This is a genomic window from Lysobacter spongiicola DSM 21749 (genome assembly GCF_900167055.1).
Lineage (GTDB): Bacteria > Pseudomonadota > Gammaproteobacteria > Xanthomonadales > Xanthomonadaceae > Novilysobacter > Novilysobacter spongiicola.
Genome location: NZ_FUXP01000001.1, coordinates 397,274 through 454,658, shown reverse-complemented (window position 1 = coordinate 454,658; position 57,385 = coordinate 397,274). Strand labels below are relative to the sequence as shown.

The window sequence follows — 57,385 nt, the reverse complement described above, 5'->3', positions numbered from 1 at the left end:
CGTCGTTGTGGATCCGGAATGCGGTGAATCTCGCGGGTACGGTCATGTCGGCGCTCCTGCGTGGGGTATGGTCAACGCGTTGCGGCGTGCTTCTCGGCCAGCCACTTGGATGCTTCCGCCGGTGTGTAGTCACGCATCCAGCGCAGCATCGATTCCGGGTCGTCGCCGTGCCAGAGGTCGCGGCGCTGGTCGGCATGCAGGAAGCGCTCGCCGACCATCCGGTCCATCATCGCCACCAACGGTTCGAAGAAGCCTTGAACGTCCAGGAACGCGCACGGCTTGTCGCCGATCCCGAGCTGGCGCCAGGTGAGCATCTCGAACATCTCGTCGAGGGTGCCGAACCCACCTGGCAGGGCGATGAAGCCATCGGACAGGTCGAACATACGGCGCTTGCGTTCGTGCATGGTGGAGACGACCTCGAGCCGGGTGACACCGGCGTGGGCCACCTCAAGCTGCACCAGTTGCTCGGGAATGACACCGATCACTTCGCCGCCGGCCGCCAGCGCCGCGTCGGCCACCGTCCCCATCAGGCCGACCTTGCCCCCGCCGAACACGACGGCAATGCCGGCCTCGGCCAGCATCCGGCCGACACGGGCGGCGGTTTCGGTGTAGACCGGCCGGCTGCCGGGGTTGGAACCGCAATAGACGGCGACTGAACGCATCGGGTGTTTCCTCCGGGACAACGAACGACGGCGCACCGGGGTGCGCCGTCGTCGGTGGGGCCTCGTGGCGGATCAGTTCGCCTTGTGAATGGCCCGCTTGTCGACCGCCATGGCGGCGTCGTGGATGGCCTCCGACAGGGTCGGATGGGCGTGGCAGATGCGCGCCAGGTCGTCGGCCGAACCCTTGAACTCCATGGTCAGCACGCCTTCGTGGACCAGTTCGGAGACGCCGACGCCCACCAGGTGCAGGCCGAGTACGCGATCCGTCTCCGCGTGCGCGATGACCTTGACGAATCCGGCCGGCTCGCCCATTGCGACGGCACGACCGATCGCGGCGAACGGGAAGCTGCCGGTCTTGTACGGGGTACCTTCTTCCTTGAGCTGCTGTTCGGTCTGGCCGACCCAGGCGATCTCCGGTTCGGTGTAGATGACCCACGGCACGGTATCGAGGTTGACGTGGCCCGGCAGGCCGGCGATCAGCTCGGCCACGGCGATGCCTTCCTCGAAACCCTTGTGGGCCAGCATCGGGCCGCGCACGCAGTCGCCGACCGCCCAGACCCCATCGACGCCGGTGTGGCAGTGCTCGTCGACCTCGATGCGGCCACGGTCGTCCAGCTTCACGCCGGTGCCGTCCGCAAGCAGGCCTTTGCTCGCGGCCTTGCGACCAACGGCGACCAGCAGCTTGTCGACGACCATCGACTGCTCACCATCCTTGTCGGAATAGGTGAGGTGGACTTCCTTCGACTTGCCCTTGGACTTGACCTCGGCCTTGCTGACCTTGGCGCCCAGCTTGATGTCCAGACCCTGCTTCTTGAATTCCTTGGCGGCGGTCTTCGCGACCTCGGCGTCGGCGGTGGCCAGGAACTCCGGCATCGCCTCCAGGATGGTGACCTCGGCGCCCAGCCGCTTCCACACGCTGCCCAGCTCCAGTCCGATCACGCCGGCGCCGATCACGCCCAGGCGCTTGGGCACCTCGGTGAAGTCCAGCGCGCCGACGTTGTCGACGACGGTGTCACCGTCGAACTTCGCGAACGGCAGCTCGATCGAGTCCGAACCGGCGGCGATGACGACGTTGGTGCCCTTGAGCTCGACTTCGCTGCCGTCGTGCTGCTTGACCTTGACCACGTTGCCCTTGTGCAGGGTGCCGAAGCCGTAGAACGGGGAGACCTTGTTTGCCTTGAACAGCATCGCGATGCCGCCGGTGAACTGCTTCACGATCTTGTCCTTGCGCCCGACCATCTGGCCGACATCCATCTTCGCGTCCTTGAAGCTGATGCCGTGGTCGCCGAACAGGTGGCCCATGTTCCAGAACTGGCGCGAGGAGTCGAGCAGCGCCTTGGACGGGATGCAGCCCACGCGCAGGCAGGTGCCGCCCAAGGCCGGCTTGCCATCCTTGCCGAGCGCCGCGTCGATGCAGGCGGTCTTCAGGCCCAGCTGGGCGGCGCGGATCGCGGCGTGGTAGCCGGCGGGACCGGCACCGATCACGACGACGTCGAAGTTCTGCTGTTCGCTCATTTCAATGATCCTCTATTACATGCCCAGCAGCATGCGGTGCGGGTTCTCGAGCTGGTTCTTGATGTCGACCAGGAACAGCACCGCGTCCTTGCCGTCGATGATGCGGTGGTCGTAGCTCAGCGCGATGTACATCATCGGGGCAGCGACGACCTGGCCGTTCTCGACGATGGCGCGCTCCTTGATGGCATGCATGCCCAGGATGGCGGACTGCGGCGGATTGATGATCGGCGTGGAGAACAGCGAGCCGAAGGTGCCGCCATTGGTGATGGTGAAGGTGCCGCCCTGCAGGTCCTCGAGCTTCAGGCCACCCTCGCGCGCGGCGCGGGCGTAGCCGTCGATCGCCTGCTCGACCTCGGCAAAGCTCATCGACTCGGCATTGCGCAGCACCGGCGTGACCAGGCCCTTGTCGGTGGAGACCGCGATCGAGATGTCGGCGTAGCCGTGGTAGATGATGTCCTTCCCGTCGACCGAGGCGTTGACCAGCGGGTAACGCTGCAGCGCGTTGGCCGCAGCCTTGACGAAGAAGCTCATGAAGCCGAGCTTGATGCCGTAGGCCTTCTGGAACGCCTCGCCCTGAGCCTTGCGCATGTCCATGACGGCCTTCATGTTGACCTCGTTGGAGGAGGTCAGCATGGCGGTGGAGTTCTTGGACTCCATCAGGCGCTCGGCGATACGCGCGCGCATGCGGGTCATCGGCACGCGCTCTTCCGGGCGCGCCCCGCCAGCCTTGCCGGCGCCGGCGTTCTTCGCGTAGTTGAGCAGGTCTTCCTTGGTCACCGCGCCGCGACGGCCGGTGCCTTCGACATTGGACGGGTCGATGCCTTCCTTGTTGGCGGTGAACCGCGCACCCGGGGGAAGCTCGTCACCCTTGGAGGACCTGTCGCCCGACGAGGACTTCGAGGCCGGCTTCGGCGCCTCTTCCTTCTTCGGCTGGACCGGCTTGGCCTCGGCCGTGGCCGCTTCGTCGTTCTTCTTGTCGGCCTTCTTGCCGGCGTCGTTGCCACCCTTGTCGGACGCCGTGGCGCCGGCCTCGACGATCGCCAGCACCTGGTCGCTGGTCACGGTGTCGCCGGACTGGAACTTGATCTCCTTCAGCACGCCGTCCACGGGGGAGGGCACTTCGAGGACGACCTTGTCGGTCTCCAGGTCGACCAGGTTCTCGTCGCGGCTCACGGCATCGCCAGCCTTCTTGTGCCAGGTCGCGATGGTGGCGTCGGAAACGGATTCGGGCAGGACCGGAACTTTGATCTCGGTGCTCATGGGGCTGGCATCCTGGAAGAATTTGGGAGGTGGGGCGGGAGGGTCTGGGGGCGGGCCATCACTCGGGGCTTTCTTCGCCGCGTAGCGGATTGACCAGGGCATCGGCGACCAGTTGGGTCTGTTCGGCGACATGGTCGGCGAAATGCCCGGCGGCCGGTGAAGGCGAACGGGCGCGGCCCGCGTAGTGCAGTGTCTGCTTCGGCGCCAGGCAGGCCGTGAGGTGGTGCCTGATCTGGTACCACGCGCCCTGGTTCTGCGGCTCTTCCTGGCACCAGACCACGTCGGCCGCAGCGCTGTAACGCTTCAGCTCCTTCCTGAGTTGCTCGCGCGGGAACGGATAGAGCTGTTCCACTCGCAACACGGCGACGTCGCTGGCCTCGCGCTTGGCGATGTCCTCGACGAGGTCGTAGTAGACCTTGCCCGAACACAGCACCACGCGCTTGGCCTTCTTCACGTCCGCCTTCGGATCGGGGATCAGCTCCTGGAAGCCGCCGCCGGACAGCTCGTCCAGGCTGGAGACCGCCAGCTTGTGGCGCAACAGGGACTTCGGGGTCATCACCACCAGCGGCTTGCGGGTGGCCATGTGCATCTGCCGGCGGATCATGTGGTACGCCTGCGCCGGCGTGGTGGGCACGCAGACGATCATGTTGTCGAGCGCGCACAACTGCAGGAACCGCTCGAGCCTTGCCGAGCTGTGCTCCGGCCCCTGGCCTTCATAGCCGTGCGGCAGGAGCAGGACCAGGCCACACAGGCGGCCCCACTTGGCCTCCCCGGACGACAGGAACTGGTCGATCACCACCTGGGCGCCGTTGGCGAAGTCGCCGAACTGGGCTTCCCAGATGTCGAGCGTCATCGGATCGGCGGTGGAGTAGCCGTACTCGAACGCCATGACCGCTTCCTCGCTGAGCAGCGAGTCGATGATGGTCAGGTCGGTCGGGTTCTTCACCAGCTGCCGCAGTGGCAGGTAATAGTCGTCCGTGGCCTGGTCGTGCAGGATCGCGTGGCGGTGGAAGAAGGTGCCGCGACCGCTGTCCTGGCCGACCAGGCGCAGCTTGTATCCCTCGCTCAGCAGGCTTGCGTAGGCGAGGTTCTCGGCGAAGCCCCAGTCCCCCGGCAGCTCGCCGGCCGCCATCTTGCGGCGGTCGTCGTAGATCTTGCCGACCCGTGCGTGCAACTTGACCTCGTCGGGAATGGCATTGATCGCGGAAGCCAGCTCATCGAGTGTCCCGCGGCCAATCTTCGTATCGACCGGGTCCGACAGCTTGCCGGCGAGGAACTGCGACCAGTCGACGGTGAATTCGTCGGGCTTCACTTCGGCCATCTCGATGGCCACTTCGCCGGCGTCGAGCTTGTCGCGATACGCGTCCGACATCGCCTTGACTTCGTCGTCGGTCAGCGTGCCTTCCGCAACCAGCCGCTGCGCGTAGAGATCGCGCGGGGTCTTGTGCTTGCGGATGACCTGGTACATCAGCGGCTGGGTTGCTGCCGGTTCGTCGGCCTCGTTGTGGCCATGGCGGCGGTAGCAGACCAGGTCGATGACCACGTCCTTGCCGAAGGTGTTGCGGAAGTCCAGCGCCAGCTCGGCGCAGAACACGACGGCTTCCGGATCGTCGCCATTCACGTGCAGCACCGGTGCGCCGACCATCTTGGCCACGTCGGTGCAATACAGGATGGAGCGCGCGTCCTGGCGTTCGCTGGTGGTGAAGCCGACCTGGTTGTTGATGACGATGTGCACGGTGCCGCCGACGGCGAAGCCGCGCGCCTGCGACATCTGCAGCAGCTCCATCACCACGCCCTGGCCTGCAAAGGCCGCGTCGCCGTGCATCAGCACCGGCAGGACCTGCTTGCGACCCTCGTCGCCACGCCGCGTCTGGCGCGAACGCACCGAGCCGGCGACCACCGGGTCGACGATCTCGAGGTGGGACGGGTTGAACGCGAGCGCCAGGTGCACCGGACCGCCCGGTGTCGCGACGTCGGCGGAGAAACCCATGTGGTACTTGACGTCGCCGGTGTGGGCGAGGTCGTGGTGGATGTGCTCGAACTTGCCCTCGAACTCGTCGAACAGGTGCCGCGGCGGCTTGCCGAGCGTGTTGACCAGCACGTTGAGGCGGCCGCGGTGGGCCATGCCGATGACAACATCCTGCACGCCATGTTCGCCGGCGCGGCGGATGGTGGTGTCCATCAGCGGGATCAGCGCGTCGCCACCTTCGAGCGAGAAGCGCTTCTGGCCGACGTACTTGGTGCCGAGGTAGCGCTCCAGCCCCTCCGCGGCGGTCAGGCGCTCGAGGATGCGCTTCTTCTGGTCGCTGCTGCGGCCGTACTTGCCGCCGGCCTTCTCCAGGCGCTCGTAGATCCAGCGTCGCTGGCCGGCATCGGTGATGTGCATGAACTCGGCGCCGATCGAGCCGGTGTAGGTCGCCTTGAGCAGGGCGAGCAGGTCGCCGAGCTTCATGCGGTCATTGCCGCCGACGCCGCCGGTGCTGAATTCGGTGCCCAGGTCGTTGCCGGACAGGCCGTGGAAGCCCAGGTCCAGGTCCGGCGCCGATGGCATCTCCAGCAGGCCGAGCGGATCCAGGTTGGCGCCCAGGTGGCCGCGCGAACGGTAGGCGGTGATCAGCTTGCCGACGAAGCGCTCGCGCTCGTCTCCACCGCTGCCGCTGCCCTGGCCCGGGGCGACGCGTCCGGCGTGCCGGGCGGCTTCGATGATGGTGCCGATGACCGCCGAGTGCGGGACATCCCCCGCTTCGCGACCCTCCAGCCCATCGAAGTAGGACTTCCACTTCGGCCCGACGCTGTCGGGGTCGACCAGGTACTGCTCGTACAGGTCTTCGATATAGGCGGCGTTGGAGCCGAGCTGGGAGGACTGGGAGAAGTGCTTCAGGAGACTGTCCACGATGGCATCGGGAAACTCAAAGGGAGGGTTTGATGCCGGAACTGCCCGGTGGCGCGGCTATTCAGGCGACCAAGACCCCGAATTATGCCGGAGCGGGGAGGGCGCGGCCAGCGAAAGCGCGCGAAAAACACTGCGTTCCGCCCCGGAAGGCGAAAAAGTGCGACCACGGGTTCGCGCCCGTTCAGGCAGGCGACCCGTTGCCGGATCAGATCTGCAATGCGCGGTATTCGGTGATGGGGCGGGCGCGCTCCCATACCGGCTCGAAGGCGGATCGCAACTGGCGTGCCCGGGCAGGCGCGTCGAGCCGGGTCTCGCCGTCGAAGCGGTGGCCGAGCTTGCGGAAATAATGGCCGCCACGATCGTTCACGATGTAGGCGGAGGGATAGGCGCGGTCCACCGGTTCCTCCACCGCTCGGAAGGCGAACGCACTGGAGAGGCGCTGCCCCAGGGCGATCAACGGCGACAGTGCGCGTTGCGGGGTGGCCGGATCCTGCACCAGCAACCTGACCTCGCCACGGTCGATGGCGAAACGCCGCAGCGCAGCCACCACCTCCGGGACGTCGAGCAGGCCGGGATCGAGTTCGCGGCTGTAGATGTCGAGTTCCCGCCGGGCCAGTGCGATGACGCCCAGTGTCGCCGCGATGGCGGCGTCGCGGGTCTCCACCGGGTTCAGCGCGTCCGGCAGCAGCCGCATGGCCTGGTGCTCGATGCCCGCCTCGTCGAAACGCTCGCCCTCGGGAAGGAAGCCGTGGCGGGCGTAGAAGCCGATCGCGCTCGCCTGCGCATGCAGCGAGACCTCCAGCCAGCCAAGCTCTCTGGCTTTCGCCAGCAGCGCCTCGAGCAGGGCATCGCCGACACCGCGTCCTCGCCAATCGGCGAGCACGGCCATCCGGCCGATCGTGCGTTTCGGCGTGAGGCGGCCGGTTCCGATCGGCTGGCCGCCAGCATCGCGCGCGATGAAGTGGTGGCACAGCGGGTCGAGCTCGTCCCACTCCATCTCCTGCGGGACCTTCTGTTCCTGCACGAATACCGTCTCGCGCACCTGGCGCAGTTCGGGCAGGCCGCTTTCGTATTCGACTGCGCTGATGGTGAAGCCTGGCGTGGTGCCCATTGAATCCCTCCCGTTGCAGGCTGCGTGGCAGTTACCCGCCGCCCTCTGCGTCCCCGTCCGCGGCACCGGCCGCGCCCGTCGACAGATGGTAGTGCCCACGGCGGAGCAGGTCGTAGACCTGGTCGCGGCCGCTTTCGGACAGTCGGCCGTAGTCTCCGCCGTCCAGGGTTGGAGCATTTGCCAGGCGCCGTGCGTCGCGCAGTGCCAGCGGATACTCCTGCCCGTTGACGTAAAGACGGGCGCCGCGGCCGGAGCGACGCCAGGCCATGCGGGAGTACGGGTGCCGCTGCAGGCGCCCGCCCTGCTGGAGCTCCCATTCGACCTCGATGCGGGAAAGCGGCGGAGTGCCGGTGGCATCCTCCGGTGCCATCACCTCCCCGGCGTTCCGGTAGAGCGTGATGAAACGGCCGAACCAGTCGCCCAGGCGCTCGGGGTCGTCCATGCGCAGCAGGTCCAGCGCTTCGGTTACCCGGGCCATGGCCGCAGGATCGATTTCGGCAGGGTCCGCCGCGGGCGAAAGGTCGGGATCGCGGTAGCGAAGCGATTCGTCGGCATCGGCCGCCAGCGTGTCGACCAGGTCGCCCAGCAGCTCCGCCGCCGAAGGCGCGCGCATGCCTACCGAAAAGGTGAGGCAGGCATCCTCGGCGACGCCGTGGTGGGGCACGCCCGGTGGCAGGTAGAGCATGTCGCCGGGCCCGAGCACCCAGTCATGGGTCGGCGTGAAATCTTTCAGCAGCTTGAGTTCGACATCGTCGCGGAACTCCAGCGGCGGCGACGGGCCGTCATCGATCTGCCAGCGGCGCCGGCCCACGCCCTGCAGCAGGAAGACGTCGTACTGATCGACATGGGCGCCCACCGAGCCACCGGGCGCGGCGAACGACACCATGACGTCGTCGATCCGCCAGCGGGGCAGGAAGTCGAACCGGTCGAGTATCGCGGCGACATCCGCGTCCCACTTGTCGACGTCCTGTACCAGCAGGGTCCAGTCGTGGTCGGGCATGCCCGGGAACATCTCCTCCGGGAATGGCCCCTGCCGGACCATCCACCGGTCCGCGGCCGGCTCATGGGCGACGATGCGCGAGAGGGTGCCTTCCTCGCAGGCCAGTCCCGCCAGGTCCTCCGGTTCGAGTGGTGACTGGAAGCCGGGGAATGGGTTGCGGATCAGCAGCGGGCGCTTCTGCCAGTAATCGCGAAGGAAGTCGGCCGCGGGCATGCCCAGCGGCCTGTCGGCCGAGCCCTCGACCTCCGTCGGCAGGGTGGGGGACGGCCGGCGCCTGCGCGGAGTCATCGTCAGATGCCGCGGGCGAGTGCTTCGGCCTTGCCTGTGTAGCTGCCCGGCGTCATCGCCAGCAGCCGCTGCCGGGCGTCGGCGGGCAGGTCCAGGCTTTCGATGAAGGTCCGCATCGACTGTTCGTTGATGCCCTGGCCGCGGGTCAGCGCCTTGAGTTGTTCGTACGGGTTAGGCAATCCATGACGGCGCATGACCGTCTGCACGGCCTCCGCCAGCACTTCCCACGACGCGTCGAGATCGGCCGCCAACCGCTCCGGATTCACCGAGAGCTTGCCCAGCCCGCGCAGCAGGGCGTCGTAGCCGATCAGCGCGTGGCCGAACGCGGTGCCCAAGGCGCGCAGCACCGTCGAGTCGGTCAGGTCGCGCTGCCAGCGGCTGATCGGGAGCTTGCTGGCGAAGTGCCCGAACAGCGCGTTGGCGATGCCGAAGTTGCCCTCGGCGTTCTCGAAATCGATCGGATTGACCTTGTGCGGCATGGTCGAGCTGCCGACCTCGCCGGCCTTGACCGCCTGCTTGAAGTAGCCCAGCGAGATGTAGCCCCAGATGTCGCGGCACAGGTCGATCGCCACGGTATCGATGCGTGCCTGTGCGTCACACACTTCGGCGATGCCGTCGTGCGGCTCGATCTGGGTGGTGTAGGGCTGCCAGTCCAGTCCGAGCGACTCGACGAAGCGGCGGGAGAATCCGGCCCAGTCGATGTCGGGGTAGGCCGCCATGTGCGCGTTGTAGTTGCCCACGGCGCCATTGATCTTGCCGGGCATCGGCGCGGCGGCGAAGGTCTCGCGCTGGCGACGAAGCCGGGCTACGACGTTGGCCAGCTCCTTGCCCACGGTGGTGGGGGAGGCGGTCTGGCCGTGGGTGCGCGACAGCATCGGCAGCGCCGCGTGTTCCCGCGCCATGCCGGCCAGCACGTCGATCAGCTGCTCCAGGCGTGGCAGCAGGACCTCGCGGCGGGCCTGGCTGAGCATCAACGAATAGCTCAGGTTATTGATGTCCTCGGAGGTGCAGGCGAAGTGCACGAACTCCAGCGCGGGGCCAAGCTCTGCGTCATCCTTGAGGCGCTCCTTGATCAGGTACTCCACCGCCTTGACGTCGTGGTTGGTGGTGCGCTCGATCTCCTTGACCCGGGCGGCGTCCTCCACCGACAGGCCGTCGGCCAACGCACGCAGACGTGAAACCGCTGCATCGGAGAACGGCGCCAGCTCCTCGATGCCCGGCTCGGCGGCCAGCGCCAGCAGCCACTCGACTTCGACCTTCACCCGGGCCTTGATCAGCCCGAACTCCGAGAAGATCGGTCGCAGCGCATCGACCTTGGCGGCATAGCGGCCATCGAGCGGGGACAGGGCGAGCAGCTGGTAATCGGCGTTGGCGGGCATCGTGGCGGGGCGTGGGGAGCGGCCGGCCATTCTAGCGCGGCGGCACTGCCGGGCGACGGCGTGCGTTGCCGACGCGGGGTTGGCCTACGCGGGTTTGTAGGAGCGGCTTCAGCCGCGATCGGGAATCATCTGCGCGTTCCGGTTTCCGATCGCGGCTGAAGCCGCTCCTACGGAAGCGTGGAATGCACGGCATGAGGTGCGACGGCCGGCTCATCCGGTCGGGGGTATCCTCGGCCCCGCAGACATACGGAGGGCACCATGGCCAAGAGCGACTATCGGACCGAACACGACAGCATGGGCGAGCTGCAAGTGCCTATCGATGCGCTGTGGGGGGCACAGACCCAGCGCGCCGTGCAGAACTTCCCGGTGTCCGGACGACCAATGCCCCGCGGCTTCATCCGGGCGCTGGGACTGGTGAAGGCGGCCGCGGCGGAGGTCAACGGCAACCTGGCGCTGCTGCCGAAGAACCGCTCGGCCGCGATCCGCAAGGCCGCGCTGGCGGTGGCAGCTGGCGAGCACGATGCGCAGTTCCCGGTGGACATCTTCCAGACCGGCTCGGGCACCTCGAGCAACATGAATGCCAACGAGGTGATCGCTGCCTTGGCCAGCGGCGCCATCCGAGGCAAGGCGAAGGTCCATCCGAACGATGACGTCAACCTCGGCCAAAGCTCCAATGATGTGGTGCCGACCGCACTGCGGGTGTCGGCCCAGCTCGCCGTGGTCGAGGATCTGCTTCCGGCGATCAAGCACCTGCGGCGCACGATCGAGCGCCGGGGGCGCGCTTTCGGGAAGGTCGCCAAGACCGGTCGCACCCACTTGATGGATGCGATGCCGCTGACCTTCGCGCAGGAGTTCGGGGCATGGGCGTCGCAGCTTGCGTCGGCACAGGCACGCGTCGAGGACAGTCTGAAGCGCTTGCGGCGCCTGCCCATCGGCGGCACCGCGATCGGCACGGGCATCAATGCTGATCCGCGATTCGGTAGCGCGATGGCACGGGCGTTGTCGAAGCTGTCGGGAACCCGGTTCGAATCGGCGGAGGACAAGTTCGAGGGGCTGGCATCGCAGGACGATGCGGTCGAGCTGTCGGGCCAGCTCAACACGCTTGCGGTCGCACTGATGAAGATCTCCAACGACCTGCGCTGGATGAACTCCGGGCCGCTGGCCGGGCTGGGCGAAGTCGAACTGCCGGCCCTGCAGCCGGGCAGCTCGATCATGCCGGGCAAGGTCAACCCGGTGGTGCCGGAGGCGACCTGCATGGTCTGCGCCCAGGTGATGGGGCACCACACCGCGATTACCGTGGCCGGCCAGAGCGGGAACTTCCAGCTCAACGTGATGCTTCCGCTGATCGCGTCCAACCTGCTGGATTCGATCGGGCTGTTGTCCAACAGCATGCGGTTGCTGGCGGACAGCACGATCGACGGGCTGAAGGTGCGCCGGGACAAGGTGGCCGAAGCGCTGGACCGCAACCCGATCCTGGTGACCGCCCTGAACCCGGTGATCGGCTACGAAAAGGCCGCTGCAATCGCCAAGCAGGCCTACAGGGAGGGGCGGCCGGTGCTGGAAGTGGCGATGGAATCCACCGGCATGCCCGAAAAGGACCTCCGCCGGCTGCTGGATCCCACCGCGTTGACCCGCGGCGGCATCCAGCAGTGAAGTCCGGTCAGTTCATTTCGACGTGGCAATCATCGACGTCGCTCTGGGTCATGCTCGCATAGGGCGCGAACTCCGGTACCGCGGCGGCTGCGGCCTGTTGCGCCGCCAGCAGGGCGGGAAGGCGCTCGCAGAGCACCTTGGCGGAGGCGGCGATGCCGGCCGCTTCTTCCTCGATGCGCGCTTCCATCTCGTCCATGTTTCCGTTCAGAAGCCCCTTGGCGACGTTGCCGAGCACGTCGCCGGCCATGCCGGCCGCTTCCATCCCGATGTCGGCGCCGGCCATGGCGACCTCGGCGATGCGCTTGCGGTAGTCGAGCATCAACGCCCGCTGCTGCGCATCCAGCGCGACTTCCTTGCCGTCGATCAGCAGGCGCCCGTCAGGCGTGAGTTCCGCATCCGGCGCCTTCTTGTCGTCGCTCGACAGCGAGATGTTCTCGTTCTCCAGCTCGTGCTTGATCTCCTTGGAAGCTTCTTCCATGCGGGTGCCGATGGTGTCGCCGGCCTCCTGCAAGGCAGCGGCGGGTTGCTCGGTCGCACCGCAGGCGGTGAGCCAGGACACACTGCAGGCCAGCAGCAGCGCGAGGGTGGGGATGTGATGGTTCTTCATGTGGGTTGCCTGTTAAATGGATAGGGCTGGATGAAGTTCAGTGGCCGCGCGGGAGGTCGACCGATCCGGCAACGCCGTCATGATCGACGTCACCGCTGCCGATGCTGCGTACCGTCAACGCGCCGCCGACGTTTTCTACCTGCAGGTCGCCGGAGCCGATGGAGCCGACTTCCACGCTGCCGCCGACCTGCACGAGCGCGACGTCGCCCGAACCGATGGAGCCGACCCGTACGTCGCCTTCGACCGTCCGTGCCTCGAGGTCGCCCGACCCGACCGCGCCGACTTCCAGCGACGCCATCCGCTCGAGCTCGATATCCCCGGACCCGACCGTGGCTTCCACCGCGCCGGCGATCTGTCGTGCCTCCAGGTCACCGGAGCCAACCCGGGCTTCCAGGCTGCCCACGCCCGATACCACCGCATCACCGGAGCCGACCCTGACGTCCACGTCGAGGGCCCGGGGGATCGATCCTTCCAGCTCGAGATGGGCGTAGCGGTTGCCGAAGAGGCTGAAGCCACCGCGCTCCCTGCTCTCGAGGCTGACGACCAGGTGGTCGCCGTCCTTCTGCTGGGTGACGGTGAGCGTCTCGAGCAACGCTTCGGTGCCTGCACAGGCGCGGCCCTGCAGCCTGCCGCCGCGAGCGTCGCGGCCGGTCAGCTCAAGGTCGTGCTGCCGGACTTCGAAGGTCACCTTCCGTACACCTTCCAGGTCGAGCTCGAGGTCGTAGGGGGTGGAGTGCTTGCAGGGGCTCTGCGCCATCGCCGCGAACGGCAGGGACATCAGGCAGACAAGGAGTGTCTTGCGCATCGGGATCACCTCTGGTGTCTGGAGAGTGTGCGGGCCGGCCAGGGACAGCCGGCCCGCGGTGGTACTCAGCCGTCGTCGCGCCAGCGGCGCAGCCGGATCGCCGCGAAGATCATCAGCGCACCGGCCACCGCACCCACCCAGAGTTCGGGCATCGCCAGGCTCGAGAGCTGTCCTGCCGGGGACATGTTGGCGAAGAGCGCATCGAGTCCTTCGGCGCTTTCCAGCCCGGCGTTGTCCCGGTACAGCAGGTCGGAACCGGGCACGGTGCCGAGCAGCATGCGGGCGACCACGTGGATCCAGAACCAGGAGGTGGCGAGGTCGAACAGCTGCATCAGGTCGAACCAGGCGACGAAGATGCCGGCGAACAGCGGCACCATGATGGCCCAGAGGAAGGGCTTGCTGCGGGCCCACGCCGAGCACAACAGCAGCCAGCCGACGGTGGGAAGGGCCCAGAGCGCATAGACCGGGATCCACGCCAGGTGCGAAGCCGCGACCGCCAGCGGGCTGGCAGGACCCCACAGCAGTGTCAGCGGGTTGCCGCCGTAGGCGAGCACGACCACGCTGATGATTAGCAGGAACCCGAACATCGTGGCGACCGTCGCGGCCACCGCGATGACCGGGGCCACCACCACCGCACTGACGACCTTCGACAGGACGGTCTGGCTGTCCGACAGCGGCAGCGACTTCCAGAACAGCACGCTGCGGTCCTTGCGGTCGTCGTACAGGGCGCCGAGGCAGTAGAAGAAGACCACGAAGGACATGACGATGAACGGCCAGGACGAGCTGAGGATCAGCGTCAGGTCGATGCCCTGGGCGAACTGGGCCATCTCCGTGGCGTCCATCTTGCTGGTCAGGCTGCCCAGGTCGAGGCCGTTGATGTTGACGCCGTCGACTTCGAGCTCGTCGGCAACCCCGGACCTGTGGGCGGCGACAAGGCCGACAACGATCGCCATCGCGCTCAGCAGCAGGGAAATGCCGCCGGCGATCAACGGGGCCCAGAGGAAGCCGCCCTTGTGCTCCCAGAACTCCCTCTTGAGCAGCAGCTTGAACTTGTGCGTGGCGTGCGGTGCCGTGGCCGGCGCCCGCGGTGCAGTGGCGTTTTCGACGACAGCGTTCATGCGTAGGTCCCCTTCATGGTGGCGACGAACAGGTCCGCGAGCCCCGGCGTGCGGGTCTCCCCGAGCTGGGTCAGCTGCCCGCGCGGTACCCCGTCGAACAGCATCACGGTCTTTCCGAACGGCAGGCTGCGTTCGTCCAGCGGCTTCAGTGCGCGGGCGTTGTCGGCCTGGTCGGCGTTGACCAGCACCTCCGTGAAACGCTCGCCCACGGCGTCCATCTCGCTGTTCAGCACGATCTTCCCGTCGCGGATGAACATCACGTCGGTGAGGATGTGCTCGACCTCCTCGACCTGGTGCGTGGTGATCAGGATGGTCTTGTTCTCGTCGAAGTAGTCCTCCAGCAGGCGCTGGTAGAACTGCTTGCGGTAGAGGATGTCCAGGCCGAGCGTGGGCTCGTCCAGTACCAGCAGGCGGGCGTCGATGGCCATCACCAGCGCCAGGTGCAGCTGCACGATCATGCCCTTGGAGAGCTCGCGCACCCGCATCCGGGGCTTCAGCTGGGTGCCGGCCAGGAAACGCTGGCAACGGGCCCGGTCGAAGCGGGGATGGACGCCGGCGACGAATTCGATGGCTTCCTCTACCCGGATCCAGCGCGGCAGTACCGCCACGTCGGCGATGAAGCAGACTTCCTGCATCAGTTCGTCGCGCTCGGTACGGGGGTCGCGGCCCAGCACGCTCATCCGCCCTTCGAACGGGATCAGGCCCAGCATGGCCTTCAGCGCGGTGGTCTTGCCGGCGCCGTTGGGGCCGATCAGGCCGACGATGCGCCCGGTCGGTATGTCGAAGGCAGTGTCGTCCAGCGCGACCTTGTTCTTGTAGGCCTTGCGCAGGTTGCGCGCGCTGACCACGACGTCGGAAGTGGTTGAAACAGAAGGGTTGGCGGCGTTCATTGCGCACCCGCCTTGGCCGGCGCCAGCAGCTCTTCGGCCGTCAGGCCCAGGCGCATGATGCGCTCCAGCACCAGTGGCCACTCTTCGGTGAGGAAGCGTTCGCGCTCGTTGACGAGCAGTTTCCTTGCGGCTTCTTCGGTGACGTACATGCCAAGCCCCCTGCGTTTTTCTACGAGAGCCTCGTCCGCCAACTCCTGGTAGGCGCGCGAGACAGTGATCGGATTGAGCTGGTACTCGGCCGCGACCTGCCTGACGGAGGGCAGGGCGTCGCCGGGTTTGAGCACGCCGTCGAGCATCATTGCGACGACACGTTCCTTCAGCTGGCGGTAGATGGGAGCGCCGTCGCTCCACTGGATAGCGGTCATGGGTCAACCCCGCGGGACAAAGGAGAAATAAGGCATGACAAGGATTTGCCTCTGGTTTGGCGCGTTCGTCCTTGTGGAGCGCGATGGAGCGTTTTCGGTGGCGTCCTCGATGCCCGAGGCGGCGGTTTCCAGGGCGGCGGCCAGCGCGGAGGTCCCGGCCAGTTCGTCGCCCGGGGTGGGGACCGCCGGTGCAGCAACGATCAGGCCGACCACCAGCAGAGCGCCGCTGGCCAGCAAGGCGGAGAGCGTGTTGTGGAGCTTGCGGTTCATGAGGGGGTCCTGTTCGTTGGTAGACCGGTGTTGTATGTAACTATAACACCTAGACAGCCCCCGTCAACTCCCCCGTATCCCAACTGAAGTCATACTCGCCGTCCCATCCTTGCGGGCCCTGTCCATGAACCTGTTCGGCGCACCTGCTTTCTTCCTGGCGTGTTCCCTGGCGATCTCCGGCACGGCGGCAGCCAGTGACGGCCTGCTGGACCACTCTTTCCGCCCGCTTGCAGGAAAAGATCCCGTCGACCTGGCCCAGGTGCACGGCGGCAAGGTCCTGCTCTTCGTCAATACCGCCAGCAAATGCGGCTTCACGCCGCAGTTCGAGGGGCTGGAGGCGTTGCATGCCAAGTACGGCCCCAGCGGGTTCGCGGTCCTGGGTTTCCCCTCGGGAGATTTCAAGGAACAGGAGTTCGAGGACGAGGACGAGATCCGGGAGTTCTGCACGCTCACCTACGGCGTGCGGTTCCCGATGTTCGAGAAGGTGTACGTGGTCGGAGCCGAAGCGACGCCGCTGTACCGGCAGTTGGCCGAAGCGGCGGGCGAAGCGCCGGCCTGGAACTTCCACAAGTACCTCGTAGGCCGCGATGGCCGGCTGGTGGCCAGCTTCGGCAGCCGCACCGAGCCTTCCGACAAGGCCCTGGTCGACGCCATCGAGAAAGCCCTGCAGGCGCCGACACCGCGTCCCTGAACCCGATGGAGGGCAATCGCGCCGCGGGCGTTGCCGGTGGCGCGCGCGGCCGCGACAATGGGCCTCTTTGCGCCGTGCCTGCGGCGGCAACCCATGGAGCTACACAATGAAGGTTCTTGTCCGCGGCCTGGCCGCGCTGTTCGTCGCCGCCACCCTGCTGGCGGTGGCTCCCCCTGCCGCTGCGCAGGGCAACCCGGCCCTCGCCAGCGAAACCGACCGCATCAGCTACATGGTCGGCCACGACGTCGCCCGTTCGATCGAGCCGGCGGCGCCGGACATCGACTTGGCGGCCTTTGAGGAGGCGATCCGCAACGCCCTGGACGGCGGCAAGCCGTTGATCGCCGAGGCCGACGTCCAATCCACCGGGCAGGCGCTGATGATGCGCGTCGCGTCCCGGGCTGGCCGTGCACCCGCCGGCGCCGAGGTTCCCGAAGTGGATCGTCGCAAGGCCGGACACCTTGTTGGCGCTGATGTCGGCCGCTCCCTGGTCCCGATGAAGGCCGATCTTTCCGTGCCGCCGCTGCTGCGCGGGCTGCGGGACACCTTCGAGGGCGGTGAGCTGGCGATGGCGCAGGCCGAGCTGGATGCGACGCGGGAGGCTTTCACACGCAAGATGCAGGCAGGCATGCAGCAGCGGATGCAGGCGATGGGCGAGGAGAACCGCGCGGAAGGCGAAGCCTTCCTGGCCGAGAACCGTCAGCAGAAGGGCGTCTTCACCACGGGTTCGGGGCTGCAGTACATGGTCCTGCGTCAGGGATCGGGCCCGCGTCCGTCGCCGCGCGACCGCGTGCGCGTGAACTACGAGGGCACGCTGCAGGACGGGACCGTGTTCGACAGTTCCTACGAGCGTGGCGAAGCCGCGGAGTTCGGGCTGGGCGATGTCATCCCCGGATGGACCGAGGGGCTGACCCTGATGCCGGTCGGCGCCAAGTACCGGTTCTGGATTCCCGGGGAACTGGCCTACGGTTCGCGCGGCGCCCCGGGTGGCCAGATCGGCCCGAACCAGATGCTGATCTTCGATGTCGAGTTGCAGGCCATCGTCGATTGATCCACCCGTTTTTCTTGCACCCTGCCCCGGACCGGGGCAGGGTGGCCGGCCCGCTATCCTTTCCCCCGAGGAGTCCAACCCGATGACGAATTCCCCCACCTACAGCACCCGCCGGGCGGCATTGCCCGTTGCCATGGCCACGCTCGTCCTGGCGCTCGCCGCCTGCCAGCCGGACGGTGGCGAGGAAGCCGCGACGGCACCCGCGGCCGATGCTGCCCCGGGCACGGTGCAGGTGGACGCGTTGCCGACCGAGAAGCAACAGGTCAGCTACATGATCGGTCGCGACATGGCGCGCTCCCTCGAAGAGGTGAAGGACGACATCGACGTCGACACCCTGGCCGATGCCATCCGCAGCGGCCTGGAGGGCGAGGAGTCGCTGCTCACCGATGAGCAGACCGAACAGGTGCGTACGGCGTTCGCCGAGCGGGTCCGCAACGAACGGGTCGCCGAGATGCAGGAAAAGGCGAGGGTGAACAAGGAAGAGGGTGCGGCATTCCTGGCGGCCAATGCGGCCAAGCCGGACGTGCAGACCACCGATTCCGGCCTCCAGTACCAGGTGCTGACCCAGGGCGATGGTCCGCGGCCGGCCGCCGATGACGTCGTACGCGTGCATTACACCGGCACGTTGCTGGACGGCGAGAAGTTCGACAGCTCCCATGACCGCGGGGAGCCGACCGAGATCCCGCTCGACCAGGTGGTGCCCGGCTGGCAGGAGGGCATCACGCTGATGCCGGTCGGCAGCACGTACCGGTTCTGGATTCCCGGCGAACTGGGTTATGGCGAAGCGGGTACCCCGGGTGGCCCGATCGGCCCGAACGAGGTGCTCGTGTTCGAGGTGGAGCTGCAGGACATCGTCGAGGCGCCGGCCCGGTGAAGCGGCCGCTGACGACGTAGATGGCCGGCACTCCGATGGACACTGATATCGAAGCGCGGTTGGTCGACCTGGAGACGCGATTGGCGTTCCAGGAGCACACCATCGGCGAACTCAGCGATGCGCTGGCGCAGGCCCGCGACGAAGAGGCACGCAATGCATTGTTGATGCATCGCGTGGTCGAAGAACTGAAACAGATGCGCGCCACCATGGCGGCGGGAGCGGTTTCGGCCGATCCCGCCAGCGAACCCCCTCCGCCCCATTACTGACAAGGGCGCAGTGCCCGCTGCGCGACCTGGCGAACAACGACATGACCGACTCCCTCCGCGACCAGCTGCTCGGCCTCGGGTTCAAGGCCGCTCCGGCCCCCAAGCGCAACGATCCGCCCCGGCGTGGTGGCAGGCACGATGCCAAGGCGGGGCAGAAGTCCAACGCCCCGGCGCCGGGGCGGAATGCCCGGGCGGGAGCTCCCCACAAGGGTGGCCACAGACAGGGCGCGCAGGGCACGGGACGCGGCAAGCCGCGCTCGCAGGAGGACATCGATCTCGCCAAGGCCTACGCGATCCGCGCGCAACGCGAGAAGGAGGAGCGGATCCGGGCCGAGCAGGCCAAGCAGGAGGAGGCGCGCAAGCGTCGCGAAGCGCGTACACGCCTCGCGGAGCTGGTGAAGGGCAAGGCGCTGAACGTCGAAGAGGCCGATATCGCGCGCCACTTCCCTTACGGTGGCAAGATCAAACGCGTCTACGTCACCGCCGACCAGCTCAAGGCGCTCAATGCGGGCGAGCTGGGCGTGCTGCAGATGGATGGGCGCTATCTGCTGGTCACGGCGGCGCTGCTGGCTGAAGCAGAACAGGTATTCGCGCCCGCGGTGGCGCTGAAGGTCGATCCCGACGCGCCCGCCGAGGACGATCCCTATGCCGATCCCAAGTACCAGGTGCCCGACGACCTGGTGTGGTGACGGTATCCGGGCCGACCTGGCTTTGTTCCCCAGGGGGACTTCCGTCGGGGCGTAGGAGCGGCTTCAGCCGCGATGTGGAATTGTCCGCCTGCGTCATCGCCCGATCGCGGCTGAAGCCGCTCCTACAGGGGCGGGGCGCCGCCTGCAGCCCGTCGACTACTCCGGGTCGTAGTCCAGGTTCGACGCCAGCCAGCGCTCGGCCTGCGCCAGCGGCACGCCCTTGCGCCGTGCGTAATCGGCCGCCTGCTCCTTGGAGACCCGGCCGACCACGAAGTATTGGCTGCCGGGGTGGCTGAAGTAGTAGCCGGATACGGCCGCCGCAGGCGTCATCGCGAAGCTTTCGGTCAATTGCATGCCGGCGTTGGCCGGTGCGTCGAGCATCCGGAACAGCGTGGCCTTCTCGCTGTGCTCCGGGCAGGCCGGATAGCCGGGGGCCGGCCGGATGCCGCGGTACTTCTCCGCGATGAGGTCCTCGGTGCCGAGTGATTCGTCCGCGGCGTAGCCCCAGAACTCCTTGCGCACGCGCTGGTGCAGGCGTTCGGCCAGGGTCTCTGCCAAACGGTCGGCCAGTGCTTTCAGCAGGATGGCGTTGTAGTCATCGTGGTCGTCGAGGAATCGCTGGACATGGGGCTCGATTCCGAGGCCGGCGGTGACCGCGAAGGCGCCGATCCAGTCGGCGCGCCCGGAGTCGTGGGGAGCGATGAAGTCGGCGAGGCAAAAGTCCGGGCGCTCGGGCGGTTTGTCCACCTGCTGGCGCAGGAAGTGCAGTGTGGTGGGGGTGCCATCGAGGTCGACCACCACGTCGTCGCCCTGGCTGTTGGCGGGCCACAGGCCAAAGACCGCCTTCGCCTGCAGCCATTTCTCCCTGACGATGCGGTCGAGCATGGCGCGTGCGTCACGATAGAGCTCGGTCGCCTGGCGGCCGACCACCTCGTCGTCGAGGATGGCCGGATAGCGACCGGCGAGCTCCCATGCCTGGAAGAAGGGCGTCCAGTCGATCAGGCCCACCAGTTCGTCGAGCGGGTAGTCGTCGAATACGTGCAGCCCCGGCTTCGTGGGCGCCGGTGGCTGGTAGTCATCCCAGCCACCGTCGAAGCGCTGTCCGCGCGCCTTCTCCAGCGACACCAGGCGCTTGCCGCCGCTGCGGTTGCGGTGGCGCTCGCGGATGTCGGCGTAGTCGCTGGCGATGCCCTCCATGTACGGCGCGCGGGACGCCGGGGTGATCAGCGTCTGCGCGACCCCGACCGCGCGCGAAGCGTCCTTCACCCAGACGGCGGGCGCCTTGTAGTGCGGATCGATCTTCAGCGCGGTGTGGGCGCGCGATGTCGTGGCGCCGCCGATCAGCAACGGGAGCGTGAGGCCCTGTCGCTGCATCTCGCGGGCGACGTGGCTCATTTCCTCCAGCGAAGGCGTGATCAGGCCCGATAGCCCGATCATGTCCGCGCCCTCCGCCACCGCCGTGTCGATGATCTTCTGGGCCGGCACCATGACGCCGAGGTCGACCACATCGAAGTTGTTGCAGGCCAGGACGACGCCGACGATGTTCTTGCCGATGTCGTGCACGTCGCCCTTGACCGTGGCCATGAGGATCTTGCCCTTGGGCTTCCCGCTGTCGCCGGTGCGCAGCTTCTCGGCCTCGATGTAGGGCAGCAGGTGGGCGACCGCCTTCTTCATGACCCGGGCGGATTTCACCACCTGCGGCAGGAACATCTTGCCGGCGCCGAAGAGGTCGCCGACCACGTTCATGCCGTCCATCAGCGGCCCCTCGATGACATCCAGCGGCCGTTTCGCCTGGGCGCGCGCCTCTTCGGTGTCCTCGACGATGTAATGGTCGATGCCCTGCACCAGCGAATGGCTCAGGCGCGCGTGCACCGGCTGTTCCCGCCAGGCGAGGTCCTCGACTTTCTTTTCGCCCTTGCGGCCGCGATAGCGCTCGGCGAGCGCCAGCAGCGCCTCGGTGGCGCCGGGGTGGCGGTTGAGCACGACGTCCTCGACCGCCTGGCGCAGTTCGGGGTCGAGGCTGTCGTACAGCGGCAGTGCCCCGGCGTTGACGATGCCCATGTCCATGCCGGCGCGGATGGCGTGGTACAGGAACACCGCGTGGATGGCCTGCCGCACCGCCTCGTTGCCGCGGAACGAGAAGCTGACGTTGGAGACACCACCGGAGACGTGGCTGGAGGGGAAACGCCTGCGCAGTTCCCGCGTCGCCTCGATGAAGGCGACCGCGTAGTCGTTGTGCTCGTCGATGCCGGTGGCGATCGCGAACACGTTCGGGTCGAAGATGATGTCCTCGGGCGGGAAGCCGACCCGTTCCGTCAGCAGGCGATAGGCGCGGGTGCAGATCTCGACCTTGCGTTGCACGGTGTCGGCCTGGCCCTCCTCGTCGAAGGCCATCACCACCACGGCGGCGCCGTAGCGCCGGACCAGCCGGGCCTGGCGCAGGAACTCGCCTTCGCCTTCCTTCATCGAGATCGAGTTGACGATGCCCTTGCCCTGCAGGCATTTCAGGCCGGCCTCGATGACGCTCCACTTCGAGCTGTCGACCATCACCGGCACCCGCGCAATGTCGGGTTCGGCGGCGATCAGGTTCAGGTAGGCCACCATCGCCGCTTCGGAGTCCAGCAGGCCCTCGTCCATGTTGACGTCGAGGATCTGGGCGCCGTTCTCCACCTGCTGGCGGGCGACCGCGACCGCCTCGTCCAGCCGGTCGTCCTTGATCAGCTTGCGGAACTGGGCACTTCCGGTGACGTTGGTGCGCTCACCGACGTTGACGAAGTTGCTCTCGGGCGTGATCCGCAGCGGCTCCAGGCCGCTCAGCCGGGTGTGGCGGGGAAGGGCGCTCACGCTGGCGCCTCCTCCATGACAGGCGGCTGCCGGGGAGCGATGCCCGCCACCGCGGCGGCAATGGCCGCGACGTGGGCGGGCGTGGTGCCACAGCAACCGCCGACGAGGTTGAGCAGGCCGGCCTCGGCGAATTCCCGGAGCACCGCCGCCATCTCCTCCGGCGTCTCGTCGTACTCGCCGAAAGCGTTGGGCAGACCGGCGTTCGGGTGAGCGCTGACCCGGGTGTCGGCCACTTGGGACAGCACGTCGACGTGCTGGCGCAGGTCCTTCGCCCCAAGGGCGCAATTGAGCCCGATCGATACCGGCCGGGCGTGACGCAGCGAGTACCAGAACGCCTCCGCGGTCTGGCCCGACAGCGTGCGGCCGGAGGCGTCGGTGATCGTGCCGGAGATCATCACCGGCAGCATTCCACCCCGTGCCTCGAAAGCCTCGGCGATGGCGAACAGCGCGGCCTTGGCATTGAGGGTATCGAAGACGGTCTCGACCATGATGATGTCGGCCCCGCCGTCGAGCAGGCCCTCGGCGGCCTCGCGGTAGGCGTCGCGCAAACCGTCGAAGTCGATGGCGCGGAAGCCCGGGAGGTTCACGTCCGGACTCAGCGAGGCGGTGCGGTTGGTGGGGCCGATCGCGCCGATGGCGAAACGGGGGCGGCCCGGATCGGAGGCCTCGGCCGCGTCGCAGGCCTCGCGTGCGAGCCGGGCGCCGGCGGCGTTGAGCTCGCGAGCCAGGTGCGACAGGCCGTAGTCGGCCAATGCGATCGAGGTCGAGTTGAAGGTGTTGGTCTCGACCAGGTCGGCGCCGGCATCGAGGTAGGCCTGGTGGATCGCCTTGATGATGTCGGGACGGGTCAGGCTGAGCAGGTCGTTGTTGCCGCGCTGGTCATGTGCGCACCCGCAGTCCGGGCCGTGCGTGTGGTCGGAGGGCGCGTTGCCGTCGAAGCCGTGGGCGAAGCGTTCGCCACGGTAATCGGCTTCCTCCAGCCGGTGTTGCTGGATCATCGTGCCCATGGCGCCGTCGATGACCAGGATGCGCTGCTCCAGCGCCTGCAGGAGCGCCTCGGCCCGCCGCGGGGCCAGCCATGGGAGCACGTCCATCTCAGTCCTTCCGCCGCTTGCCGGAAGGCTTCGCGGGCTTGCGTGCGATCAGGGCGATCACTTCGAAGTGGGGCGGTCGTCGTTCCCTGGTCACCAGTTCGCAGCTGCCGATGTCCAACCCTGCGCGGGTAACGAAGCGCGACAGTTCCTTGGCGCCGAAGCCAAGGTTGACGTGGCCATAGGCCTCCACGACGGTCTGGTGTTCATGCCGCGCCAGGCTGGTCAGCAGCAGTTTTCCACCGGGCCGCAACACCCGCGCCGCCTCGGCAACGGCCTCGCCCGGGTGGTCGGCATAGGTCAGGGCATGCATCAGCACCACCAGGTCGAAGTGGGCGTCGTCGAAGGGCAGGGCGTGCATGTCGCCCTCGCAGACCTCCACGTTCTCCAGCCGGCGCAGGCGCTCGGACGCCGCCAGCACGACCTTGGTGCTGGAGTCCAGGCATACGTAGCGGTGGGAGTGCGGGGCCAGCAGTTCCGCGAGCACGCCATCACCGGAGGCGATGTCGAGCACGTCGCCTGTTTCCAGCAATGGCAGCGCCGAACGCGCCATGGCTTCCCAGGTGCGGCCGGGCGAGTAGTGCCGCTCCATGTCGCCGGCGACGGCATCGGCCCAGTTCTGGTCGGCGGCGCGATTGGCCAGCACCGCGGGCACGCGCTCGGCATCCTGGCGCAACAGCGGGTCGTCGCTGCCTTCCTTGAGCGTCGTCCACAGCGCCCGCTGGGCCGGGTCGAGCAGCGCCTCGTCGAAGCGGTAGTAGGCGGATACGCCGGCGCGGCGGTCGCGGACCAGCCCGGCGTCCTTCAGGCGGGCCAGGTGGGTGGATACGCGTGGCTGGGCCAGCCGGGTAATGGCCGAGAGCTCGGCCACGGTGAGCTCTTCGCGCTCGATCAGCGCCAGCAGCCGGACGCGAGTCGCGTCGGCGAATACCTTGAGTCGTGACGACCAGCCTTCCAGATCCACGGGCAAGCCCTTCCATAAACGTATCGCGATACAGCGATAAGTGTGGTGTGGACGGCGCGCAGGGTCAAGGCAGGGCAGCGACGAAAGTGTGGATCGGCAGCTCCCCCGGCCAGAAGCGGCGCGGGGGAGCCACGTTTCACCAGCGTCAGGCCGAGAGTTCGACCAGCAGCTTGTTCAGCCGCTGCACGTACGCGGCCGGATCCTTCAGGGTGTCGCCGGCCGCCAGCGCAGCCTGGTCGAACAGCACCCGGGCGAGGTCGTTGAAACGGGACTCGTCCTGCTCGGCGTCGAGCTTGGCGACCAGCGGATGCTCCGGGTTGAACTCGAAGATCGGCTTGCTCTCGGGCACCTTCTGGCCCGCGGCCTCGAGGATCTGCCGCATCTGCAGGCCGATGTCCTGCTCGCCCAGTGCCAGCACCGCCGGCGACTCCGTCAGCCGGTGCGATACCCGTACCTGGGCCACCTGGTCGTCCAGCGCCTTCGCCAGGCGCTCGACCAGCCCCTCGCGTGACTTGGAGACCTCTTCCTGGGCCTTCTTGTCGTCCTCGCTGTCGAGCGCGCCCAGGTCGAGGTCGCCACGGGTGACGTCGACGAAGGAGCGGCCATCGAACTCGGTCAGGTAGCCCATCAGCCATTCGTCGATGCGGTCGGTCAGCAGCAGGACCTCAACGCCCTTCTTGCGGAAGACTTCCAGGTGCGGGCTGTTGCGGACCTGCGCATGGCTCTCGCCGGTCAGGTAGTAGATCTTGTTCTGGCCGTCCTTCATCCGGCCGATGTAGTCGGCCAGCGACACCGTCTGCTCGCCGTCGGTGCCGTGGGTGGAGGCGAAGCGCAGCAGCGCGGCAATCTTCTCGCGGTTGCCGGCATCCTCCGCCGGGCCTTCCTTCAGCACCTGGCCGAACTGCTTCCAGAATTCGGCGTACTTCTCCGGCTCGTTACTGGCGAGCTTGTCCAGCATGTCCAGCACGCGCTTGGTGAGCGCCGTCTTCATGGAGCCGATCACCGGGTCTTTCTGCAGGATCTCGCGCGAGACGTTCAACGACAGGTCGGAGGAATCGACCACGCCGCGGATGAAGCGCAGGTACAGCGGCAGGAACTCCTCCGCCTGGTCCATGATGAAGACGCGCTGCACGTACAGCTTCAGCCCGCGCGGCGATTCGCGCTGGTAGAGGTCGAAAGAGGCGCGCGACGGCACGTACAGCAGCGAGGTGTATTCGAGCTTGCCCTCGACCTTGTTGTGGCTCCAGGCCGCGGGGTCGCTGAAGTCATGGGCGACGTGCTGATAGAAGCTGCGGTACTCCTCGTCCGTCACCTCGCTGCGCGGACGCGTCCACAGGGCACTGGCCCGGTTGACCGTCTCCCATTCGGGCTCGGCCGGGCGGTCCTTCTCCTCGCCATGGAACTCCTCGGGCAGCTCGATCGGCACGCCGATGTGGTCGGAGTACTTCTTGATGATGCTGCGCAGGCGCCAGCCGCTGGCGAACTCGCTGGCGTCCTCCTTCAGGTGCAGGACGATGCGGGTGCCGCGCTCGGGCTTGTCGATGGTGGCGATGTCGAACTCGCCCTCGCCGGTGGAGGACCAGTGCACGCCTTCCGCGGCCGGCAGGCCTGCCCGGCGGGTGAAGACCTCGACCCGGTCGGCGACGATGAAGGCCGAGTAGAAGCCCACGCCGAACTGGCCGATCAGCTGCGAATCCTTCTTCTGGTCACCCGAGAGGTTCTTGAGGAAGTCGGCAGTACCCGAGCGGGCGATCGTGCCCAGGTGCGAGACCACCTCGTCCCGGCTCATGCCGATGCCGTTGTCGTCGATGGTGATCGTGCGGGCATCGGTGTCGAAGGAGATGCGGATCCGCGGATCGCCGCCGCCCTCCAGCAGCTCCGGTTTTGCCAGCGCCTCGAAGCGCAGCTTGTCGGCGGCATCGGAGGCATTGGAGACCAGCTCGCGCAGGAAGATCTCGCGGTTGGAGTACAGCGAATGGATCATCAGGTGAAGCAGCTGCTTCACCTCGGTCTGGAAGCCGAGGGTTTCCTTGCGGGTGTCCACGCTCATGTTCGGGTTGCTCCGTGTCTGGTTCATGCAGCCCTGCGGCCAGCGGATCGCGGCGGCGGGGGAATGAAGCGCAGATTGGGGTGCCGCCGGCCGATTCAAGGCGGAGGGGCCCTGCAGCGCACCGGCGGGCCCAGCCGGGTCCCGGCGGAAGTGGGGTTGCGGCGCGGCTGAGGGTACAATTCACTGCTTCCCGGCGTCGCTCCATCCGCCGCCGGAGCGCCGCGCGAAAGCGGCAGCCCACCAGACAGCCAGAGGTGCCAACGTGGATTTTCGTTTTACCGAAGAACAGTTGATGATCCAGGACGTGGCGCGGCGCATCGCGCAGGAGAAGATCGCTCCCAGCGCCGAGCACCACGACCGCACCGGCGACTTCCCGCTCGAGAACATGAAGACGCTCGGCGAGAACGGCCTGATGGGCATCGAAGTGCCGGCCGAGTACGGCGGCGCGGGCATGGATCCGATCAGCTACGTGCTGGCCATGGTCGAGGTCGCCGCGGCCGATGCCGCGCACTCCACCATCATGTCGGTCAACAACTCGCTCTTCTGTAACGGCATCCTGAAGTTCGGTACCGAGGAGCAGAAGCAGACCTACGTGCGGGCGATCGCCGAGGGCCGAGAGATCGGCGCCTTCGCGCTGACCGAGCCGCAGTCCGGCTCCGACGCCACCTCGATGCGCTGCAAGGCCGTGAAGCAGGACGACGGCAGCTTCGTGGTCAACGGCAAGAAGAGCTGGATCACCTCCGGCCCGGTCGCCAAGTACATCGTGCTGTTCGCGATGACCGACCCGGACCAGGGCGCACGCGGCATCACCGCGTTCATGGTCGATACCGATCGCGAGGGCTTCCACCGTGGCAAGACCGAGCCCAAGCTCGGCATCCGTGCCTCGGCCACCTGCGAGATCGAATTCACCGATTACGTGGTCAAGCCCGAGGAAGTGCTCGGCAAGCAGGGCGAGGGTTTCAAGATCGCCATGACCGTGCTCGACGCCGGCCGCATCGGCATCGCCAGCCAGGCCATCGGCATCGCCCGGGCCGCCTACGAGGCGACGCTGGAATACGTCAAGGAACGGCAGGCGTTCGGCCAGCCGATCGGCGCCTTCCAGATGACGCAGGCCAAGATCGCCGACATGAAGTGCAAGCTGGATGCGGCCATGCTGCTGACGCTGCGCGCGGCATGGCAGAAGGGCGAGTTCGACAAGGGTGGCGCCCGTTTCAGCAACGAGGCCGCGATCGCCAAGCTGACCGCCTCCGAAGCCGCCATGTGGATCACCCATCAGGCGCTTCAGATCCACGGCGGCATGGGTTATTCCAAGGAAATGCCGATCGAGCGTTACTTCCGCGACGCCAAGATCACCGAGATCTACGAGGGCACCAGCGAGATCCAGCGCATGGTGATCGCCCGCAACGAGACCGGCCTGCGCTGAACATGCACATCGCCTGCTGCCGCTTCACCGCCGCCTGCCATGCGCAGCGCGGCTGCGATCGCCGCGACATCCCGATCGTGGCGGACCGCGGGAGGGGCCGTCCACGGTCCCTTCGCGCCGTCCGCGCAAGTCTCCAACCCTACTGAACTCCGAGCCATGGCCTGCGCAGATGCGCGGGCCTCACTGTATTGGACCCAACGTTCACATGAGCATTTCAAGCAAGACTGCGGGCAAGACCTCCGGCAAGGCATCCAAATCGGCCCCGGCCAAGACTCCGGCCAAGGCCGCGTCGCGAAAGGGTAAGCCGCGACCCGCCACCATCGGCAGCAACTACGGTAACGGAGGCGGCGTGTCGCTGAAGCCGATCCTGGAGGCGATGCGCAAGCGCCTGCCGAAGTCGCGCCATGCCGAGGGGGAGGCCTTCGTCCAGGCCTTCTACCAGCGCATGGGCGAGGACGAAATGCCCAAGCACAGCCCGGCGGGATGGGCCGCGCTCGCGGCCGACCTGCTCGAGTACGTGCGCGTGCGCAAGCCGGGAACCGCGCTGGTGCGCCTGTTCAATCCCGACACGGGGACCCACGGTTGGGACTCCCCGCACACGGTGCTGCAGATCGCCAACGACGACATGCCGTTCCTGGTCGATTCGGTGACGATGGCGCTGGCCGAGCAGAACCTCGGCGTGCACGTGCTCGGCCACCCGGTGTTGCCGTTCAAGCGTGATCGCAGCGGCAAGCTGGTGACGATCGGCGAAGGCGAGGCCGAGTCGCTGATGCATCTGGAGATCGACCGGCTCCCGCCGGAAGCGATGGGCAGGATCGAGAAGACCCTGCAGTCGGTGCTGGGCGACGTGCGCGCCATCGTGCGCGACTGGGCGGCGATGCGCGGCAAGATGCTCGAGGTCGCCGAAGAGCTGGGCGAGCGCAAGCTTCCGGTGAGCGAAGCGGAGCGGGCCGAGGGCCAGGAGTTCCTGCGCTGGGCCGCCGAGAACCACTTCACGTTCCTCGGTTATCGCGAGTACGAGGTGGTCAAGCGCGGCGGGGAAGACGTGCTGTGTGCGGTGAAGGGTTCCGGCCTCGGCCTGTTGCGCGGGCAGGACACGCGCAAGCCGCGTCCGATCAAGAGCCTGGCGGCGCACTACATGCCGCAGTCGGGCTCGGTGGACGCGCTGATCCTGACCAAGACCAATGCCCGGGCCACCGTGCACCGTCCAGGCTACATGGACTACATCGGCGTGCTCAGCTTCGACGGCAAGGGCAACCCGGTACGCGAGGAGCGGTTCCTCGGCCTGTATACCTCCAGCGCCTACACCCGCAGGCCATGGGACATCCCGCTGGTCCGCAAGCGCCACAACTACGTGATGGAGCAGTCCGGCCTGCGCGAGGACAGCCACAGTGGCAAGGCACTGCGCCATATCCTGGAGACCCTGCCGCGCGACGAGCTGTTCCAGGCCACCGGTGACGAACTGCTGGCGACGGCGACCGGCATCCTCGGCCTGCAGGAGCGCGTGCGCAGCAAGCTGTTCCTGCGCCGCGATCGCTACGGCCGCTTCTTCTCCGGACTGATCTACATCCCCCGCGAGCGATTCAACACCGACGTGCGCCTGCGCATCGAAGCCATGCTCAAGCGCGTGCTGCACGGCGAGCACGTCGACACCACCGTGGTGCTCGGCGAGTCGCCGCTGGCGCAGCTGCACCTGCTGGTGCGGCCGAAGTCCGGCGAAGTGATCCATGTCGACAACGCGGCCATCGAGGCCGAGTTGGCCGAGATCGTGCGCAACTGGCGCGATGACCTCGCCGAGCTGCTGGTCGAGCGCCATGGCGAGCAGAAGGGCCTGGCGCTGGCGGAAGGCTACGGGCGGGCATTGCCGGCCGGTTACATCGAGGACGTGTCCGTCACCGTCGCCGCGGACGATGTCGAGCACCTCGCCGCGCTGGAGGGGCCCGACGACCTGCGCCTGAGCTTCTACCGGTCGCGCCCCGGCGTGGGCGGGCTGCGCTTCAAGTTCTACCGCCAGGGGGAGGACCTCCCGCTGTCGGACGTGCTGCCGATGATGGAGAACATGGGCCTGCGGGTGATGTCCGAGCATCCATACCGCCTGTATGCGCACAGCAGCCTGCTGTACGTGCAGGACTTCGAGGTGGAGACGGCCGATCCCGATGCCGATATCGCCGGCCTCGATGCCAACTTCGAACAGGCCTTCGCGCGCATCTGGCACGGCGACGCGGAGAACGACGGCTTCAACCGCCTGATCCTCGGCGCCGGTCTTTCCTGGCGCCAGGTCGCGATGCTGCGGGCCTACAGCAAGTACCTGCAGCAAGTGGGCGTGCCGTTCTCGCAGGCCTACGTCGAGGCAACCTTCTCGAGCCATCCGTTGCTGGCGCGGCTGCTGGTGGAGCTGTTCGAAGCCCGCTTCGATCCGGCCACCGGCTCGGAGAGCAAGGCCGAGGTCAAGCAGGGCAAGGAGCGCTTCACCGCGCAGCTGGAGCGACTGTGTGGCGGGAACGAGGCCGTCATGGCGGTGCTCACGCCGGTGGTGGCTGCCCGCAGCAGCAAGCGCGATGCCCAGATCGAGGCGACGCGAACCGCGCTCAAGATGCTGCTGGACGGCGTCTCCAGCCTCGACGAAGACCGCATCCTGCGCAGCTTCATGGGCGTCATCGAGGCGACGCTGCGGACCAGCTACTACCAGTCCGGCGAGGCCGGTTCGGGCAAGGGCTACGTCAGCTACAAGTTCGATTCCTCGCTCGTGCCGGACCTGCCAAAGCCGCGGCCTTATCGCGAGATCTTCGTCTACGGACCCCGGGTCGAGGGGATCCACCTGCGGTTCGGTCCCGTTGCGCGCGGCGGCCTGCGCTGGTCGGACCGGCGCGAGGATTTCCGCACCGAGGTGCTCGGCCTGGTCAAGGCGCAGATGGTCAAGAACACCATCATCGTGCCGGTCGGCGCCAAGGGCGGGTTCATCGTCAAGCGGCCCCCGTCCGACCGCGCCGCACTGCAGGAAGAAGGCATCGCCTGCTACAGCATGTTCATCAACGGCCTGCTGGACATCACCGACAACCTCGTCGAAGGCGAGGTGGTGCACCCCGACAACGTGGTGCGCCACGACGGCGACGACCCGTACCTGGTGGTCGCGGCCGACAAGGGCACCGCCCGGTTCTCCGACATCGCCAACGGCATCTCCGCCGAGCACGGCTTCTGGATGGGCGATGCCTTCGCCTCCGGCGGCTCGGTCGGTTACGACCACAAGGGCATGGGCATCACCGCGCGCGGTGCCTGGGAGTCGGTGCGCCGCCATTTCCGCGCCATGGGGCTGGATACCCAGACGCAGGACTTCACTGCGGTCGGTATCGGTGACATGTCCGGCGACGTATTTGGCAACGGCATGCTGCTGAGCAAGCACATCCGGCTGGTCGCCGCATTCGACCACCGCCACATCTTCCTGGATCCGGATCCGGACGCCGCGAAGTCCTTCAAGGAGCGCCAGCGGTTGTTCAACCTGCCCACCTCGAGCTGGGACGACTACAACCGGGACCTGGTCAGCAAGGGCGGCGGCGTCCATTCGCGCAGCGCCAAGTCGATCACCCTCACGGCCCCGGTGCGCGAAGTCCTCGGCATCGATCCGGGGGTCGGCGCGATGAGCCCCAACGAGCTGATGAACGCGATCCTCAAGGCGCCGGTCGACCTGCTGTGGAACGGCGGCATCGGCACCTACATCAAGGGCAGCAGCGAGGGCCACGCCGACGTCGGCGACCGTGCCAACAACGGGTTGCGCATCAACGGAAACGAGGTGCGCTGCAAGGTGATCGGCGAGGGCGGCAACCTCGGCGTCACCCAGCTGGGTCGCATCGAGGCCGCCCAGGCCGGCGCGCTGCTCAACGCCGACTTCATCGACAACTCCGCCGGCGTCGGAACCTCGGACCGCGAGGTCAACATCAAGATCCTGCTCAACGACTTGGTGCAGTCCGGCAAGCTGAAGCAGCCGGCGCGCAACAAGTTGCTGGCTGCGATGACCGACGAAGTGGCCGGGCTGGTGCTGGTCGACAACTACCGGCAAAACCAGGCGATCAGCCTGATGGAGCGCATGAGCGTCCCGAGGCTGGGCTCCAAGCAGCACTTCATCCGCACCCTGGAGGCCGAAGGCCTGCTGGACCGGCAGATCGAGTACCTGCCGTCCGACGCGGAGCTTGCAGAGCGCAAGGCGCGCGGGCTGGGCCTGACCCGGCCGGAGCTGTCCGTGCTGCTGTCCTACAGCAAGCTGGTGCTGTTCCAGCAACTGGTCGAGTCCGACGTGCCCGAGGACCCGTATCTCTCCAAGGAGCTGGTGCGCTACTTCCCGCAGCCCCTGCAGGCCAAGTACTCGGCCGCGATGGAGAACCACCGCCTGAAGCGGGAGATCATCGCCACCGCGGTGACCAACTCGATGGTCAACCGCATGGGCGCGACCTTCGCCATGCGCATGCAGGAGGACACCGGCCGCAGCGCCGCCGAAGTGGCCGAGGCCTACACCATCGCCCGTGAGGCGGTGGATGCGCGGGCCCTGTGGGCGCAGATCGACGCGCTCGACGGCAAGGTGCTGGAATCGGTGCAGATCGATGCCCTGCAGACCATCTGGCAGCTGCTGCGCACGATGTCGCGCTGGCTGCTGTCGCGGCCGGGCGACATGCCGGAAATCACCGAGGCCATGGCCCGCTACGGCGATGGTCTGGAAGAGGTGCGCAAGGCGTTGCCCGAGACCATGTCGCAGGTGCGTCGCGAGCAGTTCGATGCCGCCCTGGCCGACTGGAAGGCCAAGGGGGTACCGGCCGGGCTGGCGGAACAGCTTGCCGCCCTGCCTTCGCTGGAGTTCGGCTGCGACATCGTCGAGATCGCCCATGCCCGCAAGTTGTCCCCGGTCGAGGTGTCACGTGCCTACTTCAGCCTGGGCGCGGCGCTGCACATGCCGTGGCTGTACGAACAGATCGAGGACCTGCCGGTGGACAACCGCTGGCAGGCGCTTGCGCGCGGTGCACTGCGTGACGAGTTGGCGGCCCAGCAGAGGACGCTGGTCGGCCAGGTCCTCGCGAGCGGTGGCCGGAAGCCGGCCACCGACAGGGTCGAGGCCTGGTTGCAGCGCGACGAGCCGACCCTGCGCTTCACCCTGGCGATGCTCAACGATGTGTTGACCCAGAAGTCGCTGGACTACCCGACGGTATCGGTCGCCGTGCGGCGGCTTGCCCAGGTGGCCGCGGCCGGCGCGTGACCGGAGGGGCATCGGACGTGATCGCGGGCGGGCGGCCAATGGCCCCCGCCCGCGTTATCCTCCGGCCATGAGTCCCGAAAAGCAGATGCCCGCGACGCCCCGCGTCGCATTCCTCGCCAGCCCGTCGGAAGACGCGCAGGCGGCCCTCGCCGAACTGGTGCAGCGACATGGGGAACATCCGCCGGAGGAGGCGGATGTGCTGGTCGCCCTGGGGGGCGACGGCTTCATGCTGCAGACCCTGCACCGCCACGCGGGGCTCGGCAAACCCGTCTACGGCATGAAGCTGGGGACCGTCGGGTTCCTGATGAACCACCTCAGGCTCGATGACCTGGTCGCGCGGATCCATGCAGCGGAGCCGGCCGTGCTGCACCCGCTGGAGATGGTCGCCGAGACCGAATCCGGCGCCACTGTCGGCTCACTGGCCTACAACGAGGTGTCGCTGCTGCGCCAGACGCGGCAGGCCGCCCACCTGTCGATCGCCCTGAACGGCCAGGTCCGCCTGGAAGAGCTGATCTGCGACGGCGTGCTGGTCGCCACCCCGGCCGGCAGTACCGCCTACAACTTCTCGGCGCACGGCCCGATCCTGCCGCTGGGCACCCAGGTGGTGGCGTTGACGCCGATCGCCGCGTTCCGCCCTCGGCGTTGGCGCGGTGCGGTGCTGAGGGCGGACACCGAGGTGTGTTTCCGGGTGCTGGATCCCTACAAGCGCCCGGTCAGTGCCACCGCCGATTCGCACGAGGTCCGCGACATCGTGCAGGTCACCATCCGCGAGTCGCACGACCGGTCGGTGACCCTGCTGTTCGATCCCGAGCACAACCTCGACGACCGGATGCTTACCGAGCAGTTCGCCAGCGGCTGAGGCGCGGCGTCCGCCGTTCCGTCGCACCGGCTGCGATCCGGTCGGGGCACAATAGTGGCATGCCAGACAGCCAAGCCGATCCGCTGATCGTCGCGATCTCATCGCGCACCCTGTTCGACATGGAGGACAGCCATGCCCTGTTCGAACGGGAGGGGCTGGACGCCTATGCGGCGTACCAGCGCAGCCACGAGGACGACCTGCTGGAGCCGGGGGTCGCGTTCCCGCTGGTGCGCAAGTTGCTCGGGCTCAACGACGGCTCGCCTCCCGAGGCGCCCCGGGTCGAGGTGATCCTGATCTCCCGCAATTCGGCCGATACCGGCCTGCGCATCTTCAACTCGATCGCCCACCACGGCCTGTCGATCCGCCGTGCCGCCTTCAGCAATGGCGCGGCGCCGTTCCCCTATATCCGCCCGTTCGGCGCCGACCTGTTCCTGTCGACCCACGCATCGGACGTGCGCAACGCACTGGCGGCCGGCGTGGCCGCGGCGACCCTGCTGCCGGGCGCCAATCTGTCACGCACCTCGCCGCATCCGCCGGACCAGTTGCGCATCGCCTTCGACGGGGATGCGGTGATCTTCGGGGATGAGAGCGAACGGGTGTCACGCGAAGGCGGGCTGGCGGCTTTTGCGCAACACGAGCTGAGCCATGCCGGAGAGCCGTTGTCGGGCGGGCCCTTCCGCGGCTTCCTCGACGCGCTGCATCGGCTGCAGGCGGCGTTCCCGACCGGCCAGGACGCGCCGATCCGGACTGCGCTGGTCACCGCACGGTCGATTCCCGCCCATGAGCGGGTGATCCGCACCTTGAGGGAGTGGGGCATTCGCCTGGACGAGGCGCTGTTCCTCGGAGGCCGCTCGAAAGGTCCGTTCCTGGAAGCCTTCGGGGCCGACATCTTCTTCGATGATTCCCAGCACAACATCGAGTCCGCACGCGGCCTGGTCACCGCCGGCCACGTGCCACACGGGGTGGCGAACCCCGAATAGCGCTCCCTGCAGCGGCGGGTCTCAACGTCCCAGCGGCAGGCGGATGTCGGTCAGCTTCCACTGCAGGCCGTACCGGGTCAGCACGAACTCGACAGGCTGGCCCTGCGCATCGGTGACGGTCGCGGTGAACCTGGAAGTCGACTCGAAACCGTACTCGGGTTCCGCCAGCGGATTGTCCGGCGGCGCGTGCTCATAGGTGTTGTCGGTCACGCCGCCGCCGGTGATGCGGTGCAATGCCGACCGTCCTTCCATCAGTGCCCCCAGGCCTGCCGGGGTCACGATGGTGTCGACCGCGCCACCGGCGACGCCGCTGGCCACGCGCAGGGCGAAGGCGCCCAGCAGGTTGGACTGGACATCGGTACCGGCCCGCCGCACCAGGAAGTCATCGACCTGCGCCTTGAGGTTGCGGCGCAATACCGGGAAGTCCACGTGGCGCGCCAACGCCGCGGTGTCCTGCGCCTCCACCGCGTTGCGGATGCCGTTGTAGGCCATGAACGGGCCGGCCGCCACGTAGCCCACCAGCAGCAGGAGGGCGAGGATGCACAGCGCGAGCAGCTTCTTCATCTCAGAACTCCAGGTCGAGCGATGCGCACAGGTAGTCGGTGAACGGTGCGAGCGCCTTGATGTCGGCTTCCAGCACCTTCAGCAGGCGGGGACCGGTAACCACCTCGTCGTCCAGCGCGCGCAGCGCCACCAGGTTCTTGCGCCGCAGGTCTTCGGCGAACTCGAAGTCGGCGGGGTAGCCGCGTGGCATGCGTACGAGCATTTCGCTGTCGTCCAGCCGGTAGCGGCGGCGGAAAGCGGGACCGTGCGCGGCCGTCTTCCAGTTGGCGGGGTTGTCGAGGATGAACTGCCGCACCCGGCGGAGGGTCTCGGTCCCCGGGTGCCACAGGCCGCTGCCGACGAAGCACCCGCCGGGGCGGATGTTGAGGTGGAACGAGGGCGCAACGACCTGGCGGCTGCGCTCGTGGAACAGTTTCGCGCCCTGCCAGCTCTTGTACGGCGACTTGTCGCTGGCGAAGCGGGTATCCCGGTTGACCCGGAACATCGAGCCGCCGACGGGACGGGGATCTGCCCGGTAGTGAGGGCTGACCTCCGCCAGCACCGGCTGCAGGTCGACGAGGAGGCGGCGGAACGGGCCACGCACGTGGTCCTCGTAGTCCTGCTTGTGCGCGTGGAACCATTCCCGGTTGTTGTTGCGGGCTACTGCGCGGAGGAACTTGAAGGTCGCGGCAGAGAAGTAGGTAGGCATGGGCCCATGTTATCCGCCGGTTCGGGAACAGGCTCCGAACCGGATGCTCACTGCGCCGGCAGGGCGTCCAGGCTGTCCTCGAGGTCCCGCCGCCACGCCTCGAGTGTCTCCAGCAGTGCGAGCCGGTCGGAATCGGCCGCGTGGGTGGCGCGCAGCGTGGCGAGTTCAGCGTCGAAGCGTTCGAAGTTGTACTCGCCCAGCCGGTTGTCACCCATCAGCCGCTCGCGGCGGTAGGCATCCCAGCGCAGACGCTCATCCAGCGTCAGGGTCAGTGGATGGTTGCGGGCGCGGTAGCGGAACAGCAGCTCGGGCAGGCGCGGATCGCGGAACGGGAAGTCCTGCCGGCCCAGTGCTTCGGGCGGGGTGCTGCGCACCTGCGGGAACAGCCGCTTGTCGCCCTCGCCGATGAACCCGTCGTAGAGGCCCGCATCGACATCGGACGGGCCATGCTGGCGTTCCCGGGAGAACACCTGGCGGATCTTGGCTGCCAGGGCCGGGCCCGCTGCTCGGATGCGTTCGGCGCGCTCCAGGGCCTGCGCCGGGTCGATGCAGAGCCGCTCCAGGTCCGCCGGGCGCAGGTGGTCCCACGCGGCGATGGCCGGGCATCTGTTGAGGTGGATCTCCTTGAGGCCGATGCGCTCCGCCCCTTCGGGCAGGTCGGCGCTGCGCACGTACAGCCGCGCGGCGATCGCTTCGGCATCCAGCGCCAGCAGGTTCGCCGGATCCTGCCCCAGGTCGAACACCAGCACGCGGTTGTCGATGTGCGGGTGGCGGGCCAGCGGTATCACCGGCGCCGCGCAGAGCCGGCTCGCCGGGAAGCGCTGGGACACATGCACCACCGGCGTCATGGCCACCACGTCCAGCAGTGCCGCGGCGCGCCGCTTGTCCCGCAACTGCAGTGCGTAATCCCACAGCCGGGGTTGGGCATCCTTGAGCTTCCGCGCCAGCGCGATCAGTGCGCGGACGTCGGAGAGCGCTTCGTGGGCATCGCCGTCGCGGCACTGGTTGGCTTCCGCCAGGTTCTCGAGCTTGAACGAGGTGGAACCATCCTCGCGCTTCGGCCAGACCAGGCCTTCCGGGCGCAGCGCATGGGCGAAACGGAACACGTCCAGCAGGTCCCAGCGGGAGTTTCCGCCGCGCCACTCGCGCTCATAGGGATCGTAGAAGTTGCGGAACAAGCCGTGGCGGATGAACTCGTCATCGAAACGCAGCGAGTTGTATCCGAGGCTGCAGGTTTCCGGGCGGGACATCTCCTCGAAGATCAGCCCCATCGCCGCGGCTTCGGTCATGCCATCCCGCTCGGCCTGCTGCGGGGTGATGCCGGTGACCAGGGTGGCGCCGGGCGAAGGCAGCAGGTCGTCAGCCGGCTTGACGAAGATGCTGATCGGCTCCTCGACCTGGCGCAGCTCGCTGTCTGTGCGGATGGCGGCGAACTGGGCGATGCGCGTGGTGCGCGGATCGGAGCCGAAGGTTTCCAGGTCGTAGAACAGGAAGCTGGCGGGCATTGCACCTTCTCTGGAGCAGGGGGCATTTTTGTAGGAGCGGCTTCAGCCGCGATCGGAACCCGCGCAGGCATCCGGTTCCATGATCGCGGCTGAAGCCGCTCCTACAGAAGCATCAGGAGGCATCAGGAGGCATCAGGAGGCATCAGGAAGCATCAGGAAGCATCAGGAAGCATCAGGAGGCGTCGGCGGGAAGCGGCGAAAGTCGCTCGTTCACGGCGGCGTCGACCGCGTCCCAATCGAGCGTATCCAGGCTTTCATGGCCGCGGGTCAGCTCGACCAGCAACTCCCGCTGCATGTTCCCGCGCAGCAGGGCGACCGAGTAGGGGATGTGGCGGAAGCTCACCATCGCGTAGCGGGGCACGAAACGCTCCGGGTGGCGCTCGGCCAGCCGCAGTTCCAATGCCCGCTGCAACAGGTAGTCGTCGTCATCCACCCGGTCGCGCATCTCCAGGTAGTTCTCCAGCGCCATGTGCTGGATCGCGCGGGCATTGGGCAGGCGCTCCCGCTGGAAAGCCGAGAAGGCCTCCGCCCGGTCCGGGGACCGCTCGAGGTGGCGGGCGAGGGCGACGCAGTCCTCGAACGCGCAGTTCATGCCCTGGCCGTGGAACGGTACCATCGCGTGCGCGGCGTCGCCGAGCAGGACCGCGCGCTCGTCCAGGTGCCAGTGCTCCAGGTAGAGCGTGCCCAGCACGCCGGTCGGGTTGGTGTCGAAGTCCCGTTCCAGGTGGGGGATAAGGCGGGAGGCGTCCGGGAACTGGCGGTCGAACAGGGCACGTGCGTCGGCCCCGGTCTGGACCGTGTCGAACCCCGGTACGTCGTTCTCGAGATCCGCCTCGTTGGGCAGGAACAGGGTGACGGTGAAGGTCGACTCATCGTTGGGCAGCGCAATGCACATGTACCGGCCCCGCGGCCAGATGTGCAGGGCATTGGGCTCGATGAGGAATCCGCCATCGGAAGCCGGTGGGATCTCCAGCTCCTTGTACGCGTGGTTGAGGAACTTGCTGCGTTCGCCTAGATCGGTGCTGGCGGACATGGCCTTGCGCAGTGCCGAACCGGCACCATCGGCGCCCACCAGCGTCCGGAACGCCATTTCGGTGACCGCGCCTCCGCTGGCGTCGTCAGCGAATCGCGCAGTGCGTGTGTCGAAATCGGCACCGACCAGGCGCTGGTTGAAATGCAGCCGGGCACCGGCGGCCTCGGCGATGTCCAGCAACACCTGGTTGAGCTCGCCCCGATGCACCGACCAGATGACTTCGCTGTCGTCCCTCCCGTAGCGTTGCAGGTCGGTGCGGCCGTCCCGGAAATGCACCATGCGGCCGCGCATCATGACCGCCTGCGCCATCACGGCGTCGTCGGCGCCGGCCTGGCGCAGCGCATTTCGGCCGCGCTCGGCAAGGGCGAGGTTGATCGACCTGCCGCGCTCGTAGCCGAGCAGGCGCGGGTCGCCGCGCATCTCATGCACGTCCACTTCCCAGCCGCGCTGCGCCAGCAGCGTTGCCAGCAGGGCGCCGGCCAGTCCCGCGCCGATGATGGTGATGTGCTTGTCGGTGTGCTGGGTCAAAGTCGCGTGTCCTTGGCCGTAGCCTGCTCCGGAAGCCGCATCATGCCCCGGAACGTCCCTGCCATGACTGTACCGCCTGGGCGAACCGGAACACATCCTCGTGGGTGTTGTACAAGGGCGCCGGGGAGATACGGATCACGTCGGGCTCGCGCCAGTCGCCCAGCACGCCGTTGGCGGCGAGATCGTCGAACAGTGCCCGCCCACGTTCGCGTCCGCCGACGACCCGGAGCGAGAGTTGGCAGCCCCGGCTGGCGGGATCGGCCGGGGTCAGCACCTGCAGCACGTCCGCCAGGTGGCCGGTGATCAATGATTCGAGGTAACCGGTCAGCCGGAGCGACTTGGCCCGCAGCGCCGGCATGCCGACCCGGTCGAACAGGTCCAGCGACGCCCGCAGCGGGGCCAACCCGAGGATCGGCGGGTTGCTCAGCTGCCATCCTTCCGCGCCCGGCGTGGGCCTGAAGTGCGGACCCATCTGGAAGCGCGTCTGCGCCTCGTGGCCCCACCAGCCGGCAAAGCGCGGCCGGTCGGTCTGCGCATGGCGCGCGTGCACGAAGCAGCCGGCCACCGCGCCCGGGCCACTGTTGAGGTACTTGTAATGGCACCAGACGGCGAAGTCGGCGCCGCTGTCATGCAGGTGCAGCTCGGTGTTGCCCACCGCATGCGCCAGGTCCAGCCCGCACACTGCCCCCTGCGCATGCGCCAGCCGGGTGATCTCGCGCAGGTCGAAAGCCTGGCCTGTGCGGTACTGCACGCCGGGCCACAGCACCAGCGCGAGGCGTGGACCGTGCTCGGCGATGGCCCGCTCGATCGCCTGCATCGAGATCGTGCCGCCCGGCTCGTCGGGCTGTACCTCGACCAGGTCGGTCGCGGGATCGAATCCGTGGAAGCGGATCTGCGACTCGACGGCGTAGCGGTCGGACGGAAACGAGCCGGCCTCGACCAGGATCGCCGGACGCTCGGACGTGGGCCGGTAGAAGCCGACCATCATCAGGTGCAGGTTGGCGGTCAACGAATTCATCGCGACCACTTCCGCGGGCTCGGCACCGACCAGCCGCGCGAGCGGCTCGCGCATCAGCTCGTGGTAGCTCATCCACTGCGAGTGGCCACGGAAATGTCCCTCCACCGCCTCCATCGACCACTTGTCCAGCACGTCCTCGACCTGCGCGCGGGTGCCCCTGGGTTGGAGCCCCAGCGAGTTGCCGACGAAGTACGCCTGCTCGCCGTCGCCGAAGCGGGGCACGTGGAACTCGTCGCGCAGGGTGGGCAGCGGGTCGGCTGCGTCGAGCGAGCGGGCATGGTCGAGCGAGAACGTATCGGTCACGTAGTGGGTGTCCTGTGGGTCAGGTGAAGCGGGATTCGGGCAGGCCGAGCCATTCCAGCGCGGTGCCGTGGTAGAGCCGGGCGCGCGCGGTGTCGTCCAGGTCGAGCGCGGCGATGCCGGCCCCGGGCTCCTGCTCGCCGAGCGGGAAGGGATAGTCGGTTCCGAGCATCACCCGGTCGACGCCGCAGGTGTCTAGCAGGTAGCGCAGCGCGGCCGGATCGGCCACCCAGGAGTCGAAGTACAGGCGCGACAGGTACTCGCGCGGGTTGCGCGGATTGTCGGTGGCGACCAGGTCGGGGCGCATGTTGAAGCCGTGTTCGATGCGGCCGATGGTGTACGGGAAGCTGCCGCCGCCGTGGGCGAGGCAGATCTTCAGCTTCGGCAGCCGCTCCAGCACGCCGCCGAAGATCAGGCTGCAGGCGGCGCGCGACTGCTCGGCGGGCATGCCGACCAGCCACGGCAGCCAGTACTTGGTCATGGTGTCGCTGCCCATCATGTCCCAGGGGTGCACGAGGATGGCGGCGCCCAGTTCGCTGGCGGCCTGGAAGAACTCGAACAGCTCGGGTGCATCCAGGTTCCAGTCGCCGACATGGCTGCCGATCTGCACGCCCTGCAGGCCCAACTGGTCCATGCACCTTTCCAGCTCCTGCACCGCCAGGCGCGGCGATTGCAGTGGCACCGTGCCGATGCCGGCGTAGTGGCGCGGATTGTCGCGGCAGGCGCGGGCCATGTGGTCGTTGAGCGCCTGGTGCAGCTCCAGCGCGTGGTGCGGCCGTGCCCAGTAGCAGAACATCACCGGCACCGTGCTCAGCACCTGTACCTGCACGCCGTAGCGCGCGTAGTCGTCGATGCGCTCATGCGCGTCCCAGGTCTTGGACCAGATCTCGCGGAAGAACTTGCCGTCCTTGTAGATGCGGTGCCTGCCATCCTCCGTGTGGTGGATCACCGGGAAGCGGTTCTCGCCGTACTTGCGCGCCAGGTCCGGCCAGTCGCGCGGCAGGTAGTGGGCGTGGGTGTCGATCTTGAGCATCTTCGCCTCAGGTATCCGGCATGACGTACTTGTCGGGCGCGGGGTTCAGGTGTCCGCAGTTGTCGCAGGTGCGGTGTTCCGTGGATGCATAGAAGCGATCGAATACGGGCGGGAAGTCCTGCTCGATGTCCTGCAGGTGGAAGTACTCCTCGTACAGCTTGTGGTTGCAGCGCTCGCAGAACCACATCAGTCCATCGTCCTCGTGCGCCAGGCGCCGGCGTTCGATCACCAGCCCGACCGAGTCGGGCATGCGCTGCGGCGAATGCGGTACGCGCGGAGGCAGCAGGAAGGTCTCGCCGGCACGGATCGGGATGTCGCGCGGCGCGCCGTCCTCCTGGATGCGCAGCACCATCTCGCCCTCCAGCTGGTAGAACCACTCCGCGCCTTCATCGAAGTGGTAGTCGGTGCGCACGTTGGGCCCGCCGACCACCATCACGATGAAGTCGCCGTCGTACACCACCTTGTTGCCGACCGGCGGCTTGAGCAGGTGGCGGTGCTCCTCGATCCAGGCTTGCAGGTTGATCGGGTCGGGCAGAGGCATTGGCGATCTCCTGTAGGAGCGGCTTCAGCCGCGATCGTGAAATCGAACGGAGGGTGTTGATCCGGTCGCGGCTGAAGCCGCTCCTACAACGGTTTCATTTCATTCGTGGATGGCAGCGGTGCATTTGAGTTCGATGGCGATCGGCGTCGGCAGCGCGCTGATTCCGAGCGTCGTGCGGCAGGGCGCGCTCGCGGCATCGGGGAAATACTCGGCCCACACGGCGTTGTAGCGTTTGAAGTCGGCCGCCATGTCGGTGAGGTAGACGGTGACGTCCACGAGGTCCTCCCAGCGCGCACCACTGGCCTCCAGCACCGCCCGCACGTTGGCGAACACGGCGCGGGTCTGGGCATCGATGTCGTAGCTCACCAGATTGCCGTCGGCATCATGCACGTGGCCGACGATGGCATTGGTCTTCGGGTCGCGGGGGCCGATGCCCGAAAGCATCAGCAGGTTCCCCACGCGGCGTGCATGGGGGTAGTGGCCGACCGCAGCCGGCGCACCGGGAGCCTGGATCGAGCCAGCCATCTCAGCGGTCCTCCTCGTCGGTGCGGATGCGGTCGAGTGCGTCCTGGTAGAGGTCGTTGAAGCCGTCGCTGGAATCCACGTCGATGCCCAGGTCGTGCACCCGCCCGTCGCGGAGGGTGTAGACCCAGCCGTGGACCGAAACCTCCTGGCCACGCGTCCAGGCATCGCGTACGACGGTGGTGTGGCAGACATGGGCCACCTGCTCGAGCACGTTCAGCTCGCACAGGCGGTCATGGCGAAGCTCGTCGTCCCCGAAGGCCGCGAGCGCGCCGGCGTGTTTCTCCCGTACGTCCACGACATGGCGCACCCAGTTGTCGGCGAGCCCCAGCCGGGCACCGTGCAGGGCCGCATGCACGCCGCCGCAACCGTAGTGGCCCACGACCAGGATGTGCCGAACCTTCAGTACGTCGACGGCGAACTGGATCACCGACAGGCAGTTCAGGTCGGTATGCACCACCACGTTGGCGATGTTGCGGTGGACGAAGACCTCGCCGGGCGCCACGTCGATGATCTGGTTGGCCGGTACGCGGGAGTCCGAGCAACCGATCCAGAGGAACTCGGGTGCCTGCTGCCGGGACAGGCGCTCGAAAAAGCCCGGGTCCTCCGAACTGATCCGGTCGGCCCATTCACGGTTGTTGCGCAACAGGTCGCTGATGGTGCTCATGCAGTGCTTATTCCAGGTGCAGCCCGACATTGCGGGGTTCGGTGAAGAATCGCATGGCTTCGAAGCCGCCTTCGCGGCCCATGCCGGATGCGCCGCTGCCGCCGAAGGGCGTGCGCAGGTCGCGCTGCAGCCAGGTGTTGATCCAGACCATGCCGGCGCGCAGTTCGCTGGCCATGCGGTGGGCGCGGTCGAGATCGCGCGTCCAGATGGAAGCCGCCAGGCCGTACTCGCCTGCGTTGGCCAGCTCGAGGGCGTGGTCGTCGTCGTCGAATGGTTGCAGGGTGGCAACCGGCCCGAAGATCTCCTCGCGGTTGCTGGCGCAGTCCGGACCCAGTCCTTCGATCAGGGTGGGCGCGACGAACCAGCCGGGGCGGTCCAGCGCATTGCCGCCGCACAGGACGGTGCCGCCTTCCTCACGGGCCCGGGCCAGTGCGGCAACCACTTTGTCGAAGTGCGCCTGCGACACCAGCGGGCCGAGCCGGGTGTCCTCGTCGATCGGGTCGCCCACGCGCAGGGCGAGCGCGTGCTTGACGAGGGCGTCGCGGAATTCGGCGTAGATGCCTCGCTCCACCAGGATGCGCGAACCGCACAGGCAGATCTGCCCGGAGTTCTGGAAGACCGAGCGGACAATGGTGTCCATGTTTTCGCGCCAGCGGCTGTCGGCGAACACCAGCGTCGGGTTCTTGCCGCCCAGCTCGAGCGAGACCTTCTTGAGCAGGGGTGAGGCGATACCGGCGATGCGGCGCCCGACCGCGGTGCTGCCGGTGAAGGACACCGCCTTGACCCCGGGGTGCGCCACCAGCGGCTCGCCCACTTCCGGCCCCCGGCCGTGCACGATGTTGAGCACGCCCGGAGGCAGCGCGATCTCCGCGGCCAGCTCGCCCAGCATCGTCGCGGTGAGCGGGGTGATCTCAGAAGGCTTGGCGACCACCGTGTTGCCCGCGGCCAGTGCCGGCGCGATCTTCCAGGTCAACAGGTACAGCGGCAGGTTCCACGGCGAGATCGCCGCCACCACGCCCAGCGGCAGGCGCAGGGTGTAGTTGAGGCCGGCCTGGCCATGGTGCGACTCGCTGGCGAACTGCGTGGCGGCATGCGCGTAAAAGCGCAGGTTGCTGATGGCGCGTGGGATCTCGACATCGCGCGCCAGCCGGATCGGCTTGCCGCCATCACGGGACTCGGCGCTGGCGAACGCCTCCAGGCGGTCTTCCAGCGCGGAGGCCAGCTTCTCCAGCCACTGCGACCGCTCGGTATTCGGCAGCTTCGACCATTCGGGCAGCGCGGCCCGGGCAGCGGTGACGGCGGCATCCACATCGGCTGCGTCACCGGCAGCCACTTCGCCCACGCACCGTCCGGTGGCCGGGTCCCACACCTCGAGCCAGCGGCCGTTGGACGCCTCTCGTGCTTTGCCGTCGATCCAGTGGGTCAGGCGCATCCGGCTAGCTTATCGCAGCATCGAGCGACGGGAGCTCCACGACTGCTTCACTTCCCCGGGGGGTGGGACCTGTCAGAGCGACCGGGTGCGACCACCGTCGACAGGCAGGTTCACCCCGGTGATGTAGGCGGCTGCCGGGGAGCACAGGAACGCGATCGCGTCCGCAGTTTCCTCGGGCTTGGCGAACCGGCCCATGGGAATTTCGGCGACCATCGTGGCGAAGACATCCTCGCGGCTACGGCCGGTCTTGCCGGCAGTGGTATCGATGATCTGTTCGATCCGCGGAGTCTCGGTCGAGCCCGGGAGCACGTTGTTCACGGTGATGCCCTTCGGCGCCAGCTCGGTGGCCAAAGTCTTTGCCCAGCTGGCGACCGCCCAACGGGTGGTGTTCGAGACGCCGAGGCCCTTGATCGGCTCCTTCACCGAAGTCGAGATGACGTTGACGATGCGGCCGTAACCATCGCGTTCCATGCCAGGTATGACGGCCTCGGCCAGCACATGGTTGGCCAACAGGTGCTGCCGGTAAGCGGCTTCGAACGCGGCGACATCGGTGCCATGGATCGTGCCCGGCGGGGGGCCACCGCTGTTGTTCACCAGGATGTGCACTGGCTTGCCGGCCACCAGCGCCTCCACCTGTGCCCGCAGCCGCTCGGTGTCGGCGGCGTCGGCGGAGATCCAGCCGTGCGCCTGGCCCGAAGAGGCGGGCAGGGCCGCTGCCAGTTCGCGCAGGCGCTCCTCGCGCCGCGCCAGCAGGGTCACGTCGGCGCCCAGGTCCGCCAATGCGCGCGCGGTCGCGAGGCCGATGCCCTGGCTGGCGCCGCAGACGAGCGCGTGCCGGCCCTTGAGGTTCAGATCCATGGGGTTCTCCGTCAGTCTTCGCGCCAACGCGCTGGTCCGCCCGATGTTGCCACCAAACGGCGACCGGTCGCGATGCGACGAAGGTGGATCAGTGCCAGCGCGGGAGCTTCTGGACCATGTGGTCGCGGAGTTGCTCGTCGCTCCCGCTGGGAGGGACCAGCTCGGAGAGCTCGAAGCCGCGGGCGGCGGCGTCTTCTTCATCCATGCCATCGAGGGCGGAGAACTCGGCGTCCATCAGCGCGGCACGCGCGCTGTCCTCGCTGTCGTAGGGCAGGGTGTTGCCGTCGCTGTCGAAGACCTCGGCGGTGCCGGCCTCCAGCAGCCTCAACCGGGCCCAGACGACGGTACGGCCGATGGTGGCCAGCCACCAGTGATCATTCGTAAGGTTCATCACACCACCAGGGACAACAGGTAGAGCAGCCCGGCACCGACCAGTCCGCCGATGATGGTCAGCAGCGAGATGCGTGCGGGGGTCGCGAGCCCGTCCAGGTTGCGGTCGCCGGCGGCGCGGTAGCCGCCGCGCAGCAGCCAGGCCCAGGCGGACGGACGCGCAAAGGCATTGCTGCCCAGGCTTGCCTCGAGGCCGGGGTGGCGATCGCGCACATGCACCAGCATCAATGGCCAGAAGATCACGAACGCGGTGGCGCCGGCGATGGCCAGGGCCAGGCAGAGCAGGGCGAAGAACAGGATCACGTAGGCGTTCCGTAGAGTTCCAGGGGGCCCATCAGTATTCGGCGTTGCCCGGGGCCCGCGGGTAGGGGATCGCGTCGCGGATGTTGGACAGTCCGCACACATAGACCACCAGCCGCTCGAACCCGAGGCCGAATCCGGCATGCGGTACCGAGCCGTAGCGGCGGAAGTCGCGGTACCACTGGTAGTGCTCCGGATCCAGCCCGAACTGCGCCATACGGGCATCCAGTACGTCCAGCCGCTCCTCGCGCTGGGCACCGCCGATGATCTCGCCGATTCCGGGGGCCAGCACGTCCATCGCCGCGACGGTCTTGCCGTCGTCGTTGAGGCGCATGTAGAACGCCTTGATGTGCTCGGGATAGTTGGTCACCACCACCGGCCGCCCGACGTGCTGTTCGGTCAGCCAGCGCTCGTGCTCGGTCTGCAGGTCCAAGCCCCATTCCACCGGGAAATCGAACTTGTGGCCGGACGCCTGCAGCAGCTTGATCGCATCGCCGTAGTCGATCTGCTCGAACGGCGCGTTGATGAACGATTCCAGCCGCGTGATCGCATCCTTCTGCACGCGCTCGGCGATGAACGCCATGTCGTCGCCCCGCTCGTCGAGCACGGCGCGGAACAGGTACTTGAGGAACTCCTCGGCGACCCGGGCGTTCTCCATCAGGTCGGCGAAGGCGATCTCCGGCTCCACCATCCAGAACTCCGCCAGGTGGCGGGTGGTATTGGAGTTCTCGGCGCGGAAGGTCGGGCCGAAGGTGTAGACCTTGCTCATCGCCAGGCAGTAGGCCTCGACATTGAGCTGCCCCGACACCGTGAGGAAGGTCTCCTTGCCGAAGAAGTCGCGGCTGAAGTCGACCTCGCCCTTGCCGTTGCGCGGCAGGTTGGCCATGTCCAGGGTGGAGACGCGAAACATCTGCCCGGCGCCCTCGGCATCGGACGTGGTCACGATCGGCGTGCTGATCCAGAAGTAGCCGTTTTCGTGGAAGAAGCGGTGCACCGCCATCGCCAGACAGTGGCGGATGCGGGTCACGGCGCCGAACAGGTTGGTCCTCGGGCGCAGGTGCGCGACCTCGCGCAGGAACTCCAGCGAATGCGGCTTGGGCTGGATCGGGTAGGTTTCCGGATCATCCACCCAGCCGACCACCTCGATCTGGCTGGCCTGCAGCTCGAAGCCCTGGCCCTTGCCCTGCGACTCGACCAGCTCGCCGGTGGCGATCACCGAACAGCCGGCACTCAGGTGCTTCACCTCGGATTCGTAGTTCGGCAGGCTCGCCGGCGCCACCACCTGGATGGCGGCGAAGCAGGAGCCGTCGCTGACGTTGACGAAGCTCAGGCCTGCCTTGGAATCGCGCCGGGTCCGGACCCAGCCGCGCACGGTGACTTCGCCGCCGACGGGCATCTTGCCCCCCAGCGCATGCTGCACGCTCGTGGTCGTCATGGGCTGAGCACCGTCATGCCTTGAATCCTCGCCTGTCCGGCTAGATATGGAGAGTCCGGGAGTTTACCGGAGCCATTCACGCCGCGTCGCTATAATCGACGCCGGCAATGGCCGGGCGCCATTCCAGTGCCAGCCGTCGAAATGCAGGAGTAGCCGAATGTCCGTCAGCCTCACCCCCGCCGCGCTCGCCCGCGTGCAGCGCTACCTCTCCGAGACCCCGGACGCGATCGGCCTGCGCTTCGGCGTGACCAGGACCGGTTGTTCGGGCTGGCAGCACACCGCGGACCTGGCGAAGGAAGAGCGCGCCGGCGATACCGTGTTCGAGCAGGACGGGGTGCGGATCTACGTGGACATGTTGAGCCTGCCGCAGGTCGACGGCACCACGATCGACCTGGTCAAGCAGCGGTTGGGCGAGCAGTTCCTGTTCCGCAACCCCAACGCCAGCGCCGAATGCGGCTGCGGGGAGAGCTTCACCACCGACGCCGACGCGGCCTGAACCGGGCCGCGGTTCCCGGGAGGGCCTGCGGTGCCGATATCCCTGTCCCACGGGGACTTCCTTCGGTCGTAGGAGCGGCTTCAGCCGCGATCAGGAACCGGCGCGGGCGATCCACTATCCGATCGCGGCTGAAGCCGCTCCTACAGGGGGCGGCTGTATTGCCGGGCGCCTGCGCGTCGACGCTGGCTCCCCGCCCCCGAACCTGCCATAATGCGCGGCTTCCTCCGGCCCGGCCGGGGAAACCTTGCCCCACCTGCACGCGCGGATTTCGCCGGCTGGGGGGCTGACCCGGCCAGAAGGCCGATATCCACAAGGAAAACACCATGCGTCATTACGAAGTCGTGTTCCTGGTCCACCCGGACCAGAGCGAGCAGGTGCCGGCCATGATCGAGCGCTACAAGGGCTTGATCGAGGGCGGCGAGGGCAAGATCCACCGTCTCGAGGATTGGGGCCGTCGCCAGCTGGCCTACCCGATCGAGAACCTGGTCAAGGCCCACTACGTCCTGCTCAACATCGAGTGCAACCAGGAAGTGCTGAACGAGCTGGTCGACGGTTTCCGCTTCAACGACGCCGTGCTGCGCCACCTCGTCATGAAGCGTGACGAGGCCGACACCGAGCAGTCGCTGATCATGAAGTTCAAGGACGAGAAGAGCGACAAGCCGGACCGTGGCGACCGCGGCGAGCGCCGTCGTCGTGACGACGACAGCAACGAGGGCGAGGGCGACAAGTCCGAAGCCGCATCGGACGAGAAGTCCGACGACAACGCCGAAACGGCCTGATCACGCCTTCCAGGAGCACGCACATGTCCAAATTCTTCCGTCGTCGCAAGTTCTGCAAGTTCACCGCCGAGGGTGTCAAGGAGATCGATTACAAGGATCTCAACACCCTGCGCCAGTACCTCACCGAGACCGGCAAGATCGTTCCCAGCCGCGTCACCGGCACCAAGTCGAAGTACCAGCGCCAGCTGGCCACGGCCGTCAAGCGCGCCCGTTTCCTGGCGCTGATCCCGTACACCGACAACCACAACGCCTGATCGGCCTCCCGGTCATTCGGACAGCCATCGCTGCGGGGCCGCGGCCCCGCTAACGAATACGGAGCAACACCATGCAACTGATCCTCCTGCAGAACGTGCAGAACCTCGGCAAGCTGGGCGACAAGGTCGACGTCAAGCCGGGCTACGGCCGCAACTACCTGGTGCCGCAGGGCAAGGCCACGCCGGCGACCGAGGCCAACCTGGCCGAGTTCGAAGCGCGCCGCGCCGAGTACGAAGCCAAGGCCAAGGCGCTGCACGACGAAGCCGAAGCCCGCCAGGCCAAGCTGGCCGACGTGTCCATCACGATCCGCGCCAACGCCGCCACCGAGGGCAAGCTGTACGGCTCGATCACCACCCGCGACATCGCCGAGGAGCTGACCAAGAACGGCTACCCCGTCGAGAAGTCCGAGGTGATCATGGGTGAGGGCGCAATCCGCCGCACCGGTGAGTACGAGGTGGTCATCCACCTGCACGCCGACATTGAAGCCACCGTCAAGGTGGTGGTCGAGGGCGAAGTGGTCTGATCGTCGCCGACGACCGATCGACCCGAAGGGCGCCGAAAGGCGCCCTTCGTATTTTCGCAGGTGCCGATGTTGTACCGATTGTTGTAGGAGCGGCTTCAGCCGCGATCGAGAGCAGGCGAAGGTGCACGGTTGCAGATCGCGGCTGAAGCCGCTCCTACAAAGGCCGCTCCCATCAACGGTTACCTACAGGCGCGCACATCGGCCTGCGTCGCATCGGCTGAGACGTTCCCATGCCACAAGGGCGGGGCGGCCCGAGCGGTGGTTTTATACCGTGATATCCACAGACTTATCTGCAACGGTCCGGGGCCGCAGGCCCTAGGATGCTTCTTCGGCCGCCGCCCCGGCATGGCGGCCTCTGCCAGGACACCATCCCTTGATGAGCGCACGACCCGGTTTCCGCGGCGAACACCGCGACTCCCGTTTCGAAACCCGCGCCGAGCAGCGCGTCGACCAGTTGCGGGTGCCCCCGCAATCGATCGAGGCCGAGCAGGCGGTGCTGGGCGGGCTGATGCTCGCGCCCGACGCCTACGACATGGTCGGCGACAGCATCACCGAACGGGACTTCTACCGGCGCGACCACCAGTTGATCTTCCGGGCCATCCGGGAACTGGCGGAGAAGAACAAGCCGTTCGATGCAGTGACCCTGGGCGAATGGTTCGAGTCCATGGGCGAATCCGAGCAGGTCGCCGGCGGCGCGTACCTGATCGAACTCGCCAGCACCACGCCCTCGGCGGCCAATATCAAGGCCTACGCGGAGATCGTGCGCGACAAGGCGGTCCTGCGGCAGCTGATCGAGGTCGGTACCGGCATCGTCAACGACGGCTTCCAGCCGGACGGCCGCGAGAGCAGCGAGATCCTGTCCAAGGCCGAGCAGGAGGTGTTTGCCATCGCCGAGGCCGGCGCGAAGGGTCGGACCGACTTCACCGCGATCAACACGGCACTTTCCGAAGCTTTCGACGTCCTGCAGACGCGCTACGCCGCGGGCGGTACCGTCACCGGCCTGCCGACCGGCTATACCGAGTTCGACGAGATGACCGCCGGCCTGCAGCCCACCGACCTGCTGATCCTGGCCGCGCGTCCGGCGATGGGCAAGACCACGCTCGCGCTCAACATGGCAGAGCACGCTGCCATCCGCACCAAGAAGGCGGTGGCGGTGTTCTCGATGGAAATGTCGGCCAGCCAGCTCGCGCTGCGCCTGATTTCCTCCAACGGACGAGTCAACGCGCAGCGCCTGCGCAGCGGCCAGCTGGAGGACGAGGACTGGAGCCGCGTGACCAGTGCGATCCGGATGCTGAAGGAAGCCAAGATCTTCATTGACGACACCCCCGGCCTGTCGCCCGACGTGTTGCGTGCGAAGGCGCGCCGCCTCAAGCGCGAGCACGACCTGGGCCTGGTGGTGGTGGACTACCTGCAGTTGATGGCGGTGCCGGGCAACACCGAAAACCGCGCCACCGAGATCTCGGAGATATCGCGCTCGCTCAAGCACCTGGCCAAGGAGCTCAACGTGCCGGTGATCGCGCTGTCGCAGCTCAACCGGTCGCTGGAAACCCGTGCCGACAAACGTCCGGTGATGGCCGACCTGCGCGAGTCCGGCGCCATTGAGCAGGATGCGGACGTCATCGTCTTCATCTATCGCGACGACTACTACAACAAGGAAAACTCCCCCGACAAGGGGCTCGCCGAGGTCATCATCGGCAAGCAGCGTAACGGCCCCACCGGCTCAATCAAGCTGAAGTTCTTCGGCGAATACACCCGTTTCGACAACCTCTCGCACGACTCGGTCGGCAGCTTCGAGTAAGGGCGGCGATGCGACGCGAGCCGGTCGATTCGGAGGCACTTGTGAGCGTGGGCTACGACCGGGACACGCGCGAACTCGAGATCGAATTCACCAGCGGCGCGGTCTACCGCTACCTCGACGTCCCCGAATCCGTGCACGTGGGGTTGATGACCGCCGCCTCCCATGGGGAGTTCTTCGCCCACCATATCCGCGACGCCGGCTTCGACTTCCACCAGCTCCACTAGTATCCCTCCATGGCCCGACCCACCTCCGCCGTCATCCACCTCGATGCGCTGCGCCACAACCTGGCGCAGGTCCGAAAGCGTGCCCCGGGCAGCCGTGTCATGGCGGTGGTGAAGGCGGATGGATACGGACATGGGCTGGAACGGGTGGCGCGGGCCATGGGCGGGGCCGATGCCTTTGGCGTGGCGGCGCTTTCGGACGCCGAGCGCCTCCGTGCCGTGGGTATCTCACAGCCCATCCTGCTGCTGTCGGGCTTCAATGAGCTTGCCGACATCGGGCGCATGCGCCAGTTGCACGTGGACTCGGCGATCCACCATGCCAGCCAGATCGAGATGCTCGAGCAGGCCGATTCCGGAGAGCCGCTGCGGTGCTGGCTGAAGGTCGACACCGGGATGCATCGCCTCGGGTTTCCACCCGGCGAGGTGGCCGCGGCCCATGCCCGCCTGTCGGCACTGCCGGGCGTGGTGGGGGAGATACGGCTGCTCCACCATTTCGCGAGTTCCGACGAGTTCGCGGATGCGCCTTCGGGCGGTGCGCAGACCCGCGAGCAACTGCGGATCTTCAATGAGGTCTGTGCCGGCCTGCCGTGCGAGCGCTCGATGGCCAACTCCGCGGCGATCCTGGGGTGGCCGGAGTCCCATGGCGAGTGGGTGCGGGCCGGCGGCGCCCTCTACGGCATGTCGGTGGTCGAGGGCCGGACCGGAGCCGACTTCGGGCTGCGGCCGGCGATGACCTTCTCGACGCGCCTGATCGCAGTCAACACGATCGCCAAGGGCGAGCGGATCGGCTACTCGGCCACCTGGGAATGCCCCGAGGACATGCCGGTCGGGGTCGCCGCCATCGGCTACGGCGATGGCTATCCACGTGCCGCGCCTCCCGGTACACCGGTAATGGTGGCGGGGCAGCGCGCGCAGATCGTGGGCCGGGTTTCGATGGACCTCATGACCATCGACCTGCGGGGAATCGCTGGTGGTGTCGTGGGGGCTCCGGTCACCCTGTGGGGGCCTGACCTGCCAGTCGAAAGTATCGCGTCGTGCGCGGGCACCATCAGCTACGAGTTGACCTGCTCGATCACGCGCAGGGTCCGCTTCCTCGAACGCTGATCCCCTGGACGGCGGTCTCCCCGCCAGAACCTGAACGGGGAGTTTGGGCCGTCACCCGCCTCATACGGGTCCATGCTTAGCTTGTGGCCTGCTATTCAGGCCCAAAGCCAACAGGAAGGACACACCATGAAGAACCCGACCAAGCTCGTACTTGCAGCCGCCATCATGGGCAGCACCCTGATCGCAGGTTGCGCCACCACCGGCGGCGGCTATTACGGCCAGCAGGACGCCTACAACGAACCCGATCCGAGCAACGACCGCACCAAGAAGGGAGCGCTCATCGGCGCGGCCGTCGGCGCGGTGGCCGGACTGCTGAGCGGTGACGACGCGACCGAGCGGCGCCAGCGCGCGCTGGTCGGCGTCGGTGTCGGCGGCCTGGCTGGCGGCGCCATCGGCAACTACCAGGATCGCCAGGAGCGTGAGCTGCGCGATCGCATGGCCGGTACCGGCGTCGACGTGGTCCGCCAGGGCGACAACATCACCCTGAACATGCCCGACAACATCACCTTCGGTTTCGACAGCTCCTCGCTGCAGTCGCAGTTCTATCCGGTGCTGGACAATGTCGCCGCGACCCTGGGCGAGTACAACCAGACGATCGTCGAGGTCGCGGGCCACACCGACAGCAAGGGCACCGACCAGTACAACCAGGCCTTGTCGGTCAGGCGTGCCGAGGCCGTTGGCAACTACCTGATGTCGAAGGGGCTGATGCGCGACCGCTTCATCATCACCGGGGCCGGCGAGAGCCGTCCGGTCGCCAGCAATGACACCGAGGCCGGCCGGGCCCAGAACCGCCGGGTCGAGATCACGCTGGTGCCGATCCGCTCCTGATCGAGGTACTGCCGCAAGAATAGACAACGGGCCCTTCGGGGCCCGTTTTTTTGTTGCCAGTTCCCGGGGCGCGCCCGCTACTCCGGGGGATGCTCGCCCTCCGGCCGGTTCCGGCCGAGACTGCGATCGATCAACTTGAGTGCCACCAGCACCAGCAGGGTCAGCGCGGTCGCTGCGGTGGCAAGCACGTAGTAGTTGAACCCCGCGGCGATGCCGATCACCGACACCATCAGCAGTGAGGCGGCGGTAGTGATGCCGTTGATGCTTCCCCGCTTCCCGAAGATCGCGCCGGCACCGATAAAGGCAACGCCCGCGATCACCGCCTCCACCAGGCGCAGGGGATCGAACCGGAGGTTCTCCGTCATCTGCTCGACGATGCCGGGATCCTCAAGCGCCAGCCGGCCGATGCCGACCAGCAGCGCGGCGGCACCGGCCACCAGCATGTGGGTACGGAAGCCCGCGGGTCGATTCTTGAGTTCGCGCTCCAGTCCGATTGCGCCGCCGAGCGCCATCGCGGTGGCGGTCGAAATGAGTACGCCAAGTTGTGATGTCCAATCCATTCGTGCACTTTGCTGCAGCGGACGTGCAGGCGTCGTGGGCGGGACACGCGCCCCGGGTGGCCCGGCCGGCCGCTCCTGTTAGAAAAGTGTGAAATCGCCCTCACGCGGGGTAGGCTATTTTGCTTTGATTTTTGGCCACAGACAGCTCGGGGGGAGCCACGCGTGGGAACAAAGACCAGCCGCACCAGTCGCGAAGAAATCGGGTCGCAGGACGACGCCGACACCCGCATCCTCGAAGCCCTGTGTGCCATGCGGGATGGGGACTTCAGCGTCCAGCTGCCGGTGCACTGGGATGGCATGCCCGGCAAGATTGCCGCCTGCTTCAACGCGATCGGGGCCAACAACCGGCACATGGCTTCGGAGCTGGCTCGCGTCGGCGACGTCGTCGGCCGCCAGGGACAGACCGGCAAGCGCATGGTCAGCCCGAACCACTCCGGCGCGTGGCTGGAGATGCAACAGTCGGTCAACGAGCTCATCGATGACCTGGTGCGCCCCGTGGAAACCATGACCACCGCCGTCGCCGCGGTGGCCAAGGGCGACCTGAGCCGTAGCGTCCCGACCGAATCCGAAGGGCGCCCGCTGCAGGGCGAGTTCCTGCGATCGGCGAGGATCGTCAACCGCATGATCGAGCAGATGGGCGAGTTCTCCGCCGAGGTCACCCGGGTCGCGCTCGAAGTGGGCACCGCCGGTCTTCTGGGCGGTCAGGCGAAGGTGAAAGGTGTGTCCGGCGTCTGGAAGGAGCTGACCGACTCGGTCAACCAGATGGCGTCCAACCTCACCACCCAGGTGCGCAACATCTCCGAGGTCACCATTGCAGTGGCGGACGGCGACCTTTCGCGCAAGATCACGGCCGACGTGCGCGGCGAGATGGCCCAGCTGAAGGAGGCCATCAACACCATGGTGGACCAGCTGCGCAGCTTCGCCTCCGAGGTGACGCGCGTGGCGCGCGAGGTGGGCACCGAGGGCAAGCTCGGAGGCCAGGCCGTGGTGCCGGGCGTGGCCGGGACCTGGAAGGACCTCACCGACTCGGTGAACGCGATGGCCTCCAACCTGACCAGCCAGGTGCGCAACATCGCCGAGGTGACCACCGCGGTGGCCAAGGGCGATCTCTCGCGCAAGATCGGCGTGGGCGCCCAGGGCGAGATCCTGCAGCTCAAGGACACCATCAACACGATGGTGGACCAGCTCAATGGCTTCGCTGCCGAGGTGACGCGCGTGGCGCGCGAGGTGGGCACCGAGGGCAAGCTGGGCGGACAGGCGCAGGTACCGGACGTCGCGGGCACCTGGAAGGACCTGACCGACCACGTGAATTCAATGGCGTCCAACCTGACCAGCCAGGTGCGCAACATCGCCGAAGTCACCACCGCGGTGGCGAAGGGCGACCTGTCGCGCAAGATCACCGTGGACGTGCGTGGCGAGATGCTGGAGCTCAAGAACACCCTCAACACGATGGTGGACCAGCTCAACAGCTTCGCCGCCGAGGTGACGCGCGTGGCACGAGAGGTGGGCACCGAGGGCAAGCTGGGCGGCCAGGCCACGGTGCCCGGGGTCGATGGGACCTGGGCCGATCTGACCGACTCGGTCAACGCGATGGCGTCCAACCTGACCAGCCAGGTGCGCAACATCGCGGAGGTGACCACGGCCGTGGCCAAGGGCGACCTCTCGCGCAAGATCGCGGTGACCGCGCAGGGCGAGATCCTCCAGCTGAAGGACACCATCAACACGATGGTGGACCAACTCAACAGCTTCGCCGCCGAGGTGACGCGCGTGGCGCGCGAGGTCGGCACCGAGGGCAAGCTGGGCGGCCAGGCCACCGTGCCGGGCGTGGCGGGCACGTGGGCCGACCTCACCGACAACGTCAACGCGATGGCGTCCAACCTGACCAGCCAGGTACGCAACATCGCGGAGGTGACGACCGCGGTGGCCAAGGGCGACCTGTCCCGAAAGATCGCGGTGGACGTAAAGGGCGAGATGCTCGAGCTGAAGGACACCATCAACACGATGGTGGACCAGCTCAACAGCTTCGCCGCCGAGGTGACGCGCGTGGCGCGCGAGGTGGGTACCGAGGGCAAACTGGGCGGCCAGGCCACCGTGCCGGGCGTGGCGGGTACCTGGGCCGACCTCACCGACAACGTCAACTCGATGGCGTCCAACCTGACCAGCCAGGTGCGCAATATCGCCGAGGTCGCGACCGCGGTGGCGAAGGGCGACCTCTCGCGCAAGATCGGAGTGGACGCCCAGGGCGAGATCCTGCAGCTCAAGGACACCCTCAACACGATGGTGGACCAGCTCAACAGCTTCGCCGCCGAGGTGACGCGCGTGGCGCGCGAGGTGGGTACCGAGGGCAAGCTGGGCGGCCAGGCCACCGTGCCGGGCGTGGCGGGTACCTGGGCCGACCTCACCGACAACGTCAACTCGATGGCGACCAACCTCACCACGCAGGTGCGCGGCATCGCGCAGGTGGTGACCGCGGTGGCCACCGGTGACCTCAGCAAGAAGCTGACGGTGGAGGCCAAGGGCGAGATCGCGGAGCTCGCCGACACCATCAACTCGATGACCGACACGCTGGCGATCTTCGCCGACCAGGTGACCACCGTGGCCCGCGAGGTGGGCGTCGAGGGTCGACTGGGCGGCCAGGCGAAGGTGCCCGGCACGGCCGGCATCTGGGAGAACCTGACCGGCAACGTGAACCAGCTGGCGGCCAACCTGACCACCCAGGTGCGCGCCATCGCGGAGGTCGCCACCGCGGTGACCCAGGGCGATCTCACACGCGAGATCCAGGTGGACGTGAGCGGCGAGCTCGCCGACCTGAAGGACAACATCAACGTGATGATCGGCACCCTGCGTGCGACCACGGAAAGTGGACGCGAGCAGGACTGGCTGAAGACCAACATGGCGACCTTCAGCAGCATGATGCAGGGCCAGCGCGACCTGATCACGCTGGGCAGCATGCTGCTGTCGGAACTCGCGCCGCTGGTGAACGCGCACCAGGGCCTGATGTACGTGGTCGATGACGACGAATCTGGAGAGGCGCCGCGCCTGCGCCAGCTGGCGTCCTACGCCCATACCGGCTCCGCCCAGGGCCGGCACACCCTGGAGTTCGGCGAAGGCCTGGTCGGCCAGTGCGCCGCCCAGGCGCGGATGATCGTGATCGAGGACGTCGAGCCGGGCTC

General features: G+C 67.4%; 52 protein-coding genes (2 of these 52 cut by a window edge). 19 read left to right on the top strand and 33 right to left on the bottom strand.

From position 1 onward, the window contains the following. The 8 genes from B5D37_RS02115 to purB form a co-directional block, all read right to left on the bottom strand. Positions 1–46 carry the beginning of an oxidoreductase gene (locus B5D37_RS02115; RefSeq protein ID WP_078757034.1) on the bottom strand. It extends 947 nt beyond the left edge of the window, so only the first 46 of its 993 coding nucleotides appear in the window; it begins with the start codon at positions 44–46; its stop codon lies beyond the left edge, outside the window. A 25-nt stretch (positions 47–71) separates the two neighbouring features. Further along, positions 72–662 (bottom strand): LOG family protein, encoded by a 591-nt coding sequence (locus B5D37_RS02110; protein WP_078757033.1) that lies wholly within the window; start codon positions 660–662, stop codon positions 72–74. 72 nt (positions 663–734) lie between these two features. Continuing rightward, a complete protein-coding gene (lpdA, locus tag B5D37_RS02105; protein ID WP_078757032.1) occupies positions 735–2,177 on the bottom strand; it encodes a dihydrolipoyl dehydrogenase in 1,443 nt (480 codons plus the stop codon). Between the two features lie 15 nt (positions 2,178–2,192). Continuing rightward, positions 2,193–3,437, bottom strand: a complete 1,245-nt coding sequence (sucB, locus tag B5D37_RS02100; protein WP_078757031.1) for a dihydrolipoyllysine-residue succinyltransferase — start codon at positions 3,435–3,437, stop codon at positions 2,193–2,195. 58 nt (positions 3,438–3,495) lie between these two features. Then, entirely contained in the window at positions 3,496–6,330 is a 2,835-nt protein-coding gene (locus B5D37_RS02095) for a 2-oxoglutarate dehydrogenase E1 component (protein ID WP_078757030.1), read from the bottom strand. Between the two features lie 205 nt (positions 6,331–6,535). Next, positions 6,536–7,441 (bottom strand): GNAT family N-acetyltransferase, encoded by a 906-nt coding sequence (locus B5D37_RS02090; protein ID WP_078757029.1) that lies wholly within the window; start codon positions 7,439–7,441, stop codon positions 6,536–6,538. 31 nt (positions 7,442–7,472) lie between these two features. After that, positions 7,473–8,729 (bottom strand): ribosomal protein uL16 3-hydroxylase, encoded by a 1,257-nt coding sequence (locus tag B5D37_RS02085; protein ID WP_078757028.1) that lies wholly within the window; start codon positions 8,727–8,729, stop codon positions 7,473–7,475. A 2-nt stretch (positions 8,730–8,731) separates the two neighbouring features. After that, on the bottom strand, positions 8,732–10,108 hold the full coding sequence (gene purB, locus B5D37_RS02080) for an adenylosuccinate lyase (RefSeq protein WP_078757027.1): 1,377 nt from the start codon (positions 10,106–10,108) through the stop codon (positions 8,732–8,734). Between the two features lie 258 nt (positions 10,109–10,366). Here purB and B5D37_RS02075 point away from each other — a divergent pair, with 258 nt between their 5' ends. Further along, a complete protein-coding gene (locus tag B5D37_RS02075) occupies positions 10,367–11,761 on the top strand; it encodes a class II fumarate hydratase (RefSeq protein WP_078757026.1) in 1,395 nt (464 codons plus the stop codon). Between the two features lie 7 nt (positions 11,762–11,768). On the opposite strand, the gene B5D37_RS02070 is transcribed toward B5D37_RS02075, so the two are convergent. The 6 genes from B5D37_RS02070 to B5D37_RS02045 form a co-directional block, all read right to left on the bottom strand. After that, on the bottom strand, positions 11,769–12,368 hold the full coding sequence (locus tag B5D37_RS02070) for a DUF2884 family protein (protein WP_078757025.1): 600 nt from the start codon (positions 12,366–12,368) through the stop codon (positions 11,769–11,771). Positions 12,369–12,405: 37 nt separating this feature from the next. Next, positions 12,406–13,173 (bottom strand): DUF4097 family beta strand repeat-containing protein, encoded by a 768-nt coding sequence (locus B5D37_RS02065; RefSeq protein ID WP_078757024.1) that lies wholly within the window; start codon positions 13,171–13,173, stop codon positions 12,406–12,408. Between the two features lie 65 nt (positions 13,174–13,238). Next, positions 13,239–14,291: a hypothetical protein gene (locus tag B5D37_RS02060; protein ID WP_234987679.1), complete on the bottom strand. Its 1,053-nt coding sequence runs from the start codon at positions 14,289–14,291 to the stop codon at positions 13,239–13,241. Beyond that, positions 14,288–15,181 (bottom strand): ABC transporter ATP-binding protein, encoded by an 894-nt coding sequence (locus B5D37_RS02055; protein WP_078757023.1) that lies wholly within the window; start codon positions 15,179–15,181, stop codon positions 14,288–14,290. Before B5D37_RS02055 ends, B5D37_RS02060 begins: the two co-directional genes overlap by 4 nt. After that, the gene (locus B5D37_RS02050; protein WP_078757022.1) at positions 15,178–15,546 is read right to left on the bottom strand and encodes a GntR family transcriptional regulator; all 369 of its coding nucleotides are present in this window, start codon (positions 15,544–15,546) and stop codon (positions 15,178–15,180) included. The genes B5D37_RS02055 and B5D37_RS02050 overlap by 4 nt, the downstream gene beginning before the upstream one ends. A 3-nt stretch (positions 15,547–15,549) precedes the next feature. After that, entirely contained in the window at positions 15,550–15,816 is a 267-nt protein-coding gene (locus tag B5D37_RS02045) for a hypothetical protein (protein ID WP_078757021.1), read from the bottom strand. 124 nt (positions 15,817–15,940) lie between these two features. Here B5D37_RS02045 and B5D37_RS02040 point away from each other — a divergent pair, with 124 nt between their 5' ends. From B5D37_RS02040 to B5D37_RS02020, 5 genes are all read left to right on the top strand, one after another. Beyond that, positions 15,941–16,507, top strand: a complete 567-nt coding sequence (locus tag B5D37_RS02040) for a glutathione peroxidase (RefSeq protein ID WP_078757020.1) — start codon at positions 15,941–15,943, stop codon at positions 16,505–16,507. 106 nt (positions 16,508–16,613) lie between these two features. After that, positions 16,614–17,555 carry an FKBP-type peptidyl-prolyl cis-trans isomerase N-terminal domain-containing protein gene (locus B5D37_RS02035; protein WP_078757019.1) on the top strand — a complete coding sequence of 314 codons (942 nt, stop codon included), beginning with the start codon at positions 16,614–16,616 and terminating at the stop codon, positions 17,553–17,555. Between the two features lie 82 nt (positions 17,556–17,637). Then, positions 17,638–18,429: an FKBP-type peptidyl-prolyl cis-trans isomerase gene (locus B5D37_RS02030; protein WP_078757018.1), complete on the top strand. Its 792-nt coding sequence runs from the start codon at positions 17,638–17,640 to the stop codon at positions 18,427–18,429. 20 nt (positions 18,430–18,449) lie between these two features. Continuing rightward, positions 18,450–18,695: a SlyX family protein gene (locus tag B5D37_RS02025; protein WP_078757017.1), complete on the top strand. Its 246-nt coding sequence runs from the start codon at positions 18,450–18,452 to the stop codon at positions 18,693–18,695. A gap of 41 nt (positions 18,696–18,736) precedes the next feature. Then, positions 18,737–19,384 (top strand): DUF2058 domain-containing protein, encoded by a 648-nt coding sequence (locus B5D37_RS02020; protein WP_078757016.1) that lies wholly within the window; start codon positions 18,737–18,739, stop codon positions 19,382–19,384. Between the two features lie 156 nt (positions 19,385–19,540). On the opposite strand, the gene metH is transcribed toward B5D37_RS02020, so the two are convergent. The 4 genes from metH to htpG all read right to left on the bottom strand — a co-directional run bounded on the left by metH (position 19,541) and on the right by htpG (position 26,333). Beyond that, on the bottom strand, positions 19,541–22,228 hold the full coding sequence (metH, locus tag B5D37_RS02015) for a methionine synthase (RefSeq protein ID WP_078757015.1): 2,688 nt from the start codon (positions 22,226–22,228) through the stop codon (positions 19,541–19,543). Then, positions 22,225–23,322, bottom strand: a complete 1,098-nt coding sequence (locus B5D37_RS02010; protein WP_078757014.1) for a homocysteine S-methyltransferase family protein — start codon at positions 23,320–23,322, stop codon at positions 22,225–22,227. The genes metH and B5D37_RS02010 overlap by 4 nt, the downstream gene beginning before the upstream one ends. A gap of 1 nt (position 23,323) precedes the next feature. Next, the gene (locus B5D37_RS02005; protein ID WP_078757013.1) at positions 23,324–24,283 is read right to left on the bottom strand and encodes an ArsR/SmtB family transcription factor; all 960 of its coding nucleotides are present in this window, start codon (positions 24,281–24,283) and stop codon (positions 23,324–23,326) included. Between the two features lie 145 nt (positions 24,284–24,428). After that, positions 24,429–26,333: a molecular chaperone HtpG gene (gene htpG / locus B5D37_RS02000; protein WP_078757447.1), complete on the bottom strand. Its 1,905-nt coding sequence runs from the start codon at positions 26,331–26,333 to the stop codon at positions 24,429–24,431. A 262-nt stretch (positions 26,334–26,595) separates the two neighbouring features. On the opposite strand from htpG, the gene B5D37_RS01995 reads away from it, so the two are divergent. The 4 genes from B5D37_RS01995 (at position 26,596) to B5D37_RS01980 (ending at position 34,834) form a co-directional block, all read left to right on the top strand. Next, complete coding sequence (locus B5D37_RS01995) at positions 26,596–27,756, top strand: acyl-CoA dehydrogenase family protein (protein ID WP_078757012.1); 1,161 nt, start codon at positions 26,596–26,598, stop codon at positions 27,754–27,756. A 205-nt stretch (positions 27,757–27,961) separates the two neighbouring features. Next, positions 27,962–32,995 carry an NAD-glutamate dehydrogenase gene (locus tag B5D37_RS01990; RefSeq protein WP_078757011.1) on the top strand — a complete coding sequence of 1,678 codons (5,034 nt, stop codon included), beginning with the start codon at positions 27,962–27,964 and terminating at the stop codon, positions 32,993–32,995. 85 nt (positions 32,996–33,080) lie between these two features. Then, a complete protein-coding gene (locus B5D37_RS01985) occupies positions 33,081–33,854 on the top strand; it encodes an NAD kinase (RefSeq protein ID WP_078757446.1) in 774 nt (257 codons plus the stop codon). 59 nt (positions 33,855–33,913) lie between these two features. Beyond that, the gene (locus B5D37_RS01980) at positions 33,914–34,834 is read left to right on the top strand and encodes a 5'-nucleotidase (protein WP_078757010.1); all 921 of its coding nucleotides are present in this window, start codon (positions 33,914–33,916) and stop codon (positions 34,832–34,834) included. Between the two features lie 21 nt (positions 34,835–34,855). Here B5D37_RS01980 and B5D37_RS01975 read toward each other — a convergent pair whose 3' ends face one another. From B5D37_RS01975 to asnS, 14 genes are all read right to left on the bottom strand, one after another. After that, positions 34,856–35,398, bottom strand: coding sequence for a DUF2939 domain-containing protein (locus tag B5D37_RS01975; RefSeq protein WP_078757009.1), 543 nt, complete (start codon positions 35,396–35,398; stop codon positions 34,856–34,858). Between the two features lies 1 nt (position 35,399). Continuing rightward, positions 35,400–36,086, bottom strand: coding sequence for a DUF2461 domain-containing protein (locus B5D37_RS01970; RefSeq protein WP_078757008.1), 687 nt, complete (start codon positions 36,084–36,086; stop codon positions 35,400–35,402). Between the two features lie 47 nt (positions 36,087–36,133). After that, positions 36,134–37,591, bottom strand: a complete 1,458-nt coding sequence (gene sbcB / locus B5D37_RS01965) for an exodeoxyribonuclease I (RefSeq protein WP_078757007.1) — start codon at positions 37,589–37,591, stop codon at positions 36,134–36,136. A 172-nt stretch (positions 37,592–37,763) separates the two neighbouring features. Further along, entirely contained in the window at positions 37,764–39,152 is a 1,389-nt protein-coding gene (locus B5D37_RS01960; protein ID WP_078757006.1) for an FAD-dependent oxidoreductase, read from the bottom strand. A 40-nt stretch (positions 39,153–39,192) separates the two neighbouring features. Next, positions 39,193–40,473 carry a kynureninase gene (gene kynU, locus B5D37_RS01955; RefSeq protein WP_078757005.1) on the bottom strand — a complete coding sequence of 427 codons (1,281 nt, stop codon included), beginning with the start codon at positions 40,471–40,473 and terminating at the stop codon, positions 39,193–39,195. A 19-nt stretch (positions 40,474–40,492) separates the two neighbouring features. Next, positions 40,493–41,503, bottom strand: a complete 1,011-nt coding sequence (locus B5D37_RS01950; protein WP_078757004.1) for an amidohydrolase family protein — start codon at positions 41,501–41,503, stop codon at positions 40,493–40,495. Positions 41,504–41,510: 7 nt separating this feature from the next. Further along, complete coding sequence (locus tag B5D37_RS01945) at positions 41,511–42,044, bottom strand: 3-hydroxyanthranilate 3,4-dioxygenase (RefSeq protein WP_078757003.1); 534 nt, start codon at positions 42,042–42,044, stop codon at positions 41,511–41,513. A gap of 99 nt (positions 42,045–42,143) precedes the next feature. Next, complete coding sequence (locus tag B5D37_RS01940) at positions 42,144–42,569, bottom strand: RidA family protein (RefSeq protein WP_078757002.1); 426 nt, start codon at positions 42,567–42,569, stop codon at positions 42,144–42,146. 1 nt (position 42,570) lies between these two features. Continuing rightward, a complete protein-coding gene (gene can, locus B5D37_RS01935; RefSeq protein WP_078757001.1) occupies positions 42,571–43,233 on the bottom strand; it encodes a carbonate dehydratase in 663 nt (220 codons plus the stop codon). Between the two features lie 7 nt (positions 43,234–43,240). Continuing rightward, entirely contained in the window at positions 43,241–44,665 is a 1,425-nt protein-coding gene (locus B5D37_RS01930; protein ID WP_078757000.1) for an aldehyde dehydrogenase, read from the bottom strand. Positions 44,666–44,737: 72 nt separating this feature from the next. Beyond that, complete coding sequence (locus B5D37_RS01925; RefSeq protein WP_078756999.1) at positions 44,738–45,523, bottom strand: SDR family oxidoreductase; 786 nt, start codon at positions 45,521–45,523, stop codon at positions 44,738–44,740. A gap of 88 nt (positions 45,524–45,611) precedes the next feature. After that, positions 45,612–45,914, bottom strand: coding sequence for a hypothetical protein (locus B5D37_RS01920; protein WP_078756998.1), 303 nt, complete (start codon positions 45,912–45,914; stop codon positions 45,612–45,614). Further along, positions 45,914–46,216 carry a hypothetical protein gene (locus tag B5D37_RS01915; protein WP_078756997.1) on the bottom strand — a complete coding sequence of 101 codons (303 nt, stop codon included), beginning with the start codon at positions 46,214–46,216 and terminating at the stop codon, positions 45,914–45,916. Before B5D37_RS01915 ends, B5D37_RS01920 begins: the two co-directional genes overlap by 1 nt. A 31-nt stretch (positions 46,217–46,247) precedes the next feature. Continuing rightward, entirely contained in the window at positions 46,248–47,648 is a 1,401-nt protein-coding gene (gene asnS, locus B5D37_RS01910) for an asparagine--tRNA ligase (RefSeq protein ID WP_078756996.1), read from the bottom strand. A gap of 157 nt (positions 47,649–47,805) precedes the next feature. On the opposite strand from asnS, the gene B5D37_RS01905 reads away from it, so the two are divergent. From B5D37_RS01905 to B5D37_RS01870, 8 genes are all read left to right on the top strand, one after another. Then, positions 47,806–48,144, top strand: a complete 339-nt coding sequence (locus B5D37_RS01905) for a HesB/IscA family protein (protein ID WP_078756995.1) — start codon at positions 47,806–47,808, stop codon at positions 48,142–48,144. A 323-nt stretch (positions 48,145–48,467) separates the two neighbouring features. Beyond that, positions 48,468–48,923: a 30S ribosomal protein S6 gene (gene rpsF, locus B5D37_RS01900; RefSeq protein ID WP_078756994.1), complete on the top strand. Its 456-nt coding sequence runs from the start codon at positions 48,468–48,470 to the stop codon at positions 48,921–48,923. A gap of 23 nt (positions 48,924–48,946) precedes the next feature. After that, entirely contained in the window at positions 48,947–49,177 is a 231-nt protein-coding gene (gene rpsR, locus B5D37_RS01895; RefSeq protein WP_031372470.1) for a 30S ribosomal protein S18, read from the top strand. 71 nt (positions 49,178–49,248) lie between these two features. Next, positions 49,249–49,701, top strand: a complete 453-nt coding sequence (rplI, locus tag B5D37_RS01890; RefSeq protein ID WP_078756993.1) for a 50S ribosomal protein L9 — start codon at positions 49,249–49,251, stop codon at positions 49,699–49,701. 376 nt (positions 49,702–50,077) lie between these two features. Then, the gene (locus tag B5D37_RS01885; RefSeq protein ID WP_078756992.1) at positions 50,078–51,499 is read left to right on the top strand and encodes a replicative DNA helicase; all 1,422 of its coding nucleotides are present in this window, start codon (positions 50,078–50,080) and stop codon (positions 51,497–51,499) included. An 8-nt stretch (positions 51,500–51,507) separates the two neighbouring features. After that, a complete protein-coding gene (locus B5D37_RS01880) occupies positions 51,508–51,723 on the top strand; it encodes a KTSC domain-containing protein (RefSeq protein ID WP_078756991.1) in 216 nt (71 codons plus the stop codon). A 9-nt stretch (positions 51,724–51,732) separates the two neighbouring features. Continuing rightward, positions 51,733–52,824, top strand: a complete 1,092-nt coding sequence (alr, locus tag B5D37_RS01875; protein ID WP_078756990.1) for an alanine racemase — start codon at positions 51,733–51,735, stop codon at positions 52,822–52,824. Between the two features lie 126 nt (positions 52,825–52,950). Then, a complete protein-coding gene (locus B5D37_RS01870; protein ID WP_078756989.1) occupies positions 52,951–53,652 on the top strand; it encodes a YiaD family glycine zipper/OmpA-like lipoprotein in 702 nt (233 codons plus the stop codon). Positions 53,653–53,729: 77 nt separating this feature from the next. Here B5D37_RS01870 and B5D37_RS01865 read toward each other — a convergent pair whose 3' ends face one another. After that, positions 53,730–54,212, bottom strand: a complete 483-nt coding sequence (locus B5D37_RS01865) for an MgtC/SapB family protein (RefSeq protein ID WP_078756988.1) — start codon at positions 54,210–54,212, stop codon at positions 53,730–53,732. A 162-nt stretch (positions 54,213–54,374) separates the two neighbouring features. On the opposite strand from B5D37_RS01865, the gene B5D37_RS01860 reads away from it, so the two are divergent. Continuing rightward, a protein-coding gene (locus B5D37_RS01860; protein ID WP_200809173.1) for a HAMP domain-containing protein crosses the window boundary here: on the top strand, positions 54,375–57,385 show its 5' portion. The gene runs 2,428 nt beyond the window's last position; 3,011 of the gene's 5,439 nt are visible here — the first part of the coding sequence; the start codon lies at positions 54,375–54,377; the stop codon falls past the right edge of the window.

Bases quoted from the DNA above. Each gene is read 5' to 3' on its own strand.
- B5D37_RS02110 (WP_078757033.1), bottom strand. From the start codon at position 662: ATGCGTTCAGTCGCCGTCTATTGCGGTTCCAACCCCGGCAGCCGGCCG.
- lpdA (WP_078757032.1), bottom strand. From the start codon at position 2,177: ATGAGCGAACAGCAGAACTTCGACGTCGTCGTGATCGGTGCCGGTCCC.
- sucB (WP_078757031.1), bottom strand. From the start codon at position 3,437: ATGAGCACCGAGATCAAAGTTCCGGTCCTGCCCGAATCCGTTTCCGAC.
- B5D37_RS02090 (WP_078757029.1), bottom strand. From the start codon at position 7,441: ATGGGCACCACGCCAGGCTTCACCATCAGCGCAGTCGAATACGAAAGC.
- B5D37_RS02085 (WP_078757028.1), bottom strand. From the start codon at position 8,729: ATGACTCCGCGCAGGCGCCGGCCGTCCCCCACCCTGCCGACGGAGGTC.
- purB (WP_078757027.1), bottom strand. From the start codon at position 10,108: ATGCCCGCCAACGCCGATTACCAGCTGCTCGCCCTGTCCCCGCTCGAT.
- B5D37_RS02075 (WP_078757026.1), top strand. From the start codon at position 10,367: ATGGCCAAGAGCGACTATCGGACCGAACACGACAGCATGGGCGAGCTG.
- B5D37_RS02070 (WP_078757025.1), bottom strand. From the start codon at position 12,368: ATGAAGAACCATCACATCCCCACCCTCGCGCTGCTGCTGGCCTGCAGT.
- B5D37_RS02065 (WP_078757024.1), bottom strand. From the start codon at position 13,173: ATGCGCAAGACACTCCTTGTCTGCCTGATGTCCCTGCCGTTCGCGGCG.
- B5D37_RS02060 (WP_234987679.1), bottom strand. From the start codon at position 14,291: ATGAACGCTGTCGTCGAAAACGCCACTGCACCGCGGGCGCCGGCCACG.
- B5D37_RS02055 (WP_078757023.1), bottom strand. From the start codon at position 15,181: ATGAACGCCGCCAACCCTTCTGTTTCAACCACTTCCGACGTCGTGGTC.
- B5D37_RS02050 (WP_078757022.1), bottom strand. From the start codon at position 15,546: ATGACCGCTATCCAGTGGAGCGACGGCGCTCCCATCTACCGCCAGCTG.
- B5D37_RS02045 (WP_078757021.1), bottom strand. From the start codon at position 15,816: ATGAACCGCAAGCTCCACAACACGCTCTCCGCCTTGCTGGCCAGCGGC.
- B5D37_RS02040 (WP_078757020.1), top strand. From the start codon at position 15,941: ATGAACCTGTTCGGCGCACCTGCTTTCTTCCTGGCGTGTTCCCTGGCG.
- B5D37_RS02035 (WP_078757019.1), top strand. From the start codon at position 16,614: ATGAAGGTTCTTGTCCGCGGCCTGGCCGCGCTGTTCGTCGCCGCCACC.
- B5D37_RS02030 (WP_078757018.1), top strand. From the start codon at position 17,638: ATGACGAATTCCCCCACCTACAGCACCCGCCGGGCGGCATTGCCCGTT.
- B5D37_RS02025 (WP_078757017.1), top strand. From the start codon at position 18,450: ATGGCCGGCACTCCGATGGACACTGATATCGAAGCGCGGTTGGTCGAC.
- B5D37_RS02020 (WP_078757016.1), top strand. From the start codon at position 18,737: ATGACCGACTCCCTCCGCGACCAGCTGCTCGGCCTCGGGTTCAAGGCC.
- B5D37_RS02010 (WP_078757014.1), bottom strand. From the start codon at position 23,322: ATGGACGTGCTCCCATGGCTGGCCCCGCGGCGGGCCGAGGCGCTCCTG.
- htpG (WP_078757447.1), bottom strand. From the start codon at position 26,333: ATGAGCGTGGACACCCGCAAGGAAACCCTCGGCTTCCAGACCGAGGTG.
- B5D37_RS01990 (WP_078757011.1), top strand. From the start codon at position 27,962: ATGAGCATTTCAAGCAAGACTGCGGGCAAGACCTCCGGCAAGGCATCC.
- B5D37_RS01985 (WP_078757446.1), top strand. From the start codon at position 33,081: ATGCCCGCGACGCCCCGCGTCGCATTCCTCGCCAGCCCGTCGGAAGAC.
- B5D37_RS01980 (WP_078757010.1), top strand. From the start codon at position 33,914: ATGCCAGACAGCCAAGCCGATCCGCTGATCGTCGCGATCTCATCGCGC.
- B5D37_RS01975 (WP_078757009.1), bottom strand. From the start codon at position 35,398: ATGAAGAAGCTGCTCGCGCTGTGCATCCTCGCCCTCCTGCTGCTGGTG.
- B5D37_RS01970 (WP_078757008.1), bottom strand. From the start codon at position 36,086: ATGCCTACCTACTTCTCTGCCGCGACCTTCAAGTTCCTCCGCGCAGTA.
- sbcB (WP_078757007.1), bottom strand. From the start codon at position 37,591: ATGCCCGCCAGCTTCCTGTTCTACGACCTGGAAACCTTCGGCTCCGAT.
- B5D37_RS01950 (WP_078757004.1), bottom strand. From the start codon at position 41,503: ATGCTCAAGATCGACACCCACGCCCACTACCTGCCGCGCGACTGGCCG.
- B5D37_RS01945 (WP_078757003.1), bottom strand. From the start codon at position 42,044: ATGCCTCTGCCCGACCCGATCAACCTGCAAGCCTGGATCGAGGAGCAC.
- B5D37_RS01940 (WP_078757002.1), bottom strand. From the start codon at position 42,569: ATGGCTGGCTCGATCCAGGCTCCCGGTGCGCCGGCTGCGGTCGGCCAC.
- can (WP_078757001.1), bottom strand. From the start codon at position 43,233: ATGAGCACCATCAGCGACCTGTTGCGCAACAACCGTGAATGGGCCGAC.
- B5D37_RS01930 (WP_078757000.1), bottom strand. From the start codon at position 44,665: ATGCGCCTGACCCACTGGATCGACGGCAAAGCACGAGAGGCGTCCAAC.
- B5D37_RS01925 (WP_078756999.1), bottom strand. From the start codon at position 45,523: ATGGATCTGAACCTCAAGGGCCGGCACGCGCTCGTCTGCGGCGCCAGC.
- B5D37_RS01920 (WP_078756998.1), bottom strand. From the start codon at position 45,914: ATGAACCTTACGAATGATCACTGGTGGCTGGCCACCATCGGCCGTACC.
- asnS (WP_078756996.1), bottom strand. From the start codon at position 47,648: ATGACGACCACGAGCGTGCAGCATGCGCTGGGGGGCAAGATGCCCGTC.
- B5D37_RS01905 (WP_078756995.1), top strand. From the start codon at position 47,806: ATGTCCGTCAGCCTCACCCCCGCCGCGCTCGCCCGCGTGCAGCGCTAC.
- rpsF (WP_078756994.1), top strand. From the start codon at position 48,468: ATGCGTCATTACGAAGTCGTGTTCCTGGTCCACCCGGACCAGAGCGAG.
- rpsR (WP_031372470.1), top strand. From the start codon at position 48,947: ATGTCCAAATTCTTCCGTCGTCGCAAGTTCTGCAAGTTCACCGCCGAG.
- rplI (WP_078756993.1), top strand. From the start codon at position 49,249: ATGCAACTGATCCTCCTGCAGAACGTGCAGAACCTCGGCAAGCTGGGC.
- B5D37_RS01885 (WP_078756992.1), top strand. From the start codon at position 50,078: ATGAGCGCACGACCCGGTTTCCGCGGCGAACACCGCGACTCCCGTTTC.
- B5D37_RS01880 (WP_078756991.1), top strand. From the start codon at position 51,508: ATGCGACGCGAGCCGGTCGATTCGGAGGCACTTGTGAGCGTGGGCTAC.
- alr (WP_078756990.1), top strand. From the start codon at position 51,733: ATGGCCCGACCCACCTCCGCCGTCATCCACCTCGATGCGCTGCGCCAC.
- B5D37_RS01870 (WP_078756989.1), top strand. From the start codon at position 52,951: ATGAAGAACCCGACCAAGCTCGTACTTGCAGCCGCCATCATGGGCAGC.
- B5D37_RS01865 (WP_078756988.1), bottom strand. From the start codon at position 54,212: ATGGATTGGACATCACAACTTGGCGTACTCATTTCGACCGCCACCGCG.